The 55,597-nt window shown below is 67.9% G+C and carries 51 protein-coding genes; 22 read left to right on the top strand and 29 right to left on the bottom strand.

The annotated features are described in order from the left end of the window. The 6 genes from EAH68_RS08930 to EAH68_RS08905 all read left to right on the top strand — a co-directional run. Positions 1–478, top strand: a 478-nt coding sequence (locus EAH68_RS08930; RefSeq protein ID WP_277600470.1) for a glycine cleavage T C-terminal barrel domain-containing protein, incomplete at its 5' end; no start/stop codon positions are given. Positions 479–710: 232 nt separating this feature from the next. Further along, the gene (gene gcvH / locus EAH68_RS08925; protein WP_126120987.1) at positions 711–1,100 is read left to right on the top strand and encodes a glycine cleavage system protein GcvH; all 390 of its coding nucleotides are present in this window, start codon (positions 711–713) and stop codon (positions 1,098–1,100) included. A gap of 38 nt (positions 1,101–1,138) precedes the next feature. Continuing rightward, on the top strand, positions 1,139–1,903 hold the full coding sequence (gene lipB / locus EAH68_RS08920) for a lipoyl(octanoyl) transferase LipB (protein ID WP_126120986.1): 765 nt from the start codon (positions 1,139–1,141) through the stop codon (positions 1,901–1,903). A 43-nt stretch (positions 1,904–1,946) separates the two neighbouring features. Then, positions 1,947–2,990, top strand: a complete 1,044-nt coding sequence (gene lipA / locus EAH68_RS08915; RefSeq protein ID WP_126120985.1) for a lipoyl synthase — start codon at positions 1,947–1,949, stop codon at positions 2,988–2,990. Positions 2,991–3,023: 33 nt separating this feature from the next. Beyond that, positions 3,024–3,812: a DUF4191 domain-containing protein gene (locus tag EAH68_RS08910; protein ID WP_126120984.1), complete on the top strand. Its 789-nt coding sequence runs from the start codon at positions 3,024–3,026 to the stop codon at positions 3,810–3,812. Positions 3,813–3,923: 111 nt separating this feature from the next. Continuing rightward, complete coding sequence (locus tag EAH68_RS08905) at positions 3,924–5,543, top strand: aspartate:alanine exchanger family transporter (protein ID WP_126120983.1); 1,620 nt, start codon at positions 3,924–3,926, stop codon at positions 5,541–5,543. Positions 5,544–5,918: 375 nt separating this feature from the next. On the opposite strand, the gene EAH68_RS08900 is transcribed toward EAH68_RS08905, so the two are convergent. Further along, on the bottom strand, positions 5,919–6,395 hold the full coding sequence (locus EAH68_RS08900) for an RDD family protein (protein ID WP_126120982.1): 477 nt from the start codon (positions 6,393–6,395) through the stop codon (positions 5,919–5,921). Between the two features lie 180 nt (positions 6,396–6,575). Here EAH68_RS08900 and glnA (EAH68_RS08895) point away from each other — a divergent pair, with 180 nt between their 5' ends. Then, positions 6,576–8,012, top strand: a complete 1,437-nt coding sequence (gene glnA, locus EAH68_RS08895) for a type I glutamate--ammonia ligase (RefSeq protein ID WP_126120981.1) — start codon at positions 6,576–6,578, stop codon at positions 8,010–8,012. 61 nt (positions 8,013–8,073) lie between these two features. On the opposite strand, the gene EAH68_RS08890 is transcribed toward glnA (EAH68_RS08895), so the two are convergent. Continuing rightward, positions 8,074–9,141: a glycoside hydrolase family 5 protein gene (locus EAH68_RS08890; RefSeq protein WP_126120980.1), complete on the bottom strand. Its 1,068-nt coding sequence runs from the start codon at positions 9,139–9,141 to the stop codon at positions 8,074–8,076. Positions 9,142–9,365: 224 nt separating this feature from the next. Between EAH68_RS08890 and EAH68_RS08885 the strand changes: the two genes are divergently transcribed. After that, the gene (locus tag EAH68_RS08885) at positions 9,366–10,475 is read left to right on the top strand and encodes an alpha/beta hydrolase (protein WP_126120979.1); all 1,110 of its coding nucleotides are present in this window, start codon (positions 9,366–9,368) and stop codon (positions 10,473–10,475) included. On the opposite strand, the gene EAH68_RS08880 is transcribed toward EAH68_RS08885, so the two are convergent. The 5 genes from EAH68_RS08880 to EAH68_RS08860 all read right to left on the bottom strand — a co-directional run bounded on the left by EAH68_RS08880 (position 10,426) and on the right by EAH68_RS08860 (position 15,081). Then, positions 10,426–11,265 (bottom strand): sigma-70 family RNA polymerase sigma factor, encoded by an 840-nt coding sequence (locus EAH68_RS08880; RefSeq protein WP_126120978.1) that lies wholly within the window; start codon positions 11,263–11,265, stop codon positions 10,426–10,428. The two genes, EAH68_RS08885 and EAH68_RS08880, sit on opposite strands and share 50 nt — an antisense overlap. After that, positions 11,262–11,681, bottom strand: coding sequence for a carboxymuconolactone decarboxylase family protein (locus EAH68_RS08875; protein ID WP_126120977.1), 420 nt, complete (start codon positions 11,679–11,681; stop codon positions 11,262–11,264). The genes EAH68_RS08880 and EAH68_RS08875 overlap by 4 nt, the downstream gene beginning before the upstream one ends. 80 nt (positions 11,682–11,761) lie before the next feature. Next, positions 11,762–12,628 carry an SGNH/GDSL hydrolase family protein gene (locus EAH68_RS08870; RefSeq protein WP_241228387.1) on the bottom strand — a complete coding sequence of 289 codons (867 nt, stop codon included), beginning with the start codon at positions 12,626–12,628 and terminating at the stop codon, positions 11,762–11,764. 25 nt (positions 12,629–12,653) lie between these two features. Then, the gene (locus tag EAH68_RS08865; protein ID WP_126120976.1) at positions 12,654–14,324 is read right to left on the bottom strand and encodes an alpha/beta hydrolase; all 1,671 of its coding nucleotides are present in this window, start codon (positions 14,322–14,324) and stop codon (positions 12,654–12,656) included. Between the two features lie 199 nt (positions 14,325–14,523). After that, positions 14,524–15,081: an NADPH-dependent FMN reductase gene (locus EAH68_RS08860; RefSeq protein ID WP_164546449.1), complete on the bottom strand. Its 558-nt coding sequence runs from the start codon at positions 15,079–15,081 to the stop codon at positions 14,524–14,526. A 145-nt stretch (positions 15,082–15,226) separates the two neighbouring features. Here EAH68_RS08860 and EAH68_RS15075 point away from each other — a divergent pair, with 145 nt between their 5' ends. Then, on the top strand, positions 15,227–15,997 hold the full coding sequence (locus EAH68_RS15075) for a DUF1206 domain-containing protein (protein ID WP_126120974.1): 771 nt from the start codon (positions 15,227–15,229) through the stop codon (positions 15,995–15,997). Between the two features lie 16 nt (positions 15,998–16,013). Here the strand turns inward: EAH68_RS15075 and EAH68_RS08850 are convergent, their stop codons facing one another. From EAH68_RS08850 to EAH68_RS08840, 3 genes are read right to left on the bottom strand one after another with little or no spacing between them, the layout of a single operon-like run. Beyond that, entirely contained in the window at positions 16,014–16,787 is a 774-nt protein-coding gene (locus EAH68_RS08850; RefSeq protein WP_126120973.1) for a metal ABC transporter ATP-binding protein, read from the bottom strand. Further along, positions 16,784–17,647 (bottom strand): iron chelate uptake ABC transporter family permease subunit, encoded by an 864-nt coding sequence (locus EAH68_RS08845; protein WP_206436390.1) that lies wholly within the window; start codon positions 17,645–17,647, stop codon positions 16,784–16,786. The genes EAH68_RS08850 and EAH68_RS08845 overlap by 4 nt, the downstream gene beginning before the upstream one ends. A 24-nt stretch (positions 17,648–17,671) precedes the next feature. Continuing rightward, positions 17,672–18,640, bottom strand: coding sequence for a metal ABC transporter substrate-binding protein (locus EAH68_RS08840; RefSeq protein ID WP_126120972.1), 969 nt, complete (start codon positions 18,638–18,640; stop codon positions 17,672–17,674). 691 nt (positions 18,641–19,331) lie between these two features. Here EAH68_RS08840 and EAH68_RS08835 point away from each other — a divergent pair. Both EAH68_RS08835 and glnA (EAH68_RS08830) read left to right on the top strand, forming a co-directional pair. After that, positions 19,332–20,492: an ornithine cyclodeaminase family protein gene (locus tag EAH68_RS08835; protein ID WP_126120971.1), complete on the top strand. Its 1,161-nt coding sequence runs from the start codon at positions 19,332–19,334 to the stop codon at positions 20,490–20,492. Between the two features lie 34 nt (positions 20,493–20,526). Continuing rightward, positions 20,527–21,963, top strand: a complete 1,437-nt coding sequence (gene glnA / locus EAH68_RS08830; RefSeq protein ID WP_126120970.1) for a type I glutamate--ammonia ligase — start codon at positions 20,527–20,529, stop codon at positions 21,961–21,963. Here the strand turns inward: glnA (EAH68_RS08830) and EAH68_RS08825 are convergent. Genes EAH68_RS08825 through EAH68_RS08805 form a run of 5 tightly spaced genes read right to left on the bottom strand, consistent with a single transcriptional unit; the run spans position 21,953 to position 29,295 of the window. Further along, positions 21,953–24,010 carry a phosphotransferase gene (locus tag EAH68_RS08825; RefSeq protein WP_126120969.1) on the bottom strand — a complete coding sequence of 686 codons (2,058 nt, stop codon included), beginning with the start codon at positions 24,008–24,010 and terminating at the stop codon, positions 21,953–21,955. The two genes, glnA (EAH68_RS08830) and EAH68_RS08825, sit on opposite strands and share 11 nt — an antisense overlap. Beyond that, complete coding sequence (locus EAH68_RS08820; protein ID WP_126120968.1) at positions 23,997–25,835, bottom strand: ABC transporter ATP-binding protein; 1,839 nt, start codon at positions 25,833–25,835, stop codon at positions 23,997–23,999. The genes EAH68_RS08825 and EAH68_RS08820 overlap by 14 nt, the downstream gene beginning before the upstream one ends. An 8-nt stretch (positions 25,836–25,843) precedes the next feature. Beyond that, complete coding sequence (locus tag EAH68_RS08815; RefSeq protein WP_126120967.1) at positions 25,844–26,971, bottom strand: glycosyltransferase family 4 protein; 1,128 nt, start codon at positions 26,969–26,971, stop codon at positions 25,844–25,846. Positions 26,972–26,984: 13 nt separating this feature from the next. Beyond that, entirely contained in the window at positions 26,985–28,154 is a 1,170-nt protein-coding gene (locus EAH68_RS08810; protein WP_126120966.1) for a glycosyltransferase, read from the bottom strand. Next, complete coding sequence (locus EAH68_RS08805) at positions 28,147–29,295, bottom strand: glycosyltransferase family protein (protein ID WP_126120965.1); 1,149 nt, start codon at positions 29,293–29,295, stop codon at positions 28,147–28,149. The genes EAH68_RS08810 and EAH68_RS08805 overlap by 8 nt, the downstream gene beginning before the upstream one ends. A gap of 92 nt (positions 29,296–29,387) precedes the next feature. Here EAH68_RS08805 and EAH68_RS08800 point away from each other — a divergent pair, with 92 nt between their 5' ends. From EAH68_RS08800 to EAH68_RS08790, 3 genes are read left to right on the top strand one after another with little or no spacing between them, the layout of a single operon-like run. Then, positions 29,388–29,822 (top strand): hypothetical protein, encoded by a 435-nt coding sequence (locus EAH68_RS08800; RefSeq protein WP_126120964.1) that lies wholly within the window; start codon positions 29,388–29,390, stop codon positions 29,820–29,822. A gap of 13 nt (positions 29,823–29,835) precedes the next feature. Beyond that, positions 29,836–30,189, top strand: coding sequence for a zinc ribbon domain-containing protein YjdM (locus tag EAH68_RS08795; protein ID WP_126120963.1), 354 nt, complete (start codon positions 29,836–29,838; stop codon positions 30,187–30,189). A 55-nt stretch (positions 30,190–30,244) separates the two neighbouring features. Beyond that, complete coding sequence (locus tag EAH68_RS08790) at positions 30,245–30,592, top strand: hypothetical protein (protein ID WP_126120962.1); 348 nt, start codon at positions 30,245–30,247, stop codon at positions 30,590–30,592. A 58-nt stretch (positions 30,593–30,650) separates the two neighbouring features. On the opposite strand, the gene EAH68_RS08785 is transcribed toward EAH68_RS08790, so the two are convergent. The 6 genes from EAH68_RS08785 to thrC form a co-directional block, all read right to left on the bottom strand. Next, the gene (locus EAH68_RS08785) at positions 30,651–31,127 is read right to left on the bottom strand and encodes a pyridoxamine 5'-phosphate oxidase family protein (protein WP_126120961.1); all 477 of its coding nucleotides are present in this window, start codon (positions 31,125–31,127) and stop codon (positions 30,651–30,653) included. A 357-nt stretch (positions 31,128–31,484) separates the two neighbouring features. Beyond that, positions 31,485–32,018: an NUDIX hydrolase gene (locus EAH68_RS08780; protein ID WP_126120960.1), complete on the bottom strand. Its 534-nt coding sequence runs from the start codon at positions 32,016–32,018 to the stop codon at positions 31,485–31,487. A 14-nt stretch (positions 32,019–32,032) separates the two neighbouring features. Further along, positions 32,033–35,170, bottom strand: coding sequence for an exonuclease domain-containing protein (locus EAH68_RS08775; protein ID WP_126120959.1), 3,138 nt, complete (start codon positions 35,168–35,170; stop codon positions 32,033–32,035). Between the two features lie 12 nt (positions 35,171–35,182). Next, positions 35,183–36,049 carry a trypsin-like serine protease gene (locus EAH68_RS08770; RefSeq protein ID WP_126120958.1) on the bottom strand — a complete coding sequence of 289 codons (867 nt, stop codon included), beginning with the start codon at positions 36,047–36,049 and terminating at the stop codon, positions 35,183–35,185. Next, entirely contained in the window at positions 36,046–36,195 is a 150-nt protein-coding gene (locus tag EAH68_RS14745; protein ID WP_164546448.1) for a hypothetical protein, read from the bottom strand. Before EAH68_RS14745 ends, EAH68_RS08770 begins: the two co-directional genes overlap by 4 nt. Positions 36,196–36,200: 5 nt before the next feature. Continuing rightward, the gene (gene thrC, locus EAH68_RS08765) at positions 36,201–37,643 is read right to left on the bottom strand and encodes a threonine synthase (protein ID WP_126120957.1); all 1,443 of its coding nucleotides are present in this window, start codon (positions 37,641–37,643) and stop codon (positions 36,201–36,203) included. A 100-nt stretch (positions 37,644–37,743) separates the two neighbouring features. Between thrC and EAH68_RS08760 the strand changes: the two genes are divergently transcribed. Further along, on the top strand, positions 37,744–39,108 hold the full coding sequence (locus tag EAH68_RS08760; protein WP_126120956.1) for an MFS transporter: 1,365 nt from the start codon (positions 37,744–37,746) through the stop codon (positions 39,106–39,108). Between the two features lie 60 nt (positions 39,109–39,168). After that, a complete protein-coding gene (locus tag EAH68_RS08755) occupies positions 39,169–39,645 on the top strand; it encodes a hypothetical protein (RefSeq protein WP_126120955.1) in 477 nt (158 codons plus the stop codon). Here EAH68_RS08755 and EAH68_RS08750 read toward each other — a convergent pair. The 5 genes from EAH68_RS08750 to EAH68_RS08730 all read right to left on the bottom strand — a co-directional run bounded on the left by EAH68_RS08750 (position 39,642) and on the right by EAH68_RS08730 (position 45,520). Beyond that, positions 39,642–40,355 carry an AAA family ATPase gene (locus EAH68_RS08750; protein ID WP_126120954.1) on the bottom strand — a complete coding sequence of 238 codons (714 nt, stop codon included), beginning with the start codon at positions 40,353–40,355 and terminating at the stop codon, positions 39,642–39,644. The two genes, EAH68_RS08755 and EAH68_RS08750, sit on opposite strands and share 4 nt — an antisense overlap. A 9-nt stretch (positions 40,356–40,364) precedes the next feature. Further along, positions 40,365–40,553 carry a hypothetical protein gene (locus EAH68_RS08745; protein ID WP_126120953.1) on the bottom strand — a complete coding sequence of 63 codons (189 nt, stop codon included), beginning with the start codon at positions 40,551–40,553 and terminating at the stop codon, positions 40,365–40,367. Positions 40,554–40,612: 59 nt separating this feature from the next. After that, a complete protein-coding gene (locus EAH68_RS08740) occupies positions 40,613–40,939 on the bottom strand; it encodes a Cgl2226 family protein (RefSeq protein ID WP_126120952.1) in 327 nt (108 codons plus the stop codon). Positions 40,940–41,061: 122 nt separating this feature from the next. Then, positions 41,062–44,154: a bifunctional [glutamine synthetase] adenylyltransferase/[glutamine synthetase]-adenylyl-L-tyrosine phosphorylase gene (locus EAH68_RS08735; RefSeq protein WP_126120951.1), complete on the bottom strand. Its 3,093-nt coding sequence runs from the start codon at positions 44,152–44,154 to the stop codon at positions 41,062–41,064. Positions 44,155–44,182: 28 nt separating this feature from the next. Next, positions 44,183–45,520 carry a glutamine synthetase family protein gene (locus EAH68_RS08730; protein ID WP_126120950.1) on the bottom strand — a complete coding sequence of 446 codons (1,338 nt, stop codon included), beginning with the start codon at positions 45,518–45,520 and terminating at the stop codon, positions 44,183–44,185. 195 nt (positions 45,521–45,715) lie between these two features. Here EAH68_RS08730 and EAH68_RS08725 point away from each other — a divergent pair, with 195 nt between their 5' ends. Both EAH68_RS08725 and EAH68_RS08720 read left to right on the top strand, forming a co-directional pair. Then, the gene (locus EAH68_RS08725) at positions 45,716–46,846 is read left to right on the top strand and encodes a DUF2786 domain-containing protein (RefSeq protein WP_164546447.1); all 1,131 of its coding nucleotides are present in this window, start codon (positions 45,716–45,718) and stop codon (positions 46,844–46,846) included. A gap of 44 nt (positions 46,847–46,890) precedes the next feature. Next, positions 46,891–48,678 carry a CYTH and CHAD domain-containing protein gene (locus EAH68_RS08720; RefSeq protein ID WP_126120948.1) on the top strand — a complete coding sequence of 596 codons (1,788 nt, stop codon included), beginning with the start codon at positions 46,891–46,893 and terminating at the stop codon, positions 48,676–48,678. 54 nt (positions 48,679–48,732) lie between these two features. Here EAH68_RS08720 and EAH68_RS08715 read toward each other — a convergent pair whose 3' ends face one another. After that, on the bottom strand, positions 48,733–48,945 hold the full coding sequence (locus EAH68_RS08715; protein WP_126120947.1) for a hypothetical protein: 213 nt from the start codon (positions 48,943–48,945) through the stop codon (positions 48,733–48,735). 134 nt (positions 48,946–49,079) lie between these two features. Between EAH68_RS08715 and EAH68_RS08710 the strand changes: the two genes are divergently transcribed. Beyond that, on the top strand, positions 49,080–50,363 hold the full coding sequence (locus EAH68_RS08710) for a galactokinase family protein (protein ID WP_126120946.1): 1,284 nt from the start codon (positions 49,080–49,082) through the stop codon (positions 50,361–50,363). 175 nt (positions 50,364–50,538) lie between these two features. Then, on the top strand, positions 50,539–50,943 hold the full coding sequence (locus tag EAH68_RS08705) for a four-helix bundle copper-binding protein (protein WP_126120945.1): 405 nt from the start codon (positions 50,539–50,541) through the stop codon (positions 50,941–50,943). 128 nt (positions 50,944–51,071) lie between these two features. On the opposite strand, the gene EAH68_RS08700 is transcribed toward EAH68_RS08705, so the two are convergent. Together EAH68_RS08700 and EAH68_RS08695 are read right to left on the bottom strand one after the other, a co-directional pair. Next, on the bottom strand, positions 51,072–52,340 hold the full coding sequence (locus tag EAH68_RS08700; protein WP_126120944.1) for an MFS transporter: 1,269 nt from the start codon (positions 52,338–52,340) through the stop codon (positions 51,072–51,074). A gap of 331 nt (positions 52,341–52,671) precedes the next feature. Further along, the gene (locus tag EAH68_RS08695; RefSeq protein ID WP_126120943.1) at positions 52,672–53,739 is read right to left on the bottom strand and encodes an MBL fold metallo-hydrolase; all 1,068 of its coding nucleotides are present in this window, start codon (positions 53,737–53,739) and stop codon (positions 52,672–52,674) included. A 264-nt stretch (positions 53,740–54,003) separates the two neighbouring features. Here EAH68_RS08695 and EAH68_RS08690 point away from each other — a divergent pair, with 264 nt between their 5' ends. Further along, the gene (locus EAH68_RS08690; RefSeq protein WP_126120942.1) at positions 54,004–54,936 is read left to right on the top strand and encodes a LysR family transcriptional regulator; all 933 of its coding nucleotides are present in this window, start codon (positions 54,004–54,006) and stop codon (positions 54,934–54,936) included. A gap of 274 nt (positions 54,937–55,210) precedes the next feature. Further along, positions 55,211–55,597, top strand: a 387-nt coding sequence (locus EAH68_RS08685; protein ID WP_126120941.1) for an iron-containing alcohol dehydrogenase, incomplete at its 3' end; no start/stop codon positions are given.

Raw genomic sequence — 55,597 nt, 5'->3', positions numbered from 1 at the left:
CGTCCAGGGCCGGGCCACGTGGGATGCGCTGCTGGAGTGCGGTACCGGCGGGGGTCTGGTGCCCGCCGGGCTGGCCGCCCGGGATTCGCTGCGCCTGGAGGCCGGTCTGCCCCTCTACGGCAATGAACTCGGACTGGACATCACCCCCGTGGAGGCGGGGATGGCGGGGGCCTTCGGGAAGAAGGAGGCCGATTTCGTGGGCCGATCCGCACTGGTGGACCGGGAGCCGACCTCCCGCATCGTGGGGCTCAAGGGGCTGGGACGCCGGGCGGCGCGGGCCGGTTCCGAAGTATGGCTGGGCGATGAACTGGTCGGGCACGTCACCTCCGGCCAGCCCTCCCCCACCCTGGGTTATCCGGTGGCCCTGGCCCGGTTGCGTCCCGACGTGACGGAGGAGGGTGTGGAGCTGGAGGTGGACATCCGCGGTAAGCGACACCCCTTCGAGATCGTGGCCACGCCGTTCTACCGACGGCAGTAGTTCCGGGTCCCAGGCTGGCGCCGGGGGCACCTGAATATCGTGCCTGAATATCTCTGCCGTCCCTGAAAACCCCTGTTCAGCCACTGGTGTGATGTGAGGTTTTCAGGTGCCTGAATAACTCACCTGAATATCTCACCGCAGGACAGACCCCCGCAAAACCGCCGCGCCGCGCGGCGCACTCTCCTAGACTCAAGCCCGTATCCACCCCGCTACCGGAAAGGCCCTGACCATCATGTCCACGCTGCCTGAGAACTACTCCTATTCCGAGGATCACGAGTGGATCGACTCCACCCCGGAGGCCGCCGTCGGCGCGACCGTGAAGGTGGGCATCACCTCCGTGGCCACCGAGCGTCTGGGGGAGGTCGTCTACGCCGAGTTGCCGGCTGTCGGCGACACGGTCACGGCCGGGGAACCCTGCGGTGAGGTGGAGTCCACCAAGTCCGTCTCCGATCTCTACTCCCCGGTGACGGGCACGGTCTCGGCGGTCAATGAGGCGGTGCACGACGACTACGCGGTGATCAACTCCGATCCCTTCGGCGCAGGCTGGCTCTTCAGCGTGGAGGTCGAGGAGGTCGGCAAGCTGATGACGGCCGCGGAGTATGCCGCCGCGAACGGTGTCTAGACAACATATGCGGGGTTCGGGGTAGCCTGTACCCCAATATGTCTGCACCACGTGAACCTTTCTTCCCCGCCGACCGTTCGATCCGGGCGGATGGCGCGCCCCTTCAGATCCGCCATCTCGGGCTGGTGGATTACCGGGAGTCCTGGGAGCTACAGGCGGAGCTGGCGAAGCAGCGCGCCGCCGGTGAGATCGGCGACCAGGTCCTCATCCTCGAGCACCCCAGCGTGTACACGGCCGGGAAGCGCACCCAGCCCTCCGACCGTCCCACCAACGGCCAACCCGTGGTGGATGTGGACCGTGGCGGGCGCATCACCTGGCACGGGGAAGGTCAGCTGGTGGCCTACCCCATCATCAAACTCGCCGACCCGGTGGATGTGGTCGACTATGTCCGCCGGCTCGAGGAGGCGCTGATTGCGGCGGTGCGTGGGGTGGGTGTCGATAAGGCAGGGCGCATTGACGGCCGTTCGGGTGTCTGGGTGCCCGCCTCCGATACCCGCCGTGACCGGAAGATCGCCGCGCTGGGTATCCGCATCACCCGCGGGGTGACCATGCACGGCCTGGCGCTCAACTGCTCCAACACGCTGGAGTTCTACGAGCACATCGTGGCCTGCGGCATCGACGACGCGGATGTGACCACCCTCAGCCTGGAGCTGGGCCGTGAGGTCACGGTGGCGGAGATGACGACGCCGCTTCTCGACGCCCTCGATGCCGCCCTCGCCGGACGGCTCAAGGTCGCCGACCACACTTTCGCGGAAGCGCCTGATCCGACGAAAATCCCCGGGGTCCCGGCCCCCCAGGGCTGACCTGGTCATTTACGCCTATTAATAAAGAGAGTAGGGTGATGGTGTGACTATCGCACCTGAAGGACGCAAGCTGCTGCGGGTGGAGAAACGCAACGCGCAGACCCCCATCGAGACCAAGCCGCGGTGGATCCGCAACGCGGTGAAGACCGGCCCCGAATACGAGGACATGAAGAAGCGGGTGTCCGGGGCCTCCCTGCACACCGTGTGTCAGGAGGCCGGCTGCCCCAACATCCACGAGTGCTGGGAATCGCGCGAGGCGACGTTCCTCATCGGCGGTGCGAACTGCTCCCGCCGCTGTGACTTCTGCCAGATCAACTCGGCCAAGCCGGACCCGCTGGACCGCGACGAGCCGCGCCGCGTGGCCGAGTCCGTCCGCGAGATGGAACTGAACTACTCCACCATCACCGGCGTGACCCGTGATGACCTCGAGGATGAGGGCGCCTGGCTCTATGCCGAGGTGGTCCGCCAGATCCACGCCCTCAACCCGAACACCGGCGTGGAGAACCTCGTGCCGGACTTCTCCGGCCGCCCGGAGCTGCTCCAGGAGGTCTTCGAGTCCCGTCCGGAGGTCTTCGCCCACAACGTGGAGACGGTGCCGCGCATCTTCAAGCGCATCCGCCCGGCCTTCCGCTACGAGCGTTCCCTCGACGTGATCCGCCAGGCCCGTGACTTCGGCCTGATCACCAAGTCGAACCTCATCCTGGGCATGGGTGAGACCCCGGAGGAGATCCGCGAGTCCCTGACCGACCTGCACTCCGCAGGCTGCGACATCATCACCATCACCCAGTACCTGCGCCCCGGCCCGATGTACCACCCGATCGACCGTTGGGTGAAGCCGGAGGAGTTCGTCGAGCACAAGGACTTCGCCGAGGAGCTCGGCTTCGGTGCCGTCATGTCCGGCCCGCTGGTGCGTTCCTCCTACCGTGCGGGGCGCCTCTACTCCGAGGCCATGGCCGCCCGTGGTCTGGAGGTCCCGGACAACCTCAAGCACCTGGCCGAGACCTCGCAGGGCAGCACCGATCAGGAGGCCACCACCCTGCTGGCCAAGTACGGCCCGTCGCAGGACACACCGGTCACCTCACGTTAGGCGCATCCCATGGCCTCGCCTAGAGTAGAGGCCATGGCAGACGACAAGCAGAAGGCGGCAGCGAAGGCCGCGAAGGCCGAGGCGAGGGCAGCCAAGCGGGCGAAGCGCAAGCAGACGTGGAGCCAGCTGTGGCAGGCCTTCAACATGCAGCGCAAGCAGGACAAGAAGCTCATCCCGCTGATGGTCCTGGCGATCGTCGGCGTGGCCGCAGCCTTCTTCCTCATCGGTCTGGCCTGGGGTGGACAGTGGTTCATGCTCATCCCGGGCATCGGCCTCGGTTTCGTGCTGGCGATGTTCATCTTCTCCCGCCGTCTTGAGGGTTCCATGTACGAGCGGGTCGGCGACCAGCCGGGTGCCGCCGGCTGGGCCCTGGACAACCTCCGCAACACCGTCGGCATCGTGTGGCACTCCAAGCAGGGTGTGGCGATGAACCGCAGCCTCAGCGCCATCGTCCACCGTGTGGTGGGCAACCCGGGTGTCGTCCTCGTCGCAGAGGGCAGCCCGGCAGCGGCGAAGGAGCTGGTCAACCAGCAGAAACGCCGCCTGGACCGCCTCGCCGGCGACGTCCCGGTCTACGAGATGTACGTCGGTGACGGCGAGGGCCAGGTCCCGCTGAAGAACCTCCAGCGGGAACTGCTCAAACTGCCACGCAACTACAAGAAGAACGAGGTCTACTCGGTCAACGCCAGGATCGAGGCGATGGACACCATCGGTTCCGCCGCCCCTGGTGCCGGCCTGCCGAAGGGGCCGATGCCGCGCAACGCGAACCTCTCCGGCATGAACCGCCGGATGCGTCGCGCCAGCGAGCGTCGTTCGAAGTAGGCCTGCCTTCTGCCGGCACACCACTGACATCCCGCCCACTCCCCGAAGGAGTGGGCGGGATGTTTCATTTCCACCGCAGCGTCCCCTCCCCTGGTCTGGCACGATGACGTGGTGACCATTTTCGTGGAGAACCCACTTCTCGCTCTGCTGGTGATCATGACGGTGGGCCTGCTCATCGGCCGGATCCGCATCCTCGGTTTCCGCCTCGGGGTGGCGGCCGTCCTCTTCGTCGGTCTGGGGATGGCGGCGGTCGAGCCGGAGATCCAGATCCCGCCGCTGATCTACGTGGTGGGGCTGTCCCTGTTCGTCTACACCATCGGCCTGGAATCCGGCCACGGCTTCTTCGCCGACCTGCGTTCCAAGGGGCTGCGCAACAACACCCTGGCCGTGGGCATTTTCCTGGTGGTCACGGCTGCCGCCTACAGCCTGGTGCGGCTCTTCGACATTGACGCGGTCACGGGCGCCGGCATGTTCACGGGAGCGCTGACGAACACGCCGGCGATGGCGGCGGTCGTCGATACGCTGCCTGCGCTGATCACCGACGCCGGGGAGCTGCGTGCGGCGGAATCCCTGCCGCTGGTGGCCTATTCGCTGGCCTATCCCCTGGGGGTGATCATCGTGATCCTCACCATCGCCGTCGCGGCGAAGGTCTTCCGCGTGGACCACCAGCGTGAGGCGATCGAGCAGGGCGTGGCGGTGCATGAGCTCTACACCCGCCGTATCCGCGTCGACCGCGAGGGACTCGGCACCATCGTGGAACTGCCGGAGGAGCTCGGCCTGGGGGTGATCGTCTCCCGCCTGGAGCGCGACGGCAGGGAGCGTCTGCCGGGTAACGGTGCCCGGGCGCGGCAGGGGGATGTGCTCTTCGTGGTGGGAACGGAGGAGGAGCTCGACCGCGCCACGCAACTGCTCGGCACCGCCCTGCCGGGGGAACCCTTCCACGGCCACGATCTGGACTACCGGCGGATCTTCGTCTCCAACGAGGACCTGGTGGGCATCCCGCTGGCCCAGCTGCGCCCACAGCTGGCGGGACTGCTGATCACCCGGGTGCGCCGGGGTGACCACGACATGGTGGCCACCCCGGAGACCATCCTGCAGCTGGGCGACCGGGTGCGCGTGGTCGCCGCGCACAATCGCATGGACAAGGTCACCCGTCTGTTCGGCGACTCCTACCGGCGCCTCTCCGACGTCAACCTCCTGCCGCTGGTGGCGGGACTGATGATCGGCGTGGCACTCGGCATGATCGCTGTTCCGCTGCCGGGCGGGGCCGAACTGAAACTGGGCAGTGCCGGCGGACCACTGGTGGTGGCGCTGGTGCTCGGCGCGCTCGGTCGCACGGGGCGGATCGTGTGGCAGGTGCCCTACGGCGCGAATCTGGCGCTGCGCCAGCTCGGCATCACGTTGTTCCTCGCTGCGATCGGCACGACCGCCGGAGCGGGTTTCCGTTCCGCGCTCTCGGATCCGACCTCGCTGACCATCATCGGCCTCGGTGCGCTGCTGACCCTGCTCATCTCCGTGCTGGTGCTGGTGGTGGGCCACAAGGTGATGCGGATGTCCTTCGGTGAGACAGCCGGCGTCCTGGCTGGGATGCAGACCCATCCGGCGGTACTGTCCTACGTCAATGACATCACCCGCAATGACCTGCCGGCCCAGGGCTACACCTCGGTATATCCGGTGTCGATGGTGGCGAAGATCCTCCTGGCCCAGGTGCTGCTCTTTCTGCTGTTCTGAGCCTGCCGGAAAAATCTTCCGCGCAGACTATTGCCAATCAAAGTGAGCTGGGTTACACTTCGGGTAACGCTTCACCGGATAAAAGAAAACTACAGAGTACCCGATCTGATGCCATGAAAGTGGCGCACGTGAAAGTACACACAATGTAGGTTCGGCTGGAGCTGCAGATCCCGGGTCACCGTCGCGAAGACGGAGCCCGGGATCTGAATTTCTGCGCGTCCTACCTGCCCCTCCGCGCCGAGGTGTCGCCCCGCCGGATTTATCTGGTCAACTCCGGTCCGGAAATCCGCGATTTTCCGCAGAGTTGATCAGATAAATCCGACGCCAGACCTCCGGGCCCTGCCCGTAGGGAGAAAGTTGGCCAGCCGCGTCCTCCTAGCCGCGGATAACGGCGGTGCCGGTGGCACGGTCGTGCAGGCCGCGGCCGTCGGAGTCGACCATCGCGGCCGGCAGGATGAAGGAGGTCAGCAGGGTGCGCGCCACTGCGCGCCAGAAGCCCACGCGGGCGCCGCCGACGTCGGTACGCGCGACCCCCATGCCGAGCAGCTTGTGGCCCGGAGTACCGGCGAAGAGCCAACCGCCGAGGATGCCGAGGATGATCCAGAAGATGAGGGTGACCGTCGGGGTGGAGCCGAGAATGTCGGTGAAACGGACGAAGGTCATCGCCAGGATCCAGCACATGATCCAGTCGATGGTCACGCCCCCGGCGCGGCGGGCCACGGAGGCCAGGGAGCCCGGCCCAGCCTCCGGGAGGCCGAGTTTCTCGCCGGGCCATTTGCCGGGTGCGAAGGGGTCGTCGTGTTCGCCGGGGATCTGGGGGCCGTCGAGCCAGGTGCGCTTGGGGTTCGCCATACACTAGAGACTAGCCGGGGCGGTGCGAGGGGGGAAAACAGTGATTCACATTTCACCTTTTGATAGATCGACAGGTAAAGGTTTAGAATGGCCTGCAGGTACCCGGGGAGTCGTGGACGCACCTGTAGACTCAACCGGAGATACCGCCCGACCGAGCGTCAACCCCACCTAGGAGTCATCGTGGCCTTCAACACCATCGAAGATGTCGTCAAGTTCATCAAGGACGAAAAGGTCGAGTTCGTCGACGTCCGCTTCACGGATGTACCCGGCACCGAACACCACTTCACCATCCCGGCCGCGATGTTCGATGAGGAGGCCGCCGAGGAGGGTCTCGCCTTCGACGGTTCCTCCATCCGCGGGTTCACCACCATCGACGAATCCGACATGAACCTGCTGCCGGACCTGGCCACCGCGAAGATCGACCCCTTCCGCGAGGCGAAGACGCTCAACATCAAGTTCTTCGTCCACGACCCCTTCACCCGCGAGCCTTTCTCCCGCGACCCGCGCAACGTGGCCCGCAAGGCCGAGGAGTACCTCGCCTCCACCGGCATCGCGGACGCCTGCTTCTTCGGCGCGGAGGCCGAGTTCTACCTCTTCGACTCCGTCCGCTTCGCCACCGACACCAACTCCGGTTTCTACGAGGTCGACTCCGACGAGGGCTGGTGGAACCGCGGCGCCGACCAGCGCCTCGACGGCCGCCCCAACCTCGGCTACACCAACCGCGTCAAGGGCGGTTACTTCCCGGTGCCGCCCTATGACCAGACCGTGGACATCCGCGACGAGATGGTCCGCCACCTGGCCGCCGCGGGTTATGACATCGAGCGTTTCCACCACGAGGTGGGCACCGGCGGCCAGCAGGAGATCAACTACCGCTTCAACACCCTGCTGCACGCGGCGGATGATCTGCAGTCCTTCAAGTACATCGTGAAGAACACGGCCTTCGCCAACGGCAAGACCGCCACCTTCATGCCCAAGCCGCTGGCCGGTGACAACGGTTCCGGCATGCACGCCCACCAGTCGCTGTGGAAGGACGGCAAGCCGCTGTTCCACGATGAGTCCGGCTATGCCGGTCTCTCCGACATGGCGCGCTACTACATCGGCGGCATCCTCCACCATGCCGGCGCCGTGCTCGCCTTCACCAACCCGACGCTGAACTCCTACCACCGTCTGGTGCCGGGCTTCGAGGCCCCCATCAACCTCGTCTACTCCCAGCGCAACCGTTCCGCGGCGATCCGCATCCCGATCACCGGTTCCAACCCGAAGGCCAAGCGCATCGAGTTCCGCGCCCCGGACCCGTCCGGCAACCCCTACCTCGGTTTCGCCGCGATGATGCTCGCCGGCCTCGACGGCATCAAGAACCGCATCGAGCCGATGGCCCCGGTGGACAAGGACCTCTATGAGCTCCCCCCGGAGGAGGCCGCCGCCATCCCGCAGGCCCCGACCTCCCTGGAGGCCTCGCTGGCCGCGCTGCAGGAGGACAACGACTTCCTCACCGACGGCGATGTCTTCACCGAGGACCTCATCGAGGCCTACATCAGGCTCAAGTACGACAACGAGATCGCCCCGGCCCGCCTGCGCCCGACGCCGCTGGAGTTCGAGCTCTACTACGACTGCTAGCCCGCTTATCGACGCCGCGCCGCCCCACCCCGGGTGGGGCGGCGTCGCGCGTTGCGGGGGTTCAGCCGCGGTGGGCCTCGGCGATGATGCCGGAGGCCCGCACCTCGGAGAGGGGGTTGCCCCCGTAGAGGCTGAGAGGGTCCTCATCCGCCCATTCGCCGGCGCACCAGTGGACCACCGGCAGGCCGCGCAACGCGGCCTTGCGCAGGTACCAGTCGCCGAAGACGTTCCAGTCAGGGCTGTCGTGGGGCCAGCCGAGTTCGCCGATGATGCCGGGGACCCCCGCCTCGTCCAGCCAGTCGACGAAATCGTCGAGCTCCCTGAGTATCCGGGTGTGCCACGCCAGGGGGATGCCGGCCTCGGGGATGGCGTCCGTCCCAGTCGGCGGCAGCCCCTGGATGTAGGTGCGTTCCCCGTAGGTGCCCCCACCGTCCGTGTCCCAGTAGTGGTGGCCGACGTAGCGGAAGTTCCGGCCGGGATCCGTGATCCACGGTTGCGGGTTGAACCAGGACCAGTTCCGCAGTCCGGACCAGCCGTAGCCGGCGACGTGGATCTCGGTGGCGGGGTCGACCTCGCGAATGGCCTCGACCGCGGCCTGGGAGGCGGTGCGCCAGGTCTGACCGCGCAGCCCGCCGTAGTCTCCCTGGGGTTCGGCGCACAGGTTGTAGATCACCACCGTGGGGTCGTCGCGGAAGACCGCCGCCAGCCGGCGCCACAGGTCCACGAAGGCCGGCACCCGCAGCCCCGACTCCCCCAGGGCCGTGCGCACACCTACCCCGTCCACGTCGTGGTAGTACAGCCCGTAGTTGTGGATGTCCAGGTTGACGCGGAGGCCGGCCTTCCGGCAGCGGCCGAGGAAGGCGGTGAGTCGTCCCAGCTCCGCGGCGTCGAGAGGCTGGTACAGCTCCGGCTGGATACGCTCCCACCGGATCGGCAGTTTGACAATGCGCCAGCCCCGGGCTGCGAGGAAGTCCATCGACGCCTGGGTGTCGTATTTGTAGTCGGTACCGTATTTTCCCGGTCTGCGGTTGGAGAAGCTCGTCTCCGCCGCGGGGAAACCCACCCCGTATTCAGGTCCGTTGAGGTGCAGTTGGGCTCCCGGGTGCGGAATTTCGGTGTTGCCGGGCATCGGCTCCTCCTTCAGCGCTCAGCTCGGGGCGGCTCCGATGCAGCCCCCGCCAACAACTGACCAGCCTACCTGTTCTCTTCCCGCGGGAAGGATCTGCCTACGTCACGGTCATCGTCATCGCCGTCATCTTCGATGGACGGCTGGCCGGCTTCGGCCTCAGCCGGATCCTCCCCGAGCGGGAGCACAACCCCCCGCCCCGCACCCTCCGGGCGGCAGCGGGCCTGGTGCTCACGGTCGGTGTCGCCGTGGCGGGCATCCAGCTCTCCGCCGCCCCGCGCCCGGACTCCTTCTACACCGCACCCGATGATGTCGCCGCTGAACCGGGGCAGCTGCTGCGTGCCGAGCCCTTCGAGCGCATCATCCCCGACGGTGCCCGGGCCTGGCGGATCCTCTACACCACCACGGTGGACGGGGAACACCCGGTCCTCGCCTGGGCCCACGGCACCACCGGTTTCGCCACCGGCTGCGCCCCCTCCCTGCTGGACGAGCCCTTCGTCGCGGGCGCCATGCCGGATCTGGCGGGGACGCTGGAGCAGGGGTGGGCGGTCGTCGCCACTGATTATGTGGGGCTGGGCACAGACGGCGCGCACCCTTATCTCATCGGCCCGGCGGAGGGTCGCAGCGTGCTCGACTCGGTCCGCGCGGCGCAGCAGCTGGGCGAGGCTGGCCTCTCCCCGACCTCCGTGATCTGGGGTCATTCACAGGGCGGGCACGCCGCGTTGTGGGCCGGCGGCCTGGCCGGCTCCTACGCCTCCGAACTGGAGGTGGCAGGTGTCGCGGCGATCTCCCCGGCGGCAAATCTGCCCGGGCTCTTCGACGCCCTCAACAGCTCCCCCATCGGTTCCCTCTTCGGTTCCTTCGCCCTGGCCGCCTACGCCGCCGAATACCCGGAGATCAACGCCCGCGACTATGTCCGCCCCGGAGCGCGCCTGATGTTCGAGGCGATGAGCCGACGTTGCCTGAGCGATCCCGCGACGATCGTCTCAGTGGCCACCACCCTGGCCGGCCGTGAACCGATCTGGTCGCGCGACCCGCTGGAGGGTCCCATGGGTGGTCGCGCCGCGGAGAACGTGCCCACGATGCTTATCGACGCCCCACTCCTCCTCGCCCAGGGCGCCGACGACACGCTGGTCACTCCAGCGACCCAGGAAGGCTACGTCGGGGACCGCCGGGCGGCCGGGCAGGAGATCGACTACCGGGTCCATGAGGGCGAGGACCATCTGAGCATCATCGCCGATGACTCGCCGATGATCCCGGAGCTGCGGGAATGGATGCAGGAACGGTTCAGCAGTGCCGCACCTTCGCCGGGTTCTGCTGGATCTGCAGCCCGGTGATACGCCCCTCGGCGACCTCGACGACGACCATGCGCACCTGGTCCTCGGATTCGGCGCGGATGACGGCCCCGCCAACGGCCGGTTCGACGGTGAGCGTCGGCATGCCGAAGGTGCCGATGATCCCGGCCAGGAAACGGGCGACCTTGTCGGCGCCGTGGATGGGCCGGCGGGCGGCACGGGTGAGGCCGCCGCTGTCGGTCCACAGCACACAGCCCTCAGAAAGCAGGTGGGTGAGCTGGGCGAGGTCCCCGGTCTGCAGGGCCCGGGCCAGCCCGGCGAGGTCCGCGGCGGGAGCGACGGAGCCTCCGGCGGCCTCGGCCCGGGCGAGGTTTCTCCGGGCCCGGGAGGCCTTCTGCCGGGTGGCGGCCGGGGTGGAGCCGAGGACCTCGGCGATGTCGCGGAAGGACACGTCGAAGACGTCGGCCAGTACCAGGATGACCCGGTCCGGGGGCTCAAGTTCCTGGAGCATGCGCACCAGTGCCAGGTCGACGGATTCCTGCAGGACCGCACGGTCCTCCGGGCCGGGTTCATCCAGCACCACGATCTCGGGTAACCAGGGGCCGATGTAGTCGGTGCGGGCACGTGCCGCGGAGGTGGCGATGTCAAGCGCGATGCGGGAGGTGATGACGGTGAGCCAGGCGCGGGCGTCGATAAGCTCGGGTGCGGACCGCAACCGCAGCCAGGCCTCGGAGACGGTGTCCTCGGCATCGGCCCAGGAACCGAGGATGTTGTAGGCGATGGCGAGCAGGCGGGGACGCTCGCGAAGCCACAGGGTGTCCCGGTCACTCATTTCTGTGAGAGTACCCCGATGCGGTTCCACATGTTGATGGTCGCGATCGTGGCGATGAGGTCGCCGGTGGTCTTCTCCCCCAGCTCAGCGACGACCTGCTCCAGCAGGTCCGCGTCGAAGGAACGGTCGGGAAGGCGGGTGCCGGCGGTGGTGAAGGAGAGGATGAGGTTCTCGCGGGCATCGAAAAGCGAGTGCGTGGCGGGCCATGCCTCGAGGGCGTCGACCCAGTCCTGACCGAGCCCGAGTTTGAGCGCCTCGCGGGAGTGCATGCGGATGCAGTAGCCGCAGCCGTTCTCGAAGGAGACGCGCAGCTTGACCATGACCTTCTCCTGCTTCGGCAGGGAGAGGGTCATCTCCATGGCCACGGCCGCAGCATAGAAACGCTTATGGGTCTTCATCAGATTCAGCTCGCTCATGACGAACTCCTTGGGTTGGGTGGGTGGATCCTTCTCACCAGGGAGACGATTGAGCAGCCTGACTTGTGACAAAATGCAGGTCAGAGCGCTTCCAGCACCGCCTGCGCCATCACCGCCTGGCCGGTGGGCGTGGGGTGCATCGGGAAGGCACCGGTCTGCGAGCCGAAGAAATCCACCCAGCGCCGCTCCGGTTCCACACAGCCGGTGTGGTCGCCCGCCTGCCCGGGCAGGACCATTTCCGCGCCGTGGCGCTGCGCGACATCCGCGATGACCCCGTTGATCTGCCCGGTCAGGGTGACCACCCAGGCCCGGTCACCGGGGCTGAGCACCTCGACCTCGGCGCAGTCATCCTCGGGCGCGAGCAACGGCAGGTAACCGGTGGTGATCACGCGGGCGCCGTCGGAACGCTCGTCGATGGCGCGGTAGACCTCGTCGAGGCGTTCCGGCAGCTCCGCCAGGCGCGTATCGACGGACTGCTGCCAGGTGGTGGCGCAGTCCGAGGGCCGGCCGGCCTGCATCGCGGCGAGGAAACAGCCGGCGACATCCCCGAAGCCGATGTCGTTGCCGCCGATGGACAGTGTCACCAGATCGGTGTCCTGCGTCAGCGCCTCAACCTGGGCGGGGATGGTCTCCTCGCCCGCCTGGCGGGGCTGGAGCAGATCAGCTGTCACCGCCCCCTGGCAGGTGGCGTCCTGGCCGGTGACGCGGGCATCGGAAAGCACCTGCCCGGGATAATTATCGGTCGAGCGCAGGCAGTACGCGGGGCCCGTGGTGCCTGCCGCGGTGCTGCCCATCGCGGCATAGGAATCACCCAGGGCAACGTAGGTGTAGGTGGGCTGGGGCTCAGGTTCGGGTGTCGGCAGGGACTGCGGCAGATCCTCCCCACCGCCGCAGGCCACCAGGGTGAGGGAGGCCAGGACGGGGATGAGGGCGTGGTGGGTTTTCACACCCCACACCCTAACTGCCGGAGGCCTACCGGAACTCACCCAGCGGTTCCAGGGTGGTGGCCGGATCCCGCAGCAGCGTCTCGACGCGCCGGGTGGACTCCTCGTCCCAGTCCGGCGGATCGAGGATACCCACCAGGATGCCCACGGCCTCCGAACCGTAGGCGTGGCCGTGACCCGCGGGTACCCCGGCGGAAAAGGCCATGTCGGCGGTGACCTGCCAGAAGGTGACGAACGGCAGCCAGCGCATCGCCGGGTTGATGTCCTCGCCCAACGGCTCCGCCAGCCAGTCCGGCTCGCGCAACAGCAGGTCAAAGGACCACCAGGTGATGGGGTCACTGCCGTGCTGCCAGTAGACGATACGCGGTTGCTCCCACTCACCGGGCAGCTTGAGGTCCCCGGCCTCCGCGGCGAAGCGGGTGTGTTTCCCCTCGTCGACCACCGGCAGGCGCTGCAGGGAACCGGGGTCGCGTTCGGCGGTGATGCGATTCCACGGCTGGGCGAATTCCGGGGTGCCGATGAGCAGTGCGCCGTCCAGACGCGAGACCATGTCCTGCTCCGAGGCCGTGGCCCCCTGGGCACCGTAGGAACCGAGGCTCTCCCCCATCACCACCAGCTTCGGCCGCTCCGCCTCCGGAAGTTCCGACCAGACCGCGTAGACCTTCTCCAGCAGGACCCGTCCCGCCTCCAGCGGGGTCTGGCGGTCGGCGATGAAGGCCAGCGGGCTCTGCAGGTGGCTGTACTGCATGCCCGCGATCGCCGAATCCCCGGCGGTGATGTACTCGAGCGAGTCGGCTGCCGCGGAGTTGATCCAGCCGCGCCCGGTGGTCGTGGTCACGAACAGGACGCTGCGGTCGAAGGCGCCGGTGCGCTCCAGCTCAGCGACCACCCCGTCGGCGATCTCGGGCAGCGTGTCGGCGGAGGTGACCCCGGCGAAGACCCGGATCGGTTCGATGGCCGGGCGGCCGGTGACCCCGGTGATCTGCTCCGCCCGCGGCCCGGAGGCGACGAAGGTACGCCCGTCACGGCCGAGGCTGTCCCAGGCCTGGAGGGAGGCGGGTGAGCCGGAACGTTCCGGTTCCGTCGGCTGTGCCACCCCCTCCCGGGTCTCCTGGTCCGCGGAGAAGGCGGCGCGTTCGGCGACGGCGAGCATGGCGCGGATGCCGACGCCGTCGATGAGCAGCCAGCCCACGACGAGCACCAGCGCCAGACCGCCGAGGCGGGCGACCGGCTGCGGGACGTAGCGGCGCCCCGCCCGGGTGGGGCGGTTGCTCAGCGCGGCGAGGCCCCGGCCGGCCTGGATGAGCAGGAGCGCCACCAGGACGGCCAGGAGCAGGACGACGGTGTAGATCATGCGGGAGTCGCTCTCCACCCCGACCAGTCCCCGGCTGATGTGCTGCCAGTGCGCCCCCAGCGCGGCGAAGAGCGGGACCAGGATGGCCGTCGCGGCGGCCAGCACCCACCAGCCGATCCGCTGCTGTTTCCGCGAGGGTTGCCGGCTCACCCCCGCCCAGCGCACGATCCGCGCACCGGCCACCCCGAGGCCGTAACCGATGGCGATGCTCACGCCGGTGGCCAGTGCCTGCATGTACCAGACCCGCGGCAGCAGGGAGGGCGTGAGTGACCAGGTGTAGAAGAGCAGGGCGACGGCCAGGCCCGCCGGGTGGAAACCCCGCAGGTAGTTCAGGAAGCGGTGCATGGGGGGGCTTCTCTTTTCTTGAGGTACCCGCAGGCACCCGGTGGCAGGGCGGATCTTCACCCTCTGCCCAGAATCCTATCGACTCCGACCTGCCCGGGAAAGGGTTTCCGACGCCTTCCCCTGAGTCCCTGACACATGCACAAAGGCCCCCACGCCGGTGAATTCACCGGCGCGGGGGCCTGGCGCAGGCGATGGGCCTTTAGGCGTTGACGGTCGCCTTCTCGCCGACCTGGACCAGCTCAGCGGCGACGGCCTCGAGCAGCTCGACGGTCTGCTCGTTCGGGGCGAACTGGAAGTCGACGAAGTGGTCGTCGAAGGCGAGGGCGGCCTGGGCCTCCAGCGGCAGCATGCCGACGTTGGCGACGATGTCGCGCCAGTGGTTGACGGCGCGGACGCCGCCGCCACCGCCGTAGGACAGGAAGCCGACCGGCTTGCCCTCCCACTCGACCTTGAGCAGATCGAAGGCGTTCTTCATGGTGCCCGGGACAGACGCGTTGTACTCCGGGGTGACGAAGATGAAGCCGTCGTAGGAGCTGATGGTCCCGGACCAGGCGGTGGTCTTGACCTCGTCGTACGTGCCGGCGGCCATGATCGGCGGGACGGCTGCGGTCAGCTGGTCAAGGTCCTGCTCGATGAGGTCGATGAGCTCGTAGGTGTTGCCGTCACCGCGGGCCTGGAGCTGGTCCAGGGCCCACTGGCCGACGGTGCGGCCGTGACGGCCGTTACGGATGGAACCGACGAACACTGCGATCTTCATTACTGGTGTATCTCCTTCATTGCTGCCTTGATGACATGCACACATTAACCCGAACCTTGTAGATACGTCAACATTTTGGGCGGTGATTGTGTCACGATCGCGCACGCACGTGGCGGTGTGACCTGACACACGGTTGAATGGGGGCATGGCAAAGGTAGCGGACCATCCTGCTCTGACCCTGCTCGCGCGGGGCGGCTACATCGTATTGGGTCTCGTCCACATCCTCATCGGCTGGATCGCCGTTCAGATCGCCACAGGCTCCGGCGGTGGCGAAGCCTCCAACACCGGCGCACTGGCCACCATCGCGCAGGCCCCGGGCGGGCAGTTCCTGCTCTGGGCCGCGGTACTCTGCCTGGCCGCCCTGGCCCTGTGGCGGGCCAGCCAGCTGTTCACCGGCGAGGACCTCAAGGACCGGGCCAAGGGCGGGATCCTGGCGGTGGTCTACCTCTCCCTGGCATTCACGACGGCCACCTTCGCCCGGGGCGGGAGCACCTCCGACAGCGAGACCGCCACGGATGTGACGGCCACGGCGCTGGCCCAGCCCTGGGGCGAGATCGCCGTCATGATCGCCGGTGCCGTCGTGGTGGCGGTGGGCCTGTACAACATCTGGCGCGGGGCGACGAAGGGTTTCCGGGAGGATCTGGAGGCCGGCGCCGGTTCCGGCCAGGTCGGTTCAGCCATCATCATCGCCGGCATGGTCGGCTACATCGCCCGCGGCATCGCCTTCGCCGTCCTGGGCGGGCTGATCTTCTGGGCCGGCTGGGCCAACGACCCGGAACAGGCCGCGGGCCTCGATGCCGCGCTACGCACCCTCGGCGAGCAGCCCGCCGGCAGCGTGCTGCTCATCGTCATCGGTGTGGGCCTGGCCCTCTACGGGCTGTACTCGATCGCCCGGGCCCGCTACGTGCGGATGTGAGGCACCGGATGCGGCCTCAGCACTCCTCGTGCGGGCTGTCGAGGAAGATGTTTCCCGGTTCGTGCAGCTCACCGAGGTTGTAGGCCTCCCGCAGGTTCGCCTCGGTGAGGACACGCTCCGGCGGGCCGTAGGCCACCACGCGCCCGGACATGAGGACCACGTGGTCTGCGGCGCGCGCCTCGTCGAGGTCGTGGGTGGTGTGGACGACGGTGCGTCCCGCATCGGTTTCATCGTGGATGATGTCGTCGATGATGCGGGCGGAGACGATGTCCAGGCCGGTGAGGGGCTCATCGAGAAGCAGGACGTCATGGTCCTGCGCGAGCCCCTGCGCGACGTAGACGCGCTGGCGCTGACCACCGGAGAGCTCCTCAAGGTGGCGTTTGGCCAGCGCGGTGACGTTGAGCCGCTCCATGACCTCGTCCACCCGGCGTTTATCGGTCGCGCGGAAACGCCCGAACCAGCCGGCGGACGGGTAGCGGCCCATGCGCACCACCTCACGCACCGACAGGGGCACGCCTTCCGGGAAGCTGACCGACTGCATGACATAGCTGATCCGGTGCCGGGCAGCACTGGCCGGCCCGCCAGCGACGGTGAGCTGGCCGGCCTGCGGGGTGATCAGCCCGCCGATGGCGTGCAGCAGCGTCGATTTGCCCGAGCCGTTCGGCCCGATGATGGCGGTGAGTTTGCCGGCGGGGATGGTCACGTCGCAGGGTGCGACGGCGACGACCCGTTCGTAGCCGAGCTGGATCTGCCTGCCGACGGCGAGGTCCCCGGTCATTGCGGTGCTCATGCTGCCACCCCCTGATTGGTGGCGCGGTTGCCGCGGCGGCGGAACCGGCGGCTGAGGTACTGGCACTCCATGATGAGCAGGAAGGCCGCGATAGGAATGAGCGCCATGGTGGCGGCCGCGGCGGTACCCAGATGGAAGGACAGGATCAGGCCGATGACCACCGAGGAGGCGCCGATGAGCGCGGAGACCACGATCATCGTCGGGATGGAACGGGTGAGCAGTGCGGCGGTGGCCGGCGGGGCCACGAGCAGGCTGAAGACGAGCATGGTGCCCACGGCCTGGAAGCTGCCGATGACGCTGGTGGCGATGAGCACCAGCAGCAGGGCGTGGGTCAGCTTAGGGCGCATGCCCAGGGACTCCGCCTTGACCGGGGAGAAGGACAGTGCCAGCAGCGGTCGGTAGAGCAGCAGCGAACCGGCGATGACGATGACCGCGAGGATGGCCTGCTGGCGGATCGCCTCCCAGGACACCCCGAGGGCGTCGCCGAAGAGGATGCTGGTCAGCGAGCCACTGTAGGAGTCGGAGCGGGAGATGATCACCACACCGAGAGCCATCATCCCGACAAACAGCAGGCCGATGGCGGTGTCCTCCTTGAGGTGGGTGTGCCGGTGGATCACCTCCACGGCCCCGACCATGACAGCCGCGGCGACCGCGGCGCCCAGCAGCGGGTTGAAGTCGAAGACGACGGCCGCGGCGATGCCGGGCAGCACGCCGTGGACGAAGGCGTCGCCGAAGAAGCTCATGCCGCGCAGCACGAGCCACACACCGACGGTGGCGCTCATCACCGCGGCGATGAGCCCGCCGATGAGGGCCCGCTGCTGGAAGCCCAGCAGGAACGGGTCAAGAATCCAGTCGATCACGGGTTAACTGTAGTCCTCGTCCGCTCAGGACAGGGCTTCAGCGACGAGACGGGCGTTCTCCCGCATCATGCCCTGGTAGTCGGCGGCCGGGGAGCCCTCCGGACCGACGGAACCCTCATACAGTGCCACGACCTGCACGGATTCGCCAACCTCTGCGGCGAGCGCCTCGACCAGGCCGGGGTTGAGCGCGACGTTGGAGAAGATCACCGGCACGCCTTCCGCCCGGATGGCCCCGGCCAGCTCCGCCAGGTCGCGGGAGGAGGGCTGGGCCTCCGTGGAACCGCCCGGCACGACGACGCCGACGGAGCGGAAGCCGTAGGCCTGGTTGAAGTAGCCGAAGGCCTCATGGTCGGTGACGATGGCACGGCGTTCCTCCGGCACGGCGGCAAGGGTCTCGCGGAGCTCCCCGTCGAGGGCGTCGAGCTCTCCAGCCAGCTCGGTGCCGCAGTCGGCCCAGGCCTGGTCCCCTGTCTGTTCCGCGACCCGTTCGCCGATGGTGCGAGTGGCCTCGGCCATGCGGGCGGCGTCGAGCCAGAAGTGCGGGTCAAGGTCACCGTGGTCGTGGGCCTCGTGGTCCCCGTGTTCACCGTCGCCGTGCTCGTGCTCATGGTCGCCGAAGGGCAGCGGATCGACGAGTTCGGCGACGTGGAGCACCTCAGTGCCGTCGGCCTCGACCTGGTCGAGGGCGGCGCCGAGCCCGGCTTCCAGGCCGAGCCCGTTGGCGATGACCAGATCGGCCTTGACCATGTCGGCGACCTGCGCCGAGGAGGCGGAGAAGTCGTGGGGGTCGGCGTTGACCGGCATGAGGGTGGTGGCGGTCCCGCCGGCACAGGTGGCGAGCTGGGAGGTGACGCTGCCGAGCGGGGTGGTGGTGACGACGAGGGAAATATCTCCCGCTTTCTCGGCATTGCCGGAGCTGTCGGCCGAGCAGGCCCCCAGGGTCAGGGCGGTGACGGCGGTCAGGGCGATGGTGGCGGCGAAACGAGCCCGCATACGGGGCCTCCTGGTCTGTGGGGACGTTAATGAAAAACTATTGAAAATCATTGTCAATAATACTCCCTCCACCCCACCCCGACAACATGAGAACAGCAGGCACCCGCTGACAAAATAAGGACACAACCCTCCGACCCGCCACCACCATCCTGGGCGTCACCGCCCTGAACCACCGGTGGAAGAGCACTGGCCCCGCCCTAGCCTTTTCACGATTCCCACCCATGAAGCTGCCTGCAGGGGACTACATCCGCCCCCACCCACGGCCAACGCGGACACGGCCACAGCCGGGAAACCTCCCGCCTCTCAGGCGGGAATAACACTGATGGCCACCCTCCGGACCCAGGAGCAGAAGACCCCACCACTTCGAGCACGTGGCAGCCCCGGCGGTCCTCGCCAGACACATCCGGACCCCACCCGCCCAGGCCCCCATTCGGGGGTGTCGCATCCGGAATCTTTCCAACCGCCAGATTTTCCGCACCTCACCTTGACTTATCCCTGATATTGCGGAGATTAATCGCCCTATAACCAGTGAATCCGACCGGACCCGCAGGTTTTGCTTATGTATCCTCGTGGGTTGAAGACATCACCGCATGAGATGCAGTTTCGGGTTTTAGGGCGGTCCCCGTCTTCAGGGCACCGCAGTTGCGGCGTGCCCGGGAGCGTCACCTGAACCCCGCTTGGAAAGGTATATGTGAGTTCTCCCTACTCAAACGCCCCCCGGATTGACGTCCTCTGGCTGTCCGAACAGGACATGATCGACGCGGGGGTGACGGATTCCGCCGCCTGCGTGGACACGATGGAGGAGACCCTCATCCTGCTCGCTGACGGCGACTACCGGATGGCGGGTGCGTCGGCGAACTCCCATGGCGCGCAGATCAACTTCCCGAAGAACCCCGAGCACGAGGGTATGCCCGCTGACGGCCCCGACCGTCGTTTCATGGCCATGCCCGCCTACCTCGGCGGACGTTTCCGCTCGGCGGGCGTGAAGTGGTACGGCTCCAACACGGAGAACCGCAACCATGAGCTGCCGCGTTCCATCCACGTCTTCGTGCTAAACGACGCCGTGACCGGTGCGCCGCTGTCCATCATGTCGGCCAACCTGCTCTCCGCCTACCGCACCGGTGCCGTACCGGGTGTGGGCGTCAAGCACCTGGCCATCCAGGACGCGGAGACCGTGGGCATCATCGGTCCCGGCGTGATGAGCCGCACCATCTTCGCCTCCGCCCTGTCCCAGCGACCGGGCATCAGGCACCTGAAGATCAAGGGCCGTTCCGCCGGTTCCACCCAGCGCGTGGTCGAGTGGTTCCGGGAGAACTACCCGCAGCTCGAGTCCGTCGAGGTCGTGGAGACCGAACGGGCCGCCATCGAGGGTTCCGACATCCTCATCGCCGGCACCTCCACCTCCCCGGACGGGCCCTCCGGTTTCCCGTACTTCAAGCGGGAGTGGATCAAACCGGGTGCGCTGATCCTGTGCCCCGCCGCCGCGCGTTTCGACGATGACTTCATCACCTCCGAGGAGGCCAACCTCGTCGTGGACTACACCGGCCTGTACTCCGAGTGGTTCCACGAGAACGGCCCCGACATCACCTACGAGCAGCTGCTGGGCATTCCCGGCAACCGCTGGTGGGACATGAGCGTCGAGGGCACCCTGGCCAGTGACCGCCTGGTCAACATCGGCGACATCGCCGCCGGGCGGGCCCCGGGCCGGGTCAACGACGAGCAGATCTTCTGTTATTCCATCGGCGGCATGCCCGTCGAGGACGTAGCCTGGGCCTATGACGTCTACCACAACGCCCTGGAGAAGGGTATCGGCACCTCGCTGAACCTGTGGGACGTCCCCGCCCTGAAATAGACCACATCCCCAATTAGGAGCCCTGACACCTGTCGTGTCCTTCACATCCACCACTGACCTGATCACGTATATCCGCGATGAGGGGGTGGAATACCTGGACATCCGGTTCACCGATGTCCCCGGGATCGAACACGCACTGACCGTCCCTGCCTCAGCCCTCACGGAGGAGGCGGCGGCGGAGGGCTTCGCCTTTGACGGCTCGTCGATCGCGGGTTTCACCTCCGTCGACGAGTCCGACATGACCCTGCTGCCGGACGTCTCCACGGCCTATCTCGACCCCTTCCGGCGCCGGAAGACGGTGAACATGCAGTTCTTCGTCCACGACCCCTTCACCCGGGAACCTTTCTCCCGCGACCCGCGCAACATCGCCCGCAAGGCCGAGGAGTACATGCGCGCCAGCGGCATCGCCGACGAGTGCTTCATCGGCGCGGAGGCCGAGTTCTTCATCTTCGACTCCGTGCGCTACTCCACCGGTGTCAACCGCAGTTTCCACATGGTCGACTCCGATGAGGGCTGGTGGAACTCGGATGCGGAGACGATGATCGACGGTTCGCCCAACCTGGGCAACAAGATCCGCGTCAACGACGGTTACTTCCCCACCGCCCCCTACGACAAGACCATCCCGGTGCGCGACGAGATCGCCCACACGCTGGCGCAGACCGGCTTCGAGATCGAGCGTTTCCACCACGAGGTCTCCACCGGCGGTATCCAGGAGGTCAACTACAAATTCAACACCCTCCTGCATGCGGCGGATGACCTGCAGAAATTCAAGTACATCGTGAAGAACACCGCCGATGCCCACGGCAAGGTGGCCACCTTCATGCCCAAGCCGCTTCTCGACGACGGCGGTTGCGGCATGCATGCCCACCAGTCCCTGTGGAAGGACGACAAGCCGCTGTTCTACGACGAGGAGGGCTACGCCGGGCTGTCCGACATGGCGCGGCACTACATCGGCGGTCTGCTCGCGCACGCCCCGGCGGTGCTGGCCTTCACCAACCCGACCGTCAACTCCTACCGTCGCCTGTACTCCGGTTTCGAGGCCCCGGTCAACCTGGTGTATTCCCAGCGCAACCGCTCCGCCGCAATCCGCATCCCGGTGACCGGGCCTTCGCCGGCCGCCAAGCGCATCGAGTTCCGCGCCCCGGATCCCTCGGGCAACCCCTACCTGGGTTTCGCGGCGCAGCTGCTCGCGGGTCTGGACGGCATCAAAAAGCGCATCGAGCCGGGTGATCCGATGGACAAGGACCTCTACGAACTTGAGCCTGAGGAGGCTGACAAGGTCCCGCGCGTCCCGCACTCCCTGGAGGGCTCGCTCTACGCCCTGGAGAACGACCACGATTTCCTCACCGAGGGCGATGTGTTCACCGAGGATCTCATCGAGGCCTACATCGGCCTGAAGTACGACAACGAGATCAACCCGATGCGTCAGGGTCCGACCCCGAAGGAATTCGAGCTCTACTTCAACTGCTGATCTCGGCCAGCAGTTCCATCGCCTGCGCCCGGTATTTCGGGCGGAAGGCGTAGACGCAGACCAGGCGGACCAGGGTGGCGTACTGGTAGGCCGCCAGGGCCTGCTTATCGACGCCCGCCCGGTCAATCTCCTCACACACCACCGCGGTCTGCTCTGCGTTCCACACGCCCTGCCGCTGACGCCACAGCGCATGGGCGCGCAGGTTGCCAGCATCGAGTGCCCGGTCCGCCCGGCAGGCGGTGTCCACATCGAGCAGCCCGGGGTCTGCCTCCGGTGACCAGAGCAGCTGTTTGCTGTGCAGGTCGCGGTGGCAGGCCACCAGCTCCGGCTCCGGCAGGGCCATCAGCCCGGCGCAGGCCCGCTCCGTGGCGGCGAGCAGGTCGCCCGGCCTGTCGACAAAGGCCAGTGCCTTCTCAGCCCAGCCTCGCAGGACCTCACATTCGGTGGCGGCCGCATGCACCGGCCCCTCCCCCGCCCCGCTCGCCCAGGTGGCCTGCAGCCCGGCGGTCACCTCGGCCCAGGCCCGGCGCCACTCCTGCTCACTGAACAACTCCGGTCGGTGCAGGCTGCGCCCCTCCAGGGCCGCCAGGGTGACGGTGTCATCGGTGTGCCTGAGAATCTCCGGCATCCGGAAGCCGGCCCGGAAGGCCTCCGCCCGGCGGGTGCCCTCAAGGATCGCGGCGGACTTCCCGGCGCGCACGATCTTGGTGTAGCTCTGTCCGTCGGCCGCTCGGATCACGGCGCGTCTGCGCAGCCGGTGGGAGACGACCTCCCCTTCCGGGAGGGCTAGTTTCGGGTCCGTGCCCGGGGCCTGTGCGGTGAGCTCCCCCATCGACCAGCTGCCGGCGCGCAGCTGCCCGGTGGCCGGGTTCTTCAGTTCCACGGCCAGGCCCACCTTCGGGTCTGGCCAGGCCCGGTTGACGGTCCAGTTCTGCCCGGCCAGTTCCACCTGCGCAGGTGGGGCCAGCTCGAGGGCGGCCTCGGCGAGTGCCAGGGTGTCCGCCAGCTGCTGTTCCCAGTCGTCCTGACCGTGGCGCAGCGCATTGAGTGCCGAGCTGAGGTGGGCGTAGGCCTCCCACACGGCGACGCGCACCGGGTCGACCACCCCACCGGCCTGGCGGTAGCCGCGGAGGAATTCTGTGGCCTGTTGCGGGCGCCCCATCCGGTGGCAGGCAGCGCGGAAACTGCCCAGGTCGCGGGAGGCGGGCCCGGATCCGGCGCGGTCGAAGTCGATGAGGCGGATCTGGCCGGCCTCGTCGACGAGCACCTGGTCCGGGGAGAGGTCCCCGTGCAGCTCGGTGGCCGGTTCGCGGCTGCTGAGTTCGGGCAGCAGCACCGCCAGGCGCTCGCCGAGCTTGCGCACCCGCCCGGCGAAGCGGGGCACGGATTCGGCGACGGCGGCCACGGACGTCGACACGCAGACCGGCACCTCCGGCAGCCCCTCCGGCTGACCTGCGGCGTGCAGTTTCGCCACTGCCGCCCCGGCGGCGCGGGTCCCGGCCACGGAGGGGCGGGCGGCCAGGTCGGCGATGCCCCACCAGGGACTCACTGCCACATGCCCGTGGCCGAACATGCTGATCGCGGGCACGCCGTAGCCCTGCCAGCGGGTGCTGATGGCACCGAGATGCTCCGCGGAGGTGGCGTGCACGCGCACGACCAGGCCGTCCCCGGTGACGGCGACCAGTCGGCGCTGGGGGTTATAACGCAGCACCTGCCAGCCGGAGTCCGGGAGATCGCGCAGCGCGCGGGCCAGTTTCCGGTCGGCGGCCACCGCCCCGGAGAAGACCATCACCTCGCCCTGCTGGTGCACGGTGAGGGGATGGCCCACCCGCTCAGCACGGCGCAGGGCGTTGGTGAATTTATCGGGGTCCACGGTCGCTTCGGTCCAGCCGTGCACACGGGTGTCCAGGTCCCGCCAGGCCACGAGCACATTATGGCCGGGTTTGATGCGCAGGTGGACGATCTCCACGCGGCGGCCGAGCAGACCGGAGAGGAAGGTGGTGTCGAGAAGCTCGTTATGTACGAGCAGGTGTTCAGGCAGGTTCATGGCGGTACTCCTGGGCGGTGCGTTCGGCGGCCTCCTGGGCGCGCGCCCAGTGGGCGATGCGGCTGCCGGGGGTGGTGAGCAGCTGCTCGGGGCTGCCGTCCTCGACGATGCGGCCGTCCTCCAGCCACAGCAGGCGGTCCAGGCCGCGGATCATGGCGAGGTCGTGGGTGATGGCCAGGGTGGTGCGCCCATGGGTGAGGGTCTCCAGGGACTCCTGGACCAGGGCGCGGGCGGCCGGATCCAGGCCGGTGGTCGGTTCGTCGAGGATGATGACAGGTGAGTTGCGGACCATGGCGCGCGCGATGGCGATGCGCTGGCGCTGGCCACCGGACAGGGTGTCCCCGCGCGCACCGAGTTCGGTGTCGTAACCGTCCGGCAGCGCCATGATGAAGTCATGGGCACCGGCGGCGCGTGCCGCGGCCTCGACCTCCTCGTCGGTGGCGTCGAGGCGGCCGTAGCGGATGTTCTCGCGCACGGTGGTGGTGAACAGCACCGATTCCTGCAGGAGGATGGAGACCTTGGCGCGCAGCTCCTCGAGCGCGACCTCGCGGGTGTCGTAGAACTCGATGCGCACGGTGCCCTCGTCGACATCCGCCAGGCGCAGCAGGTAGCTGGCCAGGGTGGATTTTCCGGCACCGGAGGGCCCCAGCAGGCCGACGCGCTGACCGGCCGGGATGTGCAGGTTGAGGTCGCGGAACAGCGGGCGGCCGTGGCCGTCGCGGGCGGAGATGTTCTGCAGGAAGACGTGCCCGCGGACATCGGTCATGGGTTTGGGCTCAGGCGGGTCGGCGATGGCGACGGGCACGTCCATGAGGTCGGCGATGCGCTCGCCGGAGGCGGAGGCGCGTGCGATGCGGCCGGTGTATTTGGCCATGTCGCGCAGGGGTTTCATGGCGGTTTTCAGGTACATCATGAATAAGACGATGTCGCCGGGGGTCATGTGGCCGCGCAGCACCTGCCAGCCACCGAAGCCGAGCACCACGGCGGTGGCCAGGCCGACGATGAGGTCGGTGGAACGTTCCAGGCGGGCGGCCAGGCGTCGGGCCCGGATGCCGGCCTTGAGTGCCTTCTGGTTGCCGGCGGCGAAACCGGTGGCCACCACGTCCTGCAGCCCGTAGGCCTGGACGACCCGGATGGCACCCAGTGCTTCAGCTGCGTCCCCCACCAGGCGTCCCTCCCCCTTGCGCGTGGAACGCGAGGCGGAGGTGATGGCGGGGGTGGCGAAGTGGGAGATGACCAGGTAGGCCGCACCCGTGCACAGCACCACCAGGGAGAGCACCGGGTTGAGCCACATGACCACGCCGAAGAGCACGACCACGGTGGCGACGTTGCCCACCAGCGGCAGCCCGGCAGTGATGGCCACCTCCTGGAGGCGGCCCATGTCGCCGACGAGGCGCTGGGAGGTGTCCCCCACCGAGGCGGTGGAGTGGTATTTCAGCGACAGGGACTGCAGGTGGTCAAAGACGCGGGTGCGCAGGCGGGTGACCACCTTGACGCCGGTCTTGGCGAAGGCGATCGTCGAGACGTAGTTGCAGCCCGCACGCCCCGCGACGATGAGCGCGAGGGCCACGGACCAGAAGACCAGCGTGGTGGTGATGTTCTCCGCCATGCCGGTGGCACCGGCGAATTCCGCGCCGAGGGACTGCGTGACCGCATCCACCGCGACCTTGACGGGCCAGGGTTCCAGCACCCGGAAGATCACGTCGCCGGCCAGGGCCAGCAGACCGACGATGATGAGCAGGCGGTGCTCGCCCAGATACGGCAGCACCAGTTTCAGGGTGCGTTTCAGCGCGGTCGCGTTGAGGGAGTCCTTGTTCTTCGCCATCTGCGGTGTCAGCTCCTGACGGTCACCGGCAGCTGGGCGAGCAGGTCGCCGCAGCGCTGGTTCCAGGTGTGGTGCTTGTCGACGTGCCCGCTGGCCGCCGTGCCCAGCTCCGCGCGCAGGGCAGGATCGCCGGCCAGGCGGTCGAGTGCCCGGCTGAGCTGGCCGGTGTCACCGGGCTCGACGAGCAGGCCGCGCCCGCACAGCAGTGCGGGCAGCTCACCGACGGCGGAGGCGATGACCGGCAGCCCCGCGGCCATGTACTCGTAGACCTTCAGCGGGGAGAAGTAGTGGCCGTCGGCCTGCGGATAGGGCGCGCACGCCGCATCCCAGCCGGCGAGCACCTGCGGGACATCCGCCGGGGCGACGGCACCGTGGAAGCGCACGCGGTGGGCGATGCCCAGCTGCGCGGCCTGCAGCTCGAGTGTCTCCTGTTCCGGGCCGGTGCCGCAGAACTCCAGCCGCCAGGGGTGCCCGGCCTTCGCGACGGCGTCGAGGAGAATCCCGGTGCCGTGCCAGGGCTTGAGGGTGCCCACGAAGCCGACGGTCAGCTCACCCCCGGTGGGTTCTGCGGGGAGGAAGCGGGCGGTGTTCACGCCGTTGGGGATGATCGCGGTGCGGGCCTGCGGGGCCAGTCCGTGGACCCAGTCGGCGACGGGTCCGGACACACAGGAGACCAGCTCGGCGGCCTCGAACATCGCGACGCTCAGGCGGTGCGCGGTGGCGACATCCGTGAGCGAGCGGTGGATGGCCTGCTCCTCGATGAGCGGGGCGTTGACCTCCAGGACCAGCGGCAGCCCGGTGCGCATGCCGGCATCGGAGAACAGCGAGTAGCGCTCGTAGACCAGATCGAATTCACGCGCCTGCACCGCTGCGAGCAGGTCGTCGGAGACCCCGCGCAGCGCCTGCTCGCGCTCTGCTCCCCTGCCGCGTGGGCGGGGCACGTCGATGACCTCGAGGTCGAGAAGATCCTCTGGGATGAGCACGGTGCCGTCCTTTTCCCCGCGGCGTACACAGAAGACGGTGACGGTGTGGCCGTGGTGGCGCAGCGCCCGGATCATCTCCTGGACGTGCACGCTGGCACCCTTGGATCCGAAGACCCCGATGCCGGGGTCGGCGAGGATGTAGGCGATGTTCATGCGGGGGTTCTCCTTAGTGGTTCTGCAGTTGCGCGAGAGTGGCGGCCTGGTGGCGGGAGTCGAAATTCCCCTCGACCAGGCGGCGGGCATTGGCGACCAGTTCGGTGGTGTCGGTGTGCAGGGCATCCTCAATGGCCTCAGCGAGCCTGTCTGCGTCCCCGCTGGGCACCAGCCAGCCCGTGCGCCCGGTGATGACGACCTCACCGACGGCGGTGACATCCCCGGCCACGCACGGGATGCCGCGTGCCATGGCCTCGAGCAGGACGGTGGGCAGTCCGTCGGCATTGCCGTCGGAACCGACGACGAAGGGCGCGACGAACAGGCGCCGGGTGCCCAGCAGCTCGGCGACCTCCGCCTGGGTGAGCGGACCGAGCAGGGTGACGGCGTCCCGGAGCCCGACGGCGTCGATCCGGTCCTGCAGTTCCTCCCGCAGCGGCCCGTCGCCGGCGATCTCGGCGGTGACGTTGAGTCCGCGGGAACGCAGGACGCGGACGGCGTCGACAAGCAGGTAAAAGCCCTTCTTCTCCACGAGGCGACCGACGCCCAGCAGCGTGAGTTCCGGTGCGCGTTCCGGCTGGAAGGGAAACCGCGCCAGCTCCAGGCCGTTGTAGACCAGCCTGATACGCTCCGCGGCTTCGGGGAAGCGGGAACAGAGATTGTCCAGGTTGTAGCGGCTGATGGTGATCGCGTGGTGGGCGTCGGCGAACTTCTTGCGCAGGTCCTCCTCCACCACCGATTCGTGGAAGATGTCCTTGGCGTGGGTGGTCATCGACCACGGCAATCCGGATATCTTTCCCGCCAGCCGCGCGACCGTGCTGGCCAGCGTGGCGAAGTGCGCGTGCAGGTGCGTGACCCCATGCTCGGCGGCGAGTTTCGCCACCTGCACGGCCTGCGCGGCATCATCAGGGCGGTGGCGCAGCAGCTCCTCCAGGTGCGGACCGGCCTCCGGGGTGAGCATCTCCCACAGCCGCGAGGCGCTGCTCGGACGCGGGACGTGGATGACCGGGGCCTGCACCCGGGCCAGCTCCGGATGGAAACGGGCGTCGGTGCACGGACGCAGGGAGAAGATGACCACCTGCTCACCGCGGGCCTCCCGCGCCAGGATCTCGGAGACGATGAAGGTCTCCGAAAACCGCGGGTACATCTTCAACACATAACCGATGACGGGCTTGGACTCAGGCATGCTGCTTGACCTCCAGGAGCTCGCCGGCCAGCGCACCGACCGTGACCAGACCATCGAGATTGATGTGGCCGCGGCAGACGCGGCGGTGCACGGCCTCGTGCATCCAGGCCGAGAGATCAGCCGAGGTCACCTCGTGCGGGGAGATCATGTCGATCCCGCCGGCCTGCTCCACCGCCCGCGCCCGGATCTTCTGCTCCGCGCGCCGGGCATCCCGCGGCACGACGAGTGCCGGGGTGTCGGTGGCGAGCACCTCCGTGATTGAGTTGTAGCCGCCCATGCAGATCACTCCTTCGGTGTGCCCGATCAACTCGGTGAGTCCGGGCAGGAAACGTACGACAGTGGTGGTCACTGTATTGGTGGCCCGGTTGAGGCGCTCGACATGCGCATCCGGCATCTGGGGGCCGGCGACAATCAGGTGGCGGTGGCCCGGCGGGACGGGGGCCTGCGCGGCGGCCAGAGCCAGCCGACCGCCGTCGGAGCCACCCCCGACGGTGGTGAGGAAACAGGGCTTCTCCGGCAGGGCCGCGGGGATGGTCTCGCTGGTGGAGTGCGGCGCGAGGTAGCCGGTGAACACGGCTTGCTCGGCGAGCTCGGCCGGCACCTCGCCGCTGGCGACGGGGTCGTGGACCTGCTGGTCGCCGTAGATCCAGGTGCTGTCGTAGTATGCGGCCACCCGTGCTCCCCCACCGACGGCCTGCCATTCGCAGGCGACCACGGACGGGGTGTCGAGGACCTCGCGCAGCCCCAGCACTGTACGGCAGGGGGTGTCGCGCAGCATCTCCAGGGCGGGCAGGAGTTCCCCGCGCACGCCGAAGGGGTGTCGGTCGACGATGAACAGGTCCGGACGCATCGCCTCCAGGGTGGCGGCGATGGTCCGGGAGCGGAGGTCAGCGAGCTCCTGCGGGCCCATGTCCAGGTGGCGGGCGCCGTAACCCTCGTCGGTGCGCGCGAAACCGGGCAGAACCAGCCAGTCCCAGCCCGGGGGAAGATCGAAGGAGGTGGCGTGACGGTGGCCGGCGATGAGGATGCCCTGCACCGGTTCCGGCAGGGCCTCGGCGAGGGCGAAGGCGATCGCCCGGTTGCGCCGGGTGTGCCCGAGCCCCACGGAGTCGTGGGAGTACATCGCCACCGTCAGTGTCATGTGTCAGCCGTCCTCGAATCAGTTCAACGTGTTAAACAGGAGTTTAGGAATCCTTTATGAGTCGTCTATGAAACCGAAATGAGGATTTCTTCATGTGGGATCAGCGGCACTGGCTGGTGCTCGCCTCAGCGGAGGGGCCGGATGCGACCGCGGTGGAAAATCTGCGTGAGCTGCTGGAAAGCCATGGCCTGAGTACGGACGCGGTGCAGGTGCCGGTCATCGGCGGGGAGGCCACCGCCATCGAATCCGCCTGGCTGGGTGAGGGGGCGCACACGCCTTATCTCCAGGTCCACAACATCAGCGCCAACCTCGAGCAGTGCCGCCTGCTTTTCCACATCGCCGTCACCGCGCGCCTGCTCATCGGCGTTGAGCCGGGCCCACCGACGGCGATCATCTGCGGTGGGGTGCTCGACCCGGAGGATTATTTCGAGGATCCGGGCGAGTGCTGCGTGGTGGATACCCCTGAGCAGTTGCACGACTGTCTACGCGGCAACGCGGATACTTACCGTTATGCCCGGGAAGCCTGACATAATAGGCGGCATGAGCGAAGCGAATTTCCCGCCCTGCCCCGAATGCGGCAGCGAGTACACCTACGAGATGGACCCCCTGCTGGTCTGCCCCGAGTGCGGCCACGAGTGGAACCCCGCGATCCCGGCTGAGGATGAGAATGAGGCCCCCGCCATCAAGGATTCCGTGGGCAACGTGCTGGCCGACGGTGATTCCGTGACGGTGGTCAAGACCCTCAAGGTCAAGGGTGCGAGCCAGCCGATCAAGGCCGGCACCACCGTGCGCAACATCCGGCTTATCGACGCCGTCGACGGCCACGACATCGATGCCCGCGTTGAGGGTTTCGGCCAGATGAAGCTGAAATCGAGCATCGTCAAGAAGATCTAGCCCCGTATCGATCCTTCGTTTAGCCACGGCAACGGGGGGAAGTTAACATGAGGGAATGGACTTCCTCTACACCCTGTTCGTGTTCCTCCACATCGTGGGTGCCGCCGCACTCGTCGGCGGTTGGCTCGCCACCTTCCGCAAGCCAACCGTGTTGCAGTGGCAGCACATCGGCGCATGGGTGCAGCTGGTCACCGGCCTGCTGCTCGTCGGCCTGGCCGAGATGGGTGACGGCACCGTCAACCACATGAAGATCGGCATCAAGCTGGTCATCCTCATCGGCGTGCTGGTCGCAGCCGTCATCGGCCGCCGCAAGGTCGCCCGCGACGAGCCGGTCGCCAAGGGCCTGGCGCACGCCGTCGGCGGTCTCTCGCTGATCAACATCGCGATCGCTGTCTTCTGGTGATGATCGCCTGAACCGGACAAAGCCGGGACCCGTCATCGGGTCCCGGTTTTTTCGTGCCTTAAAGCTCCATGGCCTTCGAGTCGCCGCCGGTGGTGCCGCCGGTGACCTTCGACTTCACGATGCGCGCCAGCGCCGACATCTTCCCGCCCGGCAGGCCCCAGTACTGGGCGGACTCGGAATCTGCCCGGATCAGACCCAGGGCGGGATCATCCTTGCTCTCGAACCAGCCCTCGACGTCCTTGTTCCACAGCTCGTCGACCTTGGCCCGGTCGTTGACGAATTCGATCTCCGCCGCCACCGACAGCCAGGTGCCGGCCTCCGAGACTGCCAGGTTGACCTGTGAGCTGTGCTTGAGGGCATCGGCCTGGCCACCGCGCAGCGAGATGAAGAACCAGACGTCCGCATCATCAGTGACCTGCTGGGGAGTCATCGGATGGGACACCAGCTTGCCGTCGGCTCCGGTGGTGGTCATCATGACCCAGCTTGCGTCCCGCAGCTTGGCGACGACGTCTTCCTTCGTGATCTCATCGGACATGGCGTATACCTCCTGTGTGAGAGTTCGCGACGGGTTGCCGCGTCGTGTGCCGTCCAGGATATGGATCGATCGCGCTGTGTGCCACGCCACTGTGTTGACCTGCGGCTCCGGCGGTCAGATGGCCTCGGAAACAGGAGGGCCCCGTCAGTGCCCGCGCAACATTTGACCGGTACACCACCCCTCGGCGCGCATCGTTGCTGGTCGATCAAAGATATGACATGACCTGTTGCGCACCCCGGCCCGGCGTGCTCCCCCAACCGCCTGAAAACGTGGCCTGAATTTCTCGCAGGCTGCGCATCTCCCCAGTTCAGTTCAGGACCGCGGGGAGATTTTCAGGCGGCCCCGACCCCACAAGCCTCAGGCCTGACCGCGCTTGGTGTAACCCATCCGCGGGCGGAAACCACCCGGGTGCTTCATCTGGGCCACGGCATCGGAGATGACCATCCGGAAACGCGGGTTGATGGGCGGCAGCTGGGCGATGGAGAACCAGCCGACGTCGACAGATTCGTCGTCCCCCACGGCCGGGGTGTCGTCGCCGATGACGCTCAGGCGCATGCTGGTGTCCATGTAGCGGGTGACATCACCGTTGTCATAGGTGACCGGGCCGACGGCACCGACGCCGAGGAGGGCCTCGACGCGGGTCTCCAGGGTGGTTTCCTCGCGGGCCTCGCGCACGGCGGTGACGTGGGGTTCCTCGCCGGGGTCGCTGATACCGCAGACAGGGGTCCATTCGCCGTTGTCGGCGCGCTTGACCAGCAGCACCTCAGGTACCGCCCAGATCGGGGCGCCCGGGGGCACGTCGCGGATGACCACGGCGGTGACGGCCGGCAGCCAGAGTTCGTCGGTGCCGATCTTCTCGCGCAGGCGGAGGATGAAATCAGGGATGGCCACGGGAAGGGTCCTTTCTAGAGGTCAGCGATGAGGTCGGCGATGTCGTCCTGGCGGCGGTACCGGAACCGGGAGACGGTACGCCGGCGAGGTGCACCGACATCCAGGCCGACAGCCTGGTTGATGCGCGGCAGGACATCGGTCTCCGCGGGGTTGAGCCAGGTGTCCAGGCCGGTGAGGTTGAGGATCTCGGCGGGTCCGGTCAACCCCACCCGGCGCGGGGTGGCGTGCTGGACGTCGAAACCACCCTCGTCGGTGAAGGTGAGCCAGATGCGTTCCCCTTCGCCGATGCCGGCGGCCTCGAGGAAGCGGCGGATGGTGCTGATGGTGGCGCCGGTGCGCGACTGACTGATGGTCTGCTCACCGAGTGGGCTGTTCAGCACGCGTTTGTCCAGCATGGGCACCTCCAGGGCGGCGGCGACACCGCGTGGGAGGCCGGAGCCGGAGCCGCGGAGGTGGTCGGCGGTGACGGTGGTGAGCAGGACCAGTGAGCCGTCGATGCGGTAGAGGCCGGGGGTTTCCCGGGGGTCGGTGTCGATCTCCTGGATCTCGTCGACGCGGCTGACCATGCCGTCGACGGTCTGGAAATCAGCGGAGGCGGCGTAGGTGCGCACGCTGGATTCGGAGACACCGAGGGTGCGGACGGCTTCCTCGATGAGATGCTGCACACGCACGGGGCCGGCCTCGACGCGGCGGCCGATCCATTCGGCCAGGCCGGAGTATTCCTCCAGGCCCCAGTCGCGCAGGGCCCAACGGTCGCGGCCGGTGCGGATGATGCGGTCATCGGCACCCATGGCGTTGCCCAGGGTGCGGGGGTTGGCCTCCCCGAGCCGGTCGATGATGTCCTGGACGCTGAGTGGTTCACCTTCGAGGGCCAGCAGCGCGGCGGCGCGATCCTGTGCGGAGCGGTCGCGGGTGAGGATGTGCTCGCCGTGGATGGTGACTGCAGGAGCCAGCCGCTCCCCCAGCAGGGTCGCGTCCACGCTGAGGTGCTCGGCCAGCGCGGGGAGGGCGACGACGCCGAAGTCGTCGGCGAAATCGGTCAGAGCCTGGGCGAGGTCGGCGTCGAAGCCGGTGCACTGGAACCAGCCGTCGGTGATCTCCCAGTCATCGGCGAGCCAGGCCAGGGCCTCCAGCAGCGGGAAGTCTCCGTCAGCGAGGGCAGGCAGGTCGCGGACCAGATCCCCTGCCGGGGCGAGGGGACTGTAGCGGCGGCTGAGGGCGTCAAGAAGCAGGTGCAGGGTGTCGTCGGGTTCGACCAGGCGGCGTTTGAGCTGGGTCTCCAGCTGGCGGATGCGTTCGCGGGTGACGCCGTGGCGGACGCCGATCTCCTCGAGCGTCCCGGTGCCGAGGATGCGGCCGTGGAAGATCTCCGCGTCACGGGGATCTGAGCCGATGCGGCCCAGCAGCACGGCGCGGGCGCGTCCCACCACGGCCGCGGCGGGGTCGGACCAGTAGGGGTCCTCGGCCAGCGTGTCGAGGGCGTGCGCCACCGCCGGGGGCACCTCCGCACGCGGCAGGACCGGTAGCTGACCGAGCAGGGCGAGCCACTCGGCGACGGTCTCCGCGTGGGGGCGGGGGTTGTCGTCGAGGTGGATGTCCTCGGTCTCCACGGCGAGGTAGTCGACCGTTTCCGGGGCGTCGATGGCCGAGTGGATGACGGCGACGAGTGTGCGGTGCAGGCGGAGCCGGCCGAAGCCGGGGACCTCCGCCAGCTGGGTGGCGGAGGCCTCCAGCGGGCGCGGGTAGAGGTTGAGCCAGCGGGCCATGACGGCACCGGTGCGCGGGAGGGAATCCGGCACCTCGGCGGGGTCGAGGCGCGGGGAGAGTTCATGCATGGGCACGTGCCGGTGGCGCTGCAGCCAGGCGTGGGCGATGTCGTCCGCACCGGCAGGTTCCACCCCGAGGTTGGTCAGCCAGGGGAAGATGCCCGCATAGGACACCGCCGGGGCCTCCTCCACCGTCTCCGGGGGCACGAGGTCGCGCAGCATGCGGGCGAAGGTGGGCTCGTCGACGATGGGCACGCCGTAGTCGCGGGCCTTGCGGGCCTTGCCGCTCATCGTGTCCGGCTCGGCGGTGACCAGCAACGCGCAGGTGCGGGTGACCCCGCCGACATCGAGACCCGCCTCGCGGGCCCGGCGCTCCCAGGTGTCCCGGCCCAGGGTCAGGGCACCGGTGAAGCTGACGCGGTCGCCGGGGCGCAGGCCGACGTCCTCAGCCTCGCCGTAGACGGGTTCGGCCAGCAGCTCGTCGACAGCGTCCGCGTTGACGGCCAGCTGCACGGCGATGTCGTGGAGGCGCGCGCGGTCGGCGCCGGTGACCACCCCGTCGGCCCAGGCCGCCACGGCCAGCTGGCGCAGGTAGTCGAGGTGGATCTCACGCAGTTCGTCCTGGCCCAGACCCCACTGTTCGGCAGCCGAGACCAGCTGTTCGATCTCGGAGACCGAGAGGGTGCCGTCCAGCAGGGCGCCGCGCAGCAGCTGGCGGTAACCGTCGACCTCGGCGACACCGGTGGCGGGCACGCCTTCGACGACCCGTTCCAGCCAGTGGTCGGATTCGACGCGGTCGCGCACGCGGACCGGTTCCCGGGGCAGGTCAACGGGCGCCGGCCAGGCCAACGGGGCCAGGCCCTCCTGGTTGGCACCGAACTTCACCACCAGTTCGCGGTAGAGAGCGGCGGTGGCCTGGGCGTCGGCGAGCGCTGCGTGCGGGCGCTGATTGTCCAGGCCGGTGCAGGCCAGGCAGTCGGAGAGCCGGCCCGGGGCGCCGGGCAGCAGGCCGCGGGAGAGCTGCTGGGTGCACGAGGACCAGGCGCCGGCCTCCGGCAGGTCCACGTCCAGGCGGGCGTATTCGGCAGCCAGGAAGCGGGTGTCGAAGGGGGCGTTGTGGGCGATGATGAGGCGGCTGTCGATAAGCTCGGCGAGTTCGGCGGCGATGCCGGAGAACCGCGGGGCGCGCACGAGGTCGGTGGCGGTGACGCCGTGGATGTGAGAGTTGTCGAAGCCGCGTTCCGGTTGCACCAGCGTCTGCCAGGTGCCCTCCTGCTGCAGTTCACGGTCGAGGAGGACCAGGCCGATCTCCAGGACCCGGTCGGCCGGTCCGAAGCCGGTGGTCTCCAGGTCGATGACGGCGACGGGGTGTGGCACAGGCGGCATGGAGGTCTTTCTCTAGGAGCTGGGCTGGTATTCGGCGTCGGGGATGACGCGGTCGATGACGGTCTGGATGGCCGGCATGGAGGTGTAGGACATGGTCATGGGCCCGGCGCCGGGGTCGGTGCAGGCCAGGCTGCGGTCGGAGTCGCGGGTGCCGGAGACGAGCCCGATGATGACGCGGCGGCCGTCGAGGTCGGCGTAGACCGGCCCGCCGGAGTCCCCGGCGCGGGCGCAGACCTGGGCGGTGGCGGCGACGGCGCGCAGTTCCACACCCTTGTGGTCGGCGAGGATCTCCACACCGGTCTGACTGATGGGCTCACCGCAGGTCTCGCCGGTGGTCTGTCCGAATTTGCAGATCACCTCGGGCAGGTCGCCGACCATCTCCGCGACGACGGTCTCGGTTTCAGGTTCGGGGGCGGGCATCTGCGACCAGGGGTCGGTGATCTCGATGACCCCGACATCCAGGCGGCTGCTGGCCTCATCGTAGAGATCGGAGTAGATGAAGTTGCCCACGGGTGCGGTGAAGTCGGCCTCGACCCCGTCGACGGTGGCCCACACCTTATCGCCGGGCACGCCGCAGTGGGAGGCGGTGATGGCGTAGGCCTGTTCACCGGCGGTGAAGCTGTAGGCGACGGTGCACTGGCCGACCTCGATGGTCTCTCCCGGCACGGGCACCGTCTTGGTGATGGTCACCCCGGTGCCCGGCACCCACGGGCTGGCGGTGGGCGCGCGGAATGCGGCCGGCACCTGCTCAGGTGCGGCCGCGATGACCTCGGCGAGCGGGGTGGGGTTGCGCTCCTGTTCGACTACCGACCAGGTGATGAGCGAGCCGACGGAGGCGGTGGTCACCGCCCCCAGACCCGCCCAGAGGCGGATGTTCACTGCTTGTCGACGCCGTCTTCCCCGGCGTCGTCCGCCTGCTCCGCCTTCGCGGCTGCCTCAGCTGCCTGCGCCTTGATCTGCTCGGCGAGACGCTCGGGGTCGAATTCCTCGAAGTACTCCTGTCGGGCCTTGTAGTGCCTGGCCATGGTGATTACACCTCCGTGGTGCGGATCGAATCGGTGATGAACTTCTTGACGGTGTCTGCGTCGTTGGGCAGGTCAGTGACGTGGCGCTCGGCGTCGAGCACGTCGGCAAAACGCTCCGGGGTCACCGGTTCCTGGCCGGTTGCCTCCTTGATGGTCTCCGCGAACTTCACCGGCAGGGCCGTCTCGAGGCAGACGATCGGGGTGTCGATCTTCCCGCGCCAGTCACGGGCGACCTTGACGCCGTCGGCCGTGTGCGGGTCCAGCATGACACCGAGTCGCTCAAAGGTGTCGCGGATGGTGGTCACCCGGTCCTCGTGGGTGGAACGCCCCGAGGCGAAGCCGTAGGTCGCCGCGGCGGCCGGGAAGGTGTCGTCCTCGGCCAGCGAGAAGCCGTCGGCGCGGACGTCGATGCCAAAGAACTGGGCGGTGCGCTCCGCGTCGCGGCCGAGCAGGTCGAAGACGAAACGCTCGAAGTTGGAGGCGCGCGAGATGTCCATCGACGGCGAGGAGGTGGCCAGGGTCTCCTCCGCCGGGCGCGGCCGGTAGCTGCCGGTGCGGAAGAACTCGTCGAGGACGTCGTTCTCGTTGGTGGCCACGATGAGACGGTCAATCGGCAGGCCCATCTGGCGGGCGATGTGGCCGGCGCAGATGTCACCGAAGTTGCCGGTGGGCACGGAGAAGGAGACCTTCTGGTCGTTGCTGTCGGTGAGCTTGAGCCAGGAGGAGACGTAGTAGACGACCTGGGCCATCAGGCGCGCCCAGTTGATGGAGTTGACCGCGCCGATGCGGTTGTCCCGCTTGAAGTCCGCGTCCGCGGAGACGGCCTTGACCACGTCCTGGCAGTCGTCGAAGACGCCGTCGAGGGCGATGTTGAAGATGTTCGGGTCATCGAGGCCGAACATCTGGGCCTGCTGGAACGGTGTCATGCGCCCGGCCGGGGTGAGCATGAACACGCGGATGCCCTTGCGGCCGCGCATGGCGTATTCCGCCGAGGAGCCGGTGTCGCCGGAGGTGGCGCCCAGGATGTTGAGGGTCTCGCCGCGGCGGGCCAGCTCGTACTCGAAGAGCTCGCCGAGCAGCTGCATCGCCATGTCCTTGAATGCGGCGGTCGGGCCCTCCGAGAGGTGCCCGATGTACAGGCCCTCCCCCAGCTCCGTGACGGGGACGATCTCCTCGTGGGCGAACTTCGGGGTGGTGTAGGCCCGTGCCGCGATCGCCTCGAGGTCCGCTGCCGGGATGTCGTCGACGAAGAGTTTGAGCACCTCGGCGGCCAGGGCGGCGTAGCCCTGCTCCGCCAGGAGGTTCCGCCACTGCGTCAGCTGCTCATCGCTGAGCTGCGGGTACTCGGCGGGCAGGTAGAGCCCGCCGTCCGGGGCCAGACCACCGAGCAGGATGTCGGTGAACTTGGCGGGGGTACGGGAGGAGTCGCGCGTCGAAATGTATTCCACGCAGACAACCATACGTGGCCCCACCGGGCGATCGGGCATCAGCGGGGGAATTAGTGTCACTGGGCAACGGGCCTGCACAGGCGGGTCTAAGGTGTTCTCCATGACCACGTCGCTGCTGAATCCACACCCCCGCGAAAAGGTGACGCGCAAGGCGCTCATCGTCTGGACCACCGCGGTACTGGTGTACGTGGTCGCCATCACGGGGCGCACCTCCTTCGGTGTCGCATCGGTGGACGCGATCGACCGTTTCGACGTCGACGCCTCCCGCATCGCCGTGTTCACCGCCGTGCAGCTCGGCGTCTACGCGGGCTCGCAGATCCCCGTGGGCATGCTCATCGACCGCTTCGGGCCCCGCAAGCTACTCATGATCGGTGCGTTGGTGATGGCGGCCGGGCAGGTGCTGCTCGGCTTCACCGAGTCCTACTGGGTGGCCCTGGGTGCGCGCGCGCTCATCGGCGCCGGTGACGCCACGGCCTTCCTGTCGGTCATGCGGATCCTGCCCTACTGGTTCCCCCTGAAGAAGACCCCGCTGTTCACCCAGCTCACGGCAGCCTTCGGCCAGGCCGGCCAGTTCCTCTCCGCGGTGCCCTTCCTCGCCCTGCTGCAGGGCCCGGGTTGGACCACCGCCTTCATCAGCCTGGGCGCCGTCGGCGTGCTCGTGGCCATCGCCGCAACCGTGGCCGTCGCCGACTCCCCTGAATCCTGGGCCGCGTCGAAGGAGAACAAGGACCCCGACCACGTCCCGGAGAAGAAACAACCGGCGGAGAAGATACCCGTCGGCACGCTGCTGCTGATGGTGCTGCGCGACCCGCTGTGCTGGCAGGGCTTCTTCAACCACTACGCCGCGATGATCCTGCAGATCCTGTTCACCCTGCTGTGGAGCGCCCCGATGATCACCCTGGGCATGGGACTACCCACGTCCGCGATCGGTGTGGTGCTGACCATCAACGTCATCACCTCCATCGTCGCCGGGCCGATCCTCGGGCCGATCTCCGCACGCCTGGGCAAAAACCGCATCCTCGCCTCGACGCTGTTCGCGGGCATCATCGGCACCACCTGGATCATCTTCTTCCTGCCCACCGAGCCACGCGGCCTGACGGCGATCATCCTCGTCAACATCGTCATGGCGTTTTTCACCCCGTCCTCGAACTTCGGTTTCGACGACATCCGCGAAGACCTGGACCGGCGCATCGTCGCCACCGCCACAGGCCTGGCCAACATGGGCGGTTTCTTCGCCGGCATGATCGCCGCCCAGGTCATCGGCATCCTGCTCGACTACTCCTCCAACGGGCAGGCCTACACCTGGCTGGATTTCCGCTTCGCCTGGATCGCCGCGATCGTGGCGTGGGCGATCGGCCTGACCGGCCTGATCACCTTCCGGACCATAGTCAGCCGTCGCCGCAAGGCCCGCCGGAGGACCGGTGACGGCACCGTGCGCGTGGTGGATGAGACGGAGTGCGAATAGCTGCTCAACAGGGGTATTCTCGGCGGCAGGCCCGCCCCATCGGACGTCAGGTGAGATGTCATGCAACAGCCCTACCCCGGAACACCGTTCCCGCCCCGGCCTGCCACCCCGCGCAACCGCGACCGGAAGAAGATCTTCGCCATCGTGGCCATCGTCGCCGGCCTGGCGATGTGGGTGGCCTCCGTCGAGGCGGATTCAGGCCGGCAGATCGCCTTCAACCTGATCACCTCCCTCATCCTCCTCCTGCCTGGTGTGTGGTGGTTCCTGCAGGAGAAACGGGACCGGAGAGTCGCGGCGGAATTCGACGAGAAACTCCAGCAGCACGAGTACTACTCCACGCTGCTGGGACCCACCGACCCGAACGTCGTGGCGGGCATGGGTCTGCCGGATCCTCCGAAACCGGTCAACCGCTGGTGGCCGATCATCGGCGCAGTCTGCTTCCTGTTCTTCCTCGCCGCGATCTGGGTGCAGCCGGACGACACCACAGGCACCACGGGTACTTACCAGGAGCCGACGACCCAGGACACCGGGAACTAATAATTCCGGCCGAGGATGTAGCGGATCGTCTCCTTGGGGTCGTCGAGGAATTCCCGCATGGCCAGCACGGCCTCGGCCTCCTCGAAGACGGTCTCGGAGATGCCTTCCTCGGTGATCTGGATGATCCCGGCGTTCGGGATGGCCATCATGATCGGTGAGTGGGTGGCGATGATGAACTGCCCGCCGCGGAGCACCGCCTGGTCGATCTCGGCGACCAGCGCCATCTGGCGGATCACTGACAGTCCTGATTCGGGTTCGTCGAAGACATAGAGGCCGGCGCCGCCCATCTGTTCCCCCAGGATGGACATGACGGATTCGCCGTGGGACATCTCGTGGCGTCGGCGCGCGGTGGTCGGCAGGGTGTCCATGATGGTCACGGTGTCGTAGTGGGTCTCGGCGCGCAGGAAATAACCCCGCGTGGGGATGGTCTTCCCCCGTAGCATCAGCCAACGGGAGAGGGTGGATTCGGTGCGGTGGCCCTGGCCGCGGAACTCCGGGGCGCGCAGTGGGCCGCCGGCGGCGTCGAAACCTGCGGCGACGGCGATGGCCTCGATGAGGGTGGATTTCCCGGTGCCGTTGTCGCCGACCAGCAGGGTGACGGGTGCGGTCAGGCGGAGGCGTCCGTGCTTCTCCAGGTGGCGCACCACGGGCAGATCACGGACGTAGGTGTCGTCCCGGATCGGCTCCAGCCCTACCGATTTGATGAACATGAGCCAAGTTTAATCCCCTGTCTCCTCGGCGAGCTGTGCCCCGAGGGCGATCCCCGGCGGGTCGACCCTGTCGGGTGCCAGCCCGCGGACCTGCGCGATGGAGTGGTCCAGGGAATGGGTGACCGCCACCGCGCTGAACAGCGGTAATGCGGCGAGCGCGGTGGCGGCGATGGTCTGGCGGATTCGTGTGGTGTTCATGCCCGCGAGGCTAGGGCGCGGAACTGATCATGCCGTGGCAGCAGCCTGGCAGGCCATTATCACTCGTTGCGGCGCGGCGGCTCCTGGCGGCCGGTGAGGATGTCGATGACGCTGCGGATCGCGGCGTCACCGATGGGGCCGCTGTGCGCACCCCAGTTGCCGGTGCCGAAGGGGCCGCGCGGGGGCTCCGGGCGGGTGCGCTCCTCACGCGGTGCGTCGACGACCTCGACGCGTTCGGCGGTGTTGTCGACGGTGACGATGAGGGTGGTGTCCTCGAGTTCGAGGGTGACGTCGTCGGCGACGCCGGCGGTGCGGGCGGCGTCGACAAGCGCCCGCAGGTCGGCGAAGCTGGCGTCGGAAAGGTCGATGGACAGGGAAACAGCCATGGTGTCGGCTCCTCGGGGTAGGTGTCCGGGTGGTTCAAGGCCCACAGTAGGCCCGGGCCCCCGCCCGTGTCACCACCCTTAGGGGACGCACCTGACCCCACCTGACCCTGCCCGGGCCCGGTTCAGGGCGCCATGGTGTTCTCACCCCAGAAGACCTCGTCGACCACCCGGCGCGCCTTGCGGGTCAGGCGCAGGTAGTGCTCGAGGTAGCCCTGGTAGTCCTCGGGGTTCCAGCCGGCGGCGCCGGCGACCTGCGCAAGCGCCGGTCCGGGGCCGGGCAGCTGGTCGCTGCGTTTGCCTTTGACCAGCACGAGGGCGTTGCGGGCGTTGGTGGCGAACAGCCACGCCTCGCGCAGGATGCGCACGTCCGGGGCGGGGATGATCTCCTCCTGTCCGAGGATGTCGAGGATCTCCAGGGTGGAGGTGTTGTGCAGGGCCGGGTAGTCGTGGGCGTGCATCATGGTCAGCAGCTGGACGGTCCACTCGATGTCGGTGAGGGCGCCGCGGCCGAGTTTGGTGTGGGTGTTGCGGTCGGCGCCGTAGGGCAGGCGTTCGTCGTCGATGCGCGCCTTCATGCGGCGGATCTCGCGGATCTCGCTTTCCGACGCCCCTTTCTCCGGGTAGCGGAACCTGTCGATCATCCGCAGGAAACGGGTGCCCAGTTCCTCATCGCCGGCGACGACGGTGGCGCGCAGCAGGGCCTGGATCTCCCAGACCTCACCCCATTCGCGGTAGTAGCGCGCGTAGGACTCGAGTGTGCGCACCACGGCACCCGAACGTCCCTCCGGGCGCAGGCCGAGATCGACCTCCAGCGGCGGGTCACCGGAGGGCTTGGCCAGGCGGGTGCGCATGCCGTCGACGATGCCGATGGCCCATTTCACGGCCTCATTGTCCGCCACACCTTCGGCGGGTTCACAGACGAACATGACGTCCGCGTCCGAGCCGTAGCCCAGTTCCGCCCCGCCCAGCCGGCCCATGCCGATGATCGCGATCCGCGCCGGGGGTTCGTCGAGGTTGTTCTGCTCCAGGCTCCAGCGGACCTCGGCCAGCAGGCTGGCCTGCAGCACCGCATCCCAGACCAGCGAGAGTTCCATGCACACCTGGTCGACGGGCATGAAATCGAGCAGGTCGGCCGAGGCGATCCGGGCCAGTTCCACCCGGCGCAGAGAACGCGCCACGGTGACAGCCCGGTCCGGGTCGGCGTGACGTTTGGAGGAGGCCACCAGGGCCTTGTTCACCTGATCAGGCGCCGGGTCCATCACCTTCGGCCCGACCGCCCCATCGCCGAGCTGTTTGACGAAATCGGGCGAGGAGATGATCAGGTCAGAGGTGAACGGTGAGGTACCCAGGATCCGCATCAGGCGCTGGCCGACGACACCTTCGTCGCGCAGCAGGCGCAGGAACCACACGCGGTCGTAGGCCGCGTCGGAGAGTTTGCGGTAGTTGAGCAGGCCGGCATCCGGGTCGGCGGTCTCCCCCAGCCAGGTCATCAGCGTGGGCAGGAGCATGGCCTGCAGCTTGGATTTGCGCGTGCCACCCGCGGCCAGCGCGGTGAGGTGTTCGAAGGCACGCGTCGGGTGGCGGTAGCCCAGGGCCGCGAGCTGCAGTTTCGCGGCCTGCGGGGACAGGGCGATCTCGGCGACGGAGAGGTTGACCACGGTGTGCAGCAGCGGGCGGTAGAACAACCTGGAGTGCAGATCGGCGATGAGCAGGCGGATGCGACGCAGCTGGCGCTGCAGGGCCTCGACGGCGGACTTCTTGCCGGAGGCGGAGAAGCCGGCGGTGCGTGCCAACCAGGCGAGGTTGCGGGAGTCATCGTCCGCAGGCATCGTGTGCGTGCGCCGCAGGCGGTGCAGCTGCAGGCGGTGTTCCAGCAGGCGGAGGAACTCATAGGCCTCGATGAGCTGGTGGCCGTCCTCGCGTCCGATGTAGCCGCCGTGGACCAGTGCGGCCAGGGCGTCGACCGTGGCGAGCACGCGCAGCGATTCATCGCCGCGGCCATGGACCAACTGGAGCAGCTGCACGGCGAACTCCACGTCGCGCAGCCCGCCGACACCGAGTTTGAGCTCGCGCTCGCGCATCGCCTCGGGCACGTTCTCCAGGACGCGGCGGCGCATGGCCTGCACGTCGTCGACGAAGGACTCGCGTTGCGACGCCGCCCACACCATCGGCGCCAGCGCCGCCAGGTAGTCCTGGCCGAGTGCCATGTCCCCCGTCATGGGCCGGGCCTTGAGCAGGGCCTGGAACTCCCAGGTCTCCGCCCAACGCTTGTAGTAGGCGATGTGGCTGTCCAGGGTGCGCACCAGTGCCCCGGATTTGCCCTCCGGGCGGAGATTGGCGTCGACATCGAAGAAGGCCTTCGAGCCGATGCGCATGAACTCCCCCGCCAACCGGGTGGCCTTCTGGGTGGGCGGTTCGGCGACGAAGATGACGTCCACGTCCGAGATGTAGTTGAGCTCCCCCGCCCCGCACTTTCCCATGGCCATGACGGCCAACCGCGTATCCACGCCCCTCTCCTCCCCGTAGACCCCCGCCACGGCGAGGGCGAGGGCGGCGGTGAGGGCGGCGTCGGCAAGCGCGGTGAGCAGCCCGGTCACGGTACTGAACTCGAGCACCGGCTGTTCGGCGGATGCCCCGCGGCGGGCGACGAAGGTGCCGGCCAGGTCGTGGGCGGCGATCCGCATGATCAGCGTGCGGTAGGTCAGCTTGAGGGTGGTCGCCGCCTCCGGGCCCGTCAGCCGCGCCCGGTAGGTGCCCGGGGTGCTCAGGTCGGCGGTGGCGGTGCCGATGTGCCCGGGGGCGTCCTCTATGGCGAAGTCGGCGGGCACCGCGTCGATGCAGCCCAGCATCGTCTGCAGGAGTTCCTCGGGCGTGGGCAGCCCGCCGCGCAGCTCGGTCCACAGCTGCGGGTTGGCCGCCAGGTGGTCGCCCAGGGCCGTGGAGCCACCCAGCAGGGCGAACAGGCGGGTGCGGAAGGCGGTGTCATCCCGCAGCGCCCGGTCGAGGTCGCCACGGTTGTCCTCCAGCGCCGTCATGACGCGGATGAGGGTGTTCAGCGCCAGATCCGCGTCCCCGGACCCGCTTAAGGCCCACAGCAGGTCCACGGATTCCGGGTTGTCCCAGCCCAGCCAGGCCAGGTCCTCCGCGGCACGCGGACCGGTGAGACTGAGCACGGCCGGGGACGGGACAGTCGAACGGCCAAGAGGCAGGGTCATGGGGTGGTCAGGCTCCTCAGGCGGGATCTCAGTAGTCCAGGGTGGAACGCAGCTCCCAGGGCGTGATCTGCTCCTGGTAGTTGTGCCACTCGCTCCACTTGGACCGCAGGAAGTACTCGTAGACGTGCTCGCCCAGGATATCCGCGACGAAATCAGATTTCTCCAGGGTCCGCAGCGCCTGGTCCAGGGAGGGCGGCAGATCCCGGTAACCCATGGCCAGGCGCTCGCGGCGGGTCAGGCGCGAGATGTCATCCTCGGCGGGGTCCTTGAGTTCGAGCTCCTCCCGGATGCCCTCCAGACCTGCGGCCAGCAGGACGGAGAAGGCCAGGTAGGGGTTGCAGGCCGAGTCCAGGGAGCGGACCTCCACCCGGCGCGACTCCGCCTTGGACAGCCGGTAGGTGGGCACGCGCACCAGGGCGGAACGGTTGGACACACCCCAGGTCGCGGCGGTGGGGGCCTCGTTGCCGAAGACGATGCGCTTATAGGAGTTCGGCCACTGGTTGGTCACCGCGGAGATCTCCGGGGCGCGGTGGAGGATGCCGGCGATGAAGTGCTTCGCGGTCTTGGACAGGGAGATCTCGTCGTCCGGGTCGTGAAAGGCGTTGGTGTCGCCCTCGAACAGCGAGATGTGCGAGTGCATCGCGGAGCCGGCGTGCTCGGTGAAGGGCTTGGGCATGAACGTGGCGCGCACGTCATTGGCCGCCGCGACCTGCTTGATCAGGTAGCGGAAGGTCATGATGTTGTCCGCCATCGTCAGCGCGTCGGCGTGCCGCAGATCGATCTCCTGCTGCCCCGGCGCGGTCTCGTGGTGGGAGAACTCGGTGACGATGCCCATGGCGTCCAGCGCGGTCATCGCCTCTCGACGAAAACGCGGCGCAATATTGTGCGAGGCCTGGTCGAAGTAGCCGCCGTTGTCCGTCGGCTCGATGGGCCCGCCGCCTGTGCCCTGTGTGAACAGGTAGAACTCCACCTCCGGGGAGATCATGCAGGTGAAGCCGTCGTCGGCGGCCAGCTGCACCTGGCGGCGCAGGATCTGCCGCGGATCCGACCAGGAGGGCTGGCCGTCGGGCATGGTGATGTCACAGAACATCCGCGCCGTCTGCAGCTCCGGGTTGTCCGTGTCAAAGGGCAGGATCTGGAAGGTGGAGGGATCCGGCAGCGCGATGGTGTCGGACTCGGAGATCCGCGACAGACCCTCGATGGAGGAACCGTCGAAGCCCACGCCCTCCTCGAAGGCGCCCTCGAGTTCCGAGGGGCTCATCATCACGGACTTGAGGTAACCGAGGATGTCGGTGAACCACAGCCGGATGAATCGGATGTCCCGTTCCTCGACGGCGCGCAGCACGAATTCCTGTTGACGATTCATGGGCCCAACTCTAATTGGGTGTTCCGGATGGCGGGCGGGGGTGATTTACGCTGCGTATCGCCGCTGTTCGCCAGGGCTCGCACAGGTGGACGGGGGTGGCTGTGTCGGCATGGCGTGGTGCACTGTCAGCGCACGGGGAGATCGAACAGGTTTTCCCTGTCCAGACACCGACACCGACACGAATGGAGCACGACCATGACCGCCATCATCCACCCCACCTTCCCCGCCGCCGATGAGATCGCCGACCCGGAGCAGGTCTTCCGCGAGCAGCTCGAACGCACCATCACCACCCGGCTCGTGGCGGCCGCCCGCGTCGGTTGGACACCCGACGACATCCGCCACCTCATCGGCTCCGCCGCCGACCTCTTCCTGCACGCCGCCATGCCGCAGGTGGAGGAATTCGCCCCCGCCACCGTCCGCGCCGCCTGGCTACGCCAGAGCCACGGGCCCCGCAGCGGGGAGGCCACCATCAGCGAACTGGAGACCATCAGCAGGAAACTCTCCGCCCTGCCGGACTTCCAGGACACCGACCTACTCACCGACCTGCACCTCCTCCACGACCGCGACCTCGAGGCCGCCGGTTTGAGCGCCGAGCAGCGCCGCGCCCAGCAGCGGATCACCGGCCTGCTGAAGAAGGCCGAGTCCACCACCTTCGCCGCCGAGGCCGAGACCCTGGTGGCCAAGGCCCAGCAGCTGCGCCAGCGTTACCGCATCGACCACCTCGACCTGGAGGACCCCGGCCCCGGTGAGGTGGTCAGCGTGCGGATGCGCCTGCGCGCCCCGTGGGTGCGCCAGCAGTTCCTCCTCCTCGGCCGGGTCGCCCACGCCAATTCCTGCCGCACCGTACTGGAGCGGTCTGTGGACATCGCCAGTCTCATCGGCCACCCGGACGATGTCCGCCACACCGCCGAACTGTTCGCCAGCCTCAACCACCAGCGCGACTACTTCATGCGCACCTCCCCCGGCGCCCACGAGGCCGCCCGCACCGGGCAGACCTCCGCCTACCGGCGTTCCTTCCTCTACAGCTACGCCGTGCGCATCGGCGACCTGCTTCTCGACGCCGCCGCCGACACCCCCGTCACCCCGACCGAGAAGCGTGACATCCTGCCCGTCCTGGCCTCCCGCGCGGACGCCGCCCGCGAGGCCACCGACCAGCTCTTCCGCCACACCCGCAGCATGTCCTTCCGGCACGGCCACCACGCCCGAGGTGCCGTCGACGGTGTCCGCGCGGCTGAACGTGCACACCTGGGGCCGGAGGCCACGGGCGTGGCGGATGGTGCGGAAGGCGACAGCACAAACCCGTCACGGGCGCAGTCACACCGGTAGATTGGAGGTATCAGACCCAGCGCAGATCCCGGAGGAGCCCACCCATGTCCACCCGCATTTTCCTCGAGGTAGAAGCAAAATTCGCCGTGGTCGACACCGCAGTGGTGCCGGACCTGACCCGCATCGCCGGAGTGCAGTCCATCGCCGCCACCCGCACCCACCGGATGTCCGCCATCTACTACGACACCGAGGATCTGCGCCTGACCCGCTCACACATCACCCTGCGCCGCCGCGAGGGAGGTTCCGATGACGGCTGGCACCTCAAACTCCCCGGGGACGGCGGCCGCCTGGAGATCCACGCGGACACCGGTGAACCGGTCAACGGCCTCTACCAGGTACCCGAGGATATCCTCGCCCAGGTCCGGGCCCTGATCCGCCGCGAACAGCTCAACCCCATCGCCCAGGTGGACAACGAAAGGGTGGAATCCATCCTCGCCGGCGCGGACGGCAGCCCCCTGGCGGAGTTCTGCGACGACCACGTCTCCGCGTGGTCCCTGCTGCCGGGTGGGACGCACACCTCCTGGCGCGAATGGGAAATGGAGCTGGCCGGAGAGACCGCCAGCACCGAGACCGGGGCCGGGCTCATCCACTCCGCCACCCAGCTCTTCCTCCATGCCGGAGCACGCGTGTCCTCCTCCCCCGCCAAGCTGGTCATGGCGCTGGGCGACTCCGTCCACCAGGCTTCCCTGCCGCCCTTCCTCACCGACGCCGACATCGACCCGGACTCCCCCGCCGCGGCCGTCATCGCCGCCCTCAAGCTCAACCGGGACAAACTGCTGGAATACGACCCGAAGGTACGCCGCGACGAGTGGGACTCCATCCACCAGATGCGGGTGGCCACCCGGGAGCTGCGCAGCCACATGGAGACCTTCAACGGCATCCTCGGCGGCGAGGAACTCGAACACATCGAGGCCGAGCTGAAGCTGCTGGCCGGCATGCTCGGCCATGCCCGCGACGCGGAGGTCGTCGAGGAACGCTTCCTACGCCTGCTCGACTCGGAGGACTCAGATGTCCTCGACGAGACCACCCGTGAGCACCTGCGCCACGACATGGGTGAGGAGTACCGCCGTGCCCACCGCCGCGCGGTACTCACCCTCGATTCCGACCGCTACCTCGACCTGCTCGATGCCATCGACAGCCTGCTGGCTGACCCGCCGGTCGTCGGCGCGCACGCCACCGCCGCGGCGGTGGTGCAGGAATCGGCTGCCGCTCCGGAGGAGACCGCCGACCCGGAGGTCCTCGCCGAGGTCGAGGAGGCTGCCCCTCAGGCCCAGTCCGCGGATGAGGTCGAGGCGATCCTCTCCCAGCACCTGGAGTCGGCGTACAAGAAGCTGATGAAACGCCACCGCAAGGCCGTGGAGAACCGGGACAACCCCGAGCTCACGCTGCACGATCGGGAGGACTACTTCCATGACATGCGTAAGTCCGCGAAGAAACTGCGCTACGCCGCGGAGGCGGTCGGTGCGGCGACCTCACTGAAGACGAAGCACCTGTACAACGCGTGCAAGCAGATGCAGTCCAGCCTGGGGGATTTTCAGGATGCGGTCACCTCCCGCGACAGGCTCGTCCACATGGCGCAGGCCGCCCAGCGCCGCGGGGAGGGCACCTTCGGTTACGGCCTGCTCTACCAGCGCGAACGCTTCGCCGGCCTGAAGTCGTTGGAGGAGTACGCCGACGAGGTCAAGTCGATCCGCTCGGCCTATAAGCAGCTGCGTAAATCCGTGGAGGAGGCCGCCGAGGAGAAGGCGAAGCAGGAGGAGAAGCGCCGGAAGAAGGAGGCCAAGAAGCAGGAGAAGGCCGAGACGAAGGCCCAGGAGGCGAAGGACAACTGACAACGACCCCGCCCCCTGGCAGATCCAGGTGGCGGGGTCGTTTCACGTGCCGGGCTACTTCTCCCAGGCGGGGGGCTTGCCCCAGTCGTCCTCGGCAGCGTCCTCCGCATCGGCGGCGGCTCTACGGGCGGCGGCGATCTCCAGGGCGGCGGCCGCCTCCTCACGGGTGTCGTAGGGTCCCATGCGGTCCTCCCAGGCACCCTCCTTGCCCTGGGTGACCTCGTGGGTCTTCGGGTCGAAGTACCATTTCTCGTCTTCCGGGGTCATGCTCTCCTCCTTCGTTTTCATGGTTCGGGGCCACGGCGGGGTTGTCCGTTTTATGGCCCCCAGGCTACCCGTGGTCGGGGCCACACGGCGGGGACTACTGTGGGAATCACAAGAGTGTAAGGAGAACAACCACCATGCCGATGTGGCCCGCCCCCGAGCTTTCCACCACCGACCGCGCGATCAGCGCTCACCGGGAGAAGGTTGGCACAGAACCCCTCCATGTGGCCCACGCCCCGGCCACGTGGCTGCTCATCGGTGAGCACGTCGACCATTCCGGTGGCGTGGTGCTGGCCACCCTGACGGACTTGGAGGTCGCGGTCGCGCTCTCCCCGCGCAGCGACGACCTGCTCAAGGTCACCATCCACGAGACCACCCCACACGGTGTGAAGATCATCGAGGACCAGATCAGCTCCGGGGTGGTCGCTGAGCGTGCCGCCGCACAGCAGCCGACCATCGACGAACGTGGCCGCCCCGTCGAACCACCCACCCCGGAAGGTGGCCTGGCCGCTCGGCTGGGCGGGATCGTGTGGACGATGATCCAGCGCCAGCTGCTCTCCCGCGACACCGCGGGCCTGGACGTCACCGTGGTCACCGACATCCCCGATGGCGTCGGTCTCGGCGACGAGGCCGCCTTAGAGTCGGCCTTCGTGCTCGCCCTGCTTGGCGACGCCCCCGACCTCGACGACTCCCCCGTGCGCACCCGCCTCGCCGACGTCTGCCACCAGGCCGCCGAGATGTTCTCCCCCGCCCCGCCGCTGCGCGCCCGCCACACCGTTGCTCTGCGCGGGGCCGGTGACTCCGTCTCCGTCATCGACTACGCCGACGGCTCCGTCACGCAGGCACCCCACCCGCAGTCCGCTGACCTGAAGTTCTTCGCCATCACGGTGGAGCACGCCTACACGGACCGCTCCGCTGAGATCCGCCGCCGCCAGCGTTTCGTCGCCGACGCTTGCCGCGCCTTCGGCACCGATTCTCTGCGTCTGCTTCCCGACGCCCGCCAGCGCGTCGTCGAATGGCTGACGGCCGTACACCAGGTCCACGGCACCGACGACACTCCGTCGGTGGGTGAGGCCGCCGCCTGGCTCGCCTTCGAGGAGAAGGAGACCGAACGCGCCCAGCAGCTGGCCCGCGCCCTGCGGGCCCGGCGCAGTGAGGACATCTGGCCTCTGCTCGCCCAGTCCCAGTCCGGCCTGACCGGCCCCTACGGTCTGCTCGGTTCCGAGGCCATGGTCCAGCTCTGCCTCGTCCGCGGTGCGCTGGGTGCCCGGGCCGCCTCCGCCGGCAACATCGAGGGTGTCATCGCCGGGGTCAGCTCCCGCCGTGCCCCCAACTTCGCCCGGGACATGGCCGACGACGGTCTCGTAGTTGTGCCGCTGGGCCGGGGACGCGTGGCCGGGGTGCTTCCCGCGGAAGGTTAAGGCTTTCCGCCAAGCTGTATGGCGTTACTGCGATCTCCTGCCTATCCACGGCCATGCTCGTCACCAGCAGTGTCTAAAGATTCGGTGAAGATCCGTCTTGCGGGAAGCATGCCCGGTCGAGGGTGGCTAGCCTCGGGGACATACGCCCGATCAATGCGATCAAGGAGGATCTCCGATGACCACCCGTGCGATGATCACAACCCACCCCAACCCCACCGGTGACCTGGACGTCGATAAGCTCGCCGAGGCCATCGACGCCGCGCTGGCCTGCGCTCAGACCTGCACCGCCTGCGCTGATGCCTGCCTGGCCGAGGAGATGGTCGCGGAGCTGCGCAACTGCATCCGCACCGACCTGGACTGCGCCGACATCTGCGCGACCACCGCCGCGGTGCTCAGCCGACTCACCGGCAGCAACCTGGCCGTGGTCAAGGCCCAGCTCGAGGCCTGCCGCATCGCGTGTGCCACCTGCGCCGAAGACTGCGAAAGCCATGCCGAGATGCACGAACACTGCCGCATCTGCGCCGAGGCATGTCGCCGCTGTGAGCAGGCCTGCGCTGACCTGCTGACTGTCATTGGCTGAGGCAGCGGCCGTCCCACCACGGGATCAGGTCCGGTTCTCCTCGCCGGGGAGATACAGAAGCAGAATGGCGACCCGGTCTGACGGGCTCACTGCCCGTCGGGGGTCGCCATCTGTGTCATGCCATTACTCTAGGCTGATTCGCGGATCTTCCGGGGGATGAGGAGCATGCTGACCAGACCCAGGAAAGCCGCTCCGGCGAAGAGATAGAAGCCCCAGGGGTAGGCCAGGTTGGCGGTGACGAGGATTCCCGCGCCCAGAGGGCCGACGATGGCGCCGAGTCGGCCGATTGAGTTACCCAATCCCATTGCTGTTCCGCGTGCGTTTCCCTCGTACACCTTGGAGATGAACGCGTACACCATCACCTGGGCGGAGAAGACGAACACGCCGGCAAAGAAGATCAGGGCACCCAGCAGAAATACGCTGTTGATCCTGGCGGACAGCAGTACCAGCAGAGTGGCCGCCATCAGGAACCAGAGGGTGGAGATGGCGGAGGGCTTCCACTTGTCGCCGATCCAGCCGGCGAAGACCAGGCCGACGATGGCACCGAGGTTGAGAACGAAAAGCTGGATGATGGAGTCGGTGACGGCGTATCCGGCCTTGCTCATGATCTGCGGGAGCCAGGTATTGAGACCGAATACGATGATCAGCCCCATGAAGCAGGCAATCCACGTGGCCAGGGTGGTCCTGGTCCAGGAGCGGTCCCGGAAGAGCTCGGAGACTCCGCTGTCGGCCCGTTTCTGTTGGGAAGCAGCATGTGCATTGGCCAGGAAGTAGACCGGTGACTCGGGGAGTTTAAGGATGAGGACAGGGACCAGCAGGAGACCGAAGAGACCGCCGATGGCGAACGGGGCCTGCCAGTAGGGCAGGAACCACAGGGTGAGCAGCGTGGTCAGGACGGCACCGACGTGGTAGCCGGTCATGGTGATGGTGGTGACCCGGGCGGTGCGGTTGGCCCGGTTGATCTCTCCCATGTAGGCCAGGCAGGTGGGCACCACGGCGCCCAGCCCCAGGCCGGCGATCATCCGCAGGGCCGCGAAAACCGCGACATTGGGTGCGAACGGCAGCAGGAGCGTCAGGACGCTGAAGAGGGCGACGCAACCGATGATGACTTTCCGTCGGCCGAATCGGGAGGTGAGGAACCCCACCCCTGCGGCGCCGACAGCAGCACCGACATAGGTGAGGGAGGACGCCCAGGTGGCGCCTGAGTTGGTGAAACCGATGGCGCCGGTTCCGGTCAGGGTCGGAATCGCCGCCCCCAACACAACCAGGTCGAAGCCGTCCAGCATGACCACGACCCAGCACAGGGCCATGGGCCAGACAAGTGACTTAGGGGGTTGCGGCGTCGCGGAAGCCGTGGTCTGTCCGCTCTTGTCGCGGACTGAAGGTAGAGCCGTCATAATATTTTCCTTCGTGAGCTGGGTTCCCACTACGTGTGAGGACCCGAGGCGGGCAACAGTCGGCTGAGCTCGGAGGAACCCGCTGCCCGAGGGGAGGCGATCCGGACACCAGAATGCTGGATACCCGGTGGTTACCACCTGCGAATCGGGAGGGGCGAGAGGATTCCTGGGGAAATAGGCCCCCGGTCAGGGGGGAATAGTGGACACGGGTGACGCTTGTGACGTCGGAGAGGTCCGTGCCCGGGAGGTGGGTCCGGGGTGCAGAAGAGGCCGGACCGGCCGGCGGCGACACGCGCCAGGCGAGACTGGGGGCCACCGCGGCGTCAGAGGGTCACAGCATCGAGTAGGCAGCCGGAGCTGACGGAAGGACCTGCGGGGAAGCGCCGTTACCGAAGTAGATCTTCTCCCCGTCGTCCGGGATGAGAACTCCGGCGGGGAAGTGCTTTTCCGCTGCCGCGGTGATGTGGTCGCCGATGGTGCCGGGGACGAGGTGGTGCAGCGCCAGTTTCTTGGCGCCGGCCCGGGCCGCGATCTTCGCCGCGTCCTCCGGGGTGGTGTGTGCCTGGCGGTGGTGCTGCATGGAGGCGTCCAGGCTCTCCCCGCCGGGGTTGTTCTTGTACATCTCCATCATGCCGTCCAGATCGATCGCCTCGTGGAGGAGGAGATCAGTGCCCTCCGCCAGGCGGACCAGGTTCTCGCAGGGGGCGGTGTCACCGGAGATGGTCACCGACCCTGAGTCGGTGTCGAAGCGGAAACCGAAGGCCGGGGCGAGCGGGGGGTGCTCCACCAGCGTGGCGGTGACGCGCACCCGATCATCCTCGAAGACGGTGAACGGTTCCATGCCGGCGGGTGAGACGTTGGTGTTGGGGTGATAGCCGGTGCCGGCGGGAATTTCGATGTCATGCGGCTCCCAGAGGGAGTAGGGGCTGGGCATGAGCAGGTCGTACATGCGGTCGGTGACGTCGGTGGAGTGGGACTGCAGCAGCAGAGAGACCATGTCCACGGTCCCGGCTGTGGGGAGGTCGTTGAAAATAGGGGTCACCTCCCCTTCCGCCACCGGGCTGAGGAGGGGAAGCATGCCGCGGTCGCCGGGTCCGTAGATGGGGAGCGGTTTGGTGCGATTGTCCGTCATCATCCAACCGAAGAGCATGAACCCGATCAGATCAACCGTGTGGTCGGAGTGGAGGTGGGTGATGAAGGTGGCCTCCACGTCGTCGATGTTGAGGCCGGACTTCTGGAACTGGGTGGCTGCGCCACGCCCGAAATCCACGATGTAGGACTTGCCTTCCACGACCACCGCGGTGGAGATGCCGGCGCGGACAACCCCGGTGGGGGTGGCGCCCCACCAACGGGGACCGCCGGCGGTACCGAGCGTGAGGACATGCGGCTGTTCGTACATGGGAAACTCCTTCTCCTGAGGGGTGAGGGGGACCTGTCGGTTGGTCGGTGAGGTTCTTGTTCTGCTGACCTTCGGGGGCGGGAGGGGATCAGGATTCTCCTCTGCCCGGACGGCGTCGATACGGGTGCAGTCAGGCCGCACAGTGCTCTGCCCCACTCCCCGACCGGCGAGGTGATGTGGCTCATACTGTGGTGGGACTCACGGTAAGTCGCGTACCAAACATTGGCAAATACTAAATCTCTCTCCCTTACATAGAGTGGGTCTATGGACAGTCGACAACTTCAGCATTTCCGCGCCATCGTGGAGCACGGCAGCTTCACTGCAGCAGCGGAAGCGCTGCTCATGGCCCAGCCCTCCCTCTCCACCGCAGTGAAGAACCTGGAGAAGGAACTCGGGGCCCAGCTGCTGATCCGGACCCGGTCCGGAGTGGTGCTCACCGAATCCGGACAGGAGGTCTACCGCCTGGCAGTGCAGGTCCTGGACCAGATGGAGTACGCCGCGGCCCGCGTGCGGGGATTCTCCGCCGGCGACGTGGGGCGCGTGGTGATGAACGTGGCCCCCACCTTCAACTGGGAGTTCCTCCCCCAGCTCGTGCGGCAGCTCAAGGCCGAGTCGCCGGGAGTGGACTTCATCCTGGAGGACCCGGACCCCGCCACGACGCTGACGCACATCCGGGAGGGGCAGGCGGATATCGGCATCCTGCCCACGGATGGCGTGGAAGCCCTCCGGGCCATCAATCCCGACCTCAGCTTCGAGGTCGTGTCCCGCGTGGACCTCATGCTGGCCCTCCCCCTCGATGAGACGCGGCCAGGGGATGAGGGGGAGATTCAGTTTGCGGAGGTGGCCCACCTGGACTGGTTCATACCTCGGATTCGGCAGGGGATTCCCGGCCTGCCCGAAATGCTCGAGGCGCACTGGCGCCACCATCCCGAAACCCGACCGAAACGCATTCACCACGTGGCCACGATCCAGACCGCGCTGCCGCTGGTCGCGGGCGGGGCCGGCGTCACGCTGGCCCCCCGCTCCCTGGGCAACCTGACCCACGGCATGCTCTCCTACCGGGGAATCAAAGACGAGTTCCCGCCCTTGACCCTGGTCGCCGTATGGCATCCGGGCAGGTACCAGACCCCGGTGGTCACGCGGGTACTCAAGAAGATCCTCACCACCACGACCCCCACCGCCCAACCCCCGGAGTAGAGGGGCCGGAACAGGGGCCCGAGACCCCGAGCGGCGCATTTGAACACCCACCACCCCGGGCCAGACCCCGGGCAGCCCGGAGGAAATCGCCAGTTCCTCCCACCATGCCAGGAGGTATAGATTAAAACTATGCTTCCGCAAGATAATTAGTATTTGAGCTATACCACCCCTCCCCCTAGGCTCAATCACGTCAGCAGCTGTGGTGCACAACACAGCTATCCGTGATCTAGACGCACCTCACCCTGGCGGGCCGGGGCGCGGAAAGGACGAGGGAATGGGCACCTTGAGATTCACCCACGACACTCTCCCGCAACGAGTGGTTTTCAGTACCGGCCAAGCGGTCAATGCCGTCGTGGACGAAGTCACCCGGCTGGGCGCCGGTAAGCCGATGATCATCTCCGCCGAGGGCACCCACCACGTGGCGGAGAAGCTGGCTGCGGTACTGCCCCCGGTCCAGCACTGGCGCGACACCATCCAGCACGTCCCCCGCTCGGTGGCCGACGCCGCCACCGCCGCGGCCCGGGCCGACGAAGCCGACGTGCTCATCAGCATCGGTGGTGGTTCCGCCACCGGCCTGGCGAAGGCCGTGGCCCTGGACACCTCCCTGCCGATCATCGCGGTACCGACCACCTACGCCGCCTCCGAGGCCACCCCGGTCTGG

Origin of the sequence: Corynebacterium hylobatis (genome assembly GCF_003955685.1) — a bacterium.
Taxonomy (GTDB): domain Bacteria; phylum Actinomycetota; class Actinomycetes; order Mycobacteriales; family Mycobacteriaceae; genus Corynebacterium; species Corynebacterium hylobatis.
Note: the sequence above shows the minus strand (reverse complement) of the source record. Positions and strands in the feature narration are given on the sequence as shown.

Bases quoted from the DNA above. Each gene is read 5' to 3' on its own strand.
- gcvH (WP_126120987.1), top strand. From the start codon at position 711: ATGTCCACGCTGCCTGAGAACTACTCCTATTCCGAGGATCACGAGTGG.
- lipB (WP_126120986.1), top strand. From the start codon at position 1,139: ATGTCTGCACCACGTGAACCTTTCTTCCCCGCCGACCGTTCGATCCGG.
- EAH68_RS08910 (WP_126120984.1), top strand. From the start codon at position 3,024: ATGGCAGACGACAAGCAGAAGGCGGCAGCGAAGGCCGCGAAGGCCGAG.
- EAH68_RS08900 (WP_126120982.1), bottom strand. From the start codon at position 6,395: ATGGCGAACCCCAAGCGCACCTGGCTCGACGGCCCCCAGATCCCCGGC.
- EAH68_RS08890 (WP_126120980.1), bottom strand. From the start codon at position 9,141: ATGCCCGGCAACACCGAAATTCCGCACCCGGGAGCCCAACTGCACCTC.
- EAH68_RS08880 (WP_126120978.1), bottom strand. From the start codon at position 11,265: ATGAGTGACCGGGACACCCTGTGGCTTCGCGAGCGTCCCCGCCTGCTC.
- EAH68_RS08875 (WP_126120977.1), bottom strand. From the start codon at position 11,681: ATGAGCGAGCTGAATCTGATGAAGACCCATAAGCGTTTCTATGCTGCG.
- EAH68_RS08865 (WP_126120976.1), bottom strand. From the start codon at position 14,324: ATGCACCGCTTCCTGAACTACCTGCGGGGTTTCCACCCGGCGGGCCTG.
- EAH68_RS08860 (WP_164546449.1), bottom strand. From the start codon at position 15,081: ATGAAGATCGCAGTGTTCGTCGGTTCCATCCGTAACGGCCGTCACGGC.
- EAH68_RS15075 (WP_126120974.1), top strand. From the start codon at position 15,227: ATGGCAAAGGTAGCGGACCATCCTGCTCTGACCCTGCTCGCGCGGGGC.
- EAH68_RS08850 (WP_126120973.1), bottom strand. From the start codon at position 16,787: ATGAGCACCGCAATGACCGGGGACCTCGCCGTCGGCAGGCAGATCCAG.
- EAH68_RS08840 (WP_126120972.1), bottom strand. From the start codon at position 18,640: ATGCGGGCTCGTTTCGCCGCCACCATCGCCCTGACCGCCGTCACCGCC.
- EAH68_RS08825 (WP_126120969.1), bottom strand. From the start codon at position 24,010: ATGAACCTGCCTGAACACCTGCTCGTACATAACGAGCTTCTCGACACC.
- EAH68_RS08820 (WP_126120968.1), bottom strand. From the start codon at position 25,835: ATGGCGAAGAACAAGGACTCCCTCAACGCGACCGCGCTGAAACGCACC.
- EAH68_RS08815 (WP_126120967.1), bottom strand. From the start codon at position 26,971: ATGAACATCGCCTACATCCTCGCCGACCCCGGCATCGGGGTCTTCGGA.
- EAH68_RS08810 (WP_126120966.1), bottom strand. From the start codon at position 28,154: ATGCCTGAGTCCAAGCCCGTCATCGGTTATGTGTTGAAGATGTACCCG.
- EAH68_RS08805 (WP_126120965.1), bottom strand. From the start codon at position 29,295: ATGACACTGACGGTGGCGATGTACTCCCACGACTCCGTGGGGCTCGGG.
- EAH68_RS08800 (WP_126120964.1), top strand. From the start codon at position 29,388: ATGTGGGATCAGCGGCACTGGCTGGTGCTCGCCTCAGCGGAGGGGCCG.
- EAH68_RS08795 (WP_126120963.1), top strand. From the start codon at position 29,836: ATGAGCGAAGCGAATTTCCCGCCCTGCCCCGAATGCGGCAGCGAGTAC.
- EAH68_RS08790 (WP_126120962.1), top strand. From the start codon at position 30,245: ATGGACTTCCTCTACACCCTGTTCGTGTTCCTCCACATCGTGGGTGCC.
- EAH68_RS08785 (WP_126120961.1), bottom strand. From the start codon at position 31,127: ATGTCCGATGAGATCACGAAGGAAGACGTCGTCGCCAAGCTGCGGGAC.
- EAH68_RS08775 (WP_126120959.1), bottom strand. From the start codon at position 35,170: ATGCCGCCTGTGCCACACCCCGTCGCCGTCATCGACCTGGAGACCACC.
- EAH68_RS14745 (WP_164546448.1), bottom strand. From the start codon at position 36,195: ATGGCCAGGCACTACAAGGCCCGACAGGAGTACTTCGAGGAATTCGAC.
- EAH68_RS08760 (WP_126120956.1), top strand. From the start codon at position 37,744: ATGACCACGTCGCTGCTGAATCCACACCCCCGCGAAAAGGTGACGCGC.
- EAH68_RS08755 (WP_126120955.1), top strand. From the start codon at position 39,169: ATGCAACAGCCCTACCCCGGAACACCGTTCCCGCCCCGGCCTGCCACC.
- EAH68_RS08750 (WP_126120954.1), bottom strand. From the start codon at position 40,355: ATGTTCATCAAATCGGTAGGGCTGGAGCCGATCCGGGACGACACCTAC.
- EAH68_RS08745 (WP_126120953.1), bottom strand. From the start codon at position 40,553: ATGAACACCACACGAATCCGCCAGACCATCGCCGCCACCGCGCTCGCC.
- EAH68_RS08740 (WP_126120952.1), bottom strand. From the start codon at position 40,939: ATGGCTGTTTCCCTGTCCATCGACCTTTCCGACGCCAGCTTCGCCGAC.
- EAH68_RS08735 (WP_126120951.1), bottom strand. From the start codon at position 44,154: ATGACCCTGCCTCTTGGCCGTTCGACTGTCCCGTCCCCGGCCGTGCTC.
- EAH68_RS08730 (WP_126120950.1), bottom strand. From the start codon at position 45,520: ATGAATCGTCAACAGGAATTCGTGCTGCGCGCCGTCGAGGAACGGGAC.
- EAH68_RS08725 (WP_164546447.1), top strand. From the start codon at position 45,716: ATGACCGCCATCATCCACCCCACCTTCCCCGCCGCCGATGAGATCGCC.
- EAH68_RS08720 (WP_126120948.1), top strand. From the start codon at position 46,891: ATGTCCACCCGCATTTTCCTCGAGGTAGAAGCAAAATTCGCCGTGGTC.
- EAH68_RS08715 (WP_126120947.1), bottom strand. From the start codon at position 48,945: ATGACCCCGGAAGACGAGAAATGGTACTTCGACCCGAAGACCCACGAG.
- EAH68_RS08710 (WP_126120946.1), top strand. From the start codon at position 49,080: ATGCCGATGTGGCCCGCCCCCGAGCTTTCCACCACCGACCGCGCGATC.
- EAH68_RS08705 (WP_126120945.1), top strand. From the start codon at position 50,539: ATGACCACCCGTGCGATGATCACAACCCACCCCAACCCCACCGGTGAC.
- EAH68_RS08700 (WP_126120944.1), bottom strand. From the start codon at position 52,340: ATGACGGCTCTACCTTCAGTCCGCGACAAGAGCGGACAGACCACGGCT.
- EAH68_RS08695 (WP_126120943.1), bottom strand. From the start codon at position 53,739: ATGTACGAACAGCCGCATGTCCTCACGCTCGGTACCGCCGGCGGTCCC.
- EAH68_RS08690 (WP_126120942.1), top strand. From the start codon at position 54,004: ATGGACAGTCGACAACTTCAGCATTTCCGCGCCATCGTGGAGCACGGC.